This is a genomic window from Streptomyces sp. NPDC055103, from assembly GCF_053607625.1.
This window is the reverse complement of the sequence record NZ_JBSGTX010000047.1, coordinates 1-56,093: the sequence shown is the minus strand read 5'-3', so window position 1 is coordinate 56,093 and position 56,093 is coordinate 1. Positions and strand designations below refer to the sequence as shown.

The 56,093-nt window shown below is 71.9% G+C and carries 51 protein-coding genes (1 of these 51 running past the window's edge); 29 read left to right on the top strand and 22 right to left on the bottom strand.

Annotation, left to right across the window (positions count from 1 at the left end):
- The 3 genes in view from ACWFR1_RS26845 to ACWFR1_RS26835 are tightly spaced (at most 12 nt apart) and all read right to left on the bottom strand, a layout consistent with a single transcriptional unit that may run on beyond the window.
- Positions 1–1,360, bottom strand: the 5' portion of a protein-coding gene (locus ACWFR1_RS26845) for an ABC transporter ATP-binding protein (RefSeq protein ID WP_453555371.1). Its footprint begins 641 nt before the window's first position; 1,360 of the gene's 2,001 nt are visible here — the first part of the coding sequence; the start codon lies at positions 1,358–1,360; its stop codon lies beyond the left edge, outside the window.
- Complete coding sequence (locus tag ACWFR1_RS26840) at positions 1,357–3,162, bottom strand: ABC transporter ATP-binding protein (protein WP_453555369.1); 1,806 nt, start codon at positions 3,160–3,162, stop codon at positions 1,357–1,359. The genes ACWFR1_RS26845 and ACWFR1_RS26840 overlap by 4 nt, the downstream gene beginning before the upstream one ends.
- A gap of 12 nt (positions 3,163–3,174) precedes the next feature.
- Complete coding sequence (locus tag ACWFR1_RS26835; protein ID WP_453555367.1) at positions 3,175–3,927, bottom strand: NADPH-dependent FMN reductase; 753 nt, start codon at positions 3,925–3,927, stop codon at positions 3,175–3,177.
- A 92-nt stretch (positions 3,928–4,019) separates the two neighbouring features.
- Between ACWFR1_RS26835 and ACWFR1_RS26830 the strand changes: the two genes are divergently transcribed.
- From ACWFR1_RS26830 to ACWFR1_RS26810, 5 genes are all read left to right on the top strand, one after another.
- Positions 4,020–4,805, top strand: coding sequence for an aminotransferase class IV (locus tag ACWFR1_RS26830; protein ID WP_453555366.1), 786 nt, complete (start codon positions 4,020–4,022; stop codon positions 4,803–4,805).
- Positions 4,806–4,830: 25 nt separating this feature from the next.
- On the top strand, positions 4,831–6,573 hold the full coding sequence (locus ACWFR1_RS26825) for a right-handed parallel beta-helix repeat-containing protein (protein WP_453555364.1): 1,743 nt from the start codon (positions 4,831–4,833) through the stop codon (positions 6,571–6,573).
- Positions 6,570–7,022: a hypothetical protein gene (locus ACWFR1_RS26820; RefSeq protein WP_453555362.1), complete on the top strand. Its 453-nt coding sequence runs from the start codon at positions 6,570–6,572 to the stop codon at positions 7,020–7,022. Before ACWFR1_RS26825 ends, ACWFR1_RS26820 begins: the two co-directional genes overlap by 4 nt.
- A gap of 266 nt (positions 7,023–7,288) precedes the next feature.
- Positions 7,289–7,804: a hypothetical protein gene (locus tag ACWFR1_RS26815; RefSeq protein ID WP_453555360.1), complete on the top strand. Its 516-nt coding sequence runs from the start codon at positions 7,289–7,291 to the stop codon at positions 7,802–7,804.
- Positions 7,805–7,903: 99 nt separating this feature from the next.
- Positions 7,904–8,521 (top strand): class F sortase, encoded by a 618-nt coding sequence (locus ACWFR1_RS26810; RefSeq protein ID WP_453555358.1) that lies wholly within the window; start codon positions 7,904–7,906, stop codon positions 8,519–8,521.
- A gap of 61 nt (positions 8,522–8,582) precedes the next feature.
- Here the strand turns inward: ACWFR1_RS26810 and ACWFR1_RS26805 are convergent, their stop codons facing one another.
- Positions 8,583–9,368: a TSUP family transporter gene (locus tag ACWFR1_RS26805; protein ID WP_453555356.1), complete on the bottom strand. Its 786-nt coding sequence runs from the start codon at positions 9,366–9,368 to the stop codon at positions 8,583–8,585.
- 228 nt (positions 9,369–9,596) lie between these two features.
- Between ACWFR1_RS26805 and ACWFR1_RS26800 the strand changes: the two genes are divergently transcribed.
- The 6 genes from ACWFR1_RS26800 to ACWFR1_RS26775 all read left to right on the top strand — a co-directional run bounded on the left by ACWFR1_RS26800 (position 9,597) and on the right by ACWFR1_RS26775 (position 16,637).
- Complete coding sequence (locus ACWFR1_RS26800) at positions 9,597–10,817, top strand: NAD(P)/FAD-dependent oxidoreductase (RefSeq protein WP_453555354.1); 1,221 nt, start codon at positions 9,597–9,599, stop codon at positions 10,815–10,817.
- Positions 10,807–13,353 (top strand): nitrite reductase large subunit NirB, encoded by a 2,547-nt coding sequence (nirB, locus tag ACWFR1_RS26795; RefSeq protein ID WP_453555352.1) that lies wholly within the window; start codon positions 10,807–10,809, stop codon positions 13,351–13,353. The genes ACWFR1_RS26800 and nirB overlap by 11 nt, the downstream gene beginning before the upstream one ends.
- Before the next feature lie 41 nt (positions 13,354–13,394).
- A complete protein-coding gene (gene nirD, locus ACWFR1_RS26790) occupies positions 13,395–13,718 on the top strand; it encodes a nitrite reductase small subunit NirD (protein ID WP_453555390.1) in 324 nt (107 codons plus the stop codon).
- 37 nt (positions 13,719–13,755) lie between these two features.
- Positions 13,756–14,340, top strand: coding sequence for a TetR/AcrR family transcriptional regulator (locus tag ACWFR1_RS26785; RefSeq protein ID WP_453555350.1), 585 nt, complete (start codon positions 13,756–13,758; stop codon positions 14,338–14,340).
- Positions 14,341–14,423: 83 nt separating this feature from the next.
- Entirely contained in the window at positions 14,424–15,851 is a 1,428-nt protein-coding gene (locus tag ACWFR1_RS26780) for an MFS transporter (protein WP_453555348.1), read from the top strand.
- 24 nt (positions 15,852–15,875) lie between these two features.
- Positions 15,876–16,637 (top strand): SDR family NAD(P)-dependent oxidoreductase, encoded by a 762-nt coding sequence (locus tag ACWFR1_RS26775; protein WP_453555346.1) that lies wholly within the window; start codon positions 15,876–15,878, stop codon positions 16,635–16,637.
- A gap of 40 nt (positions 16,638–16,677) precedes the next feature.
- Here ACWFR1_RS26775 and ACWFR1_RS26770 read toward each other — a convergent pair whose 3' ends face one another.
- Entirely contained in the window at positions 16,678–17,091 is a 414-nt protein-coding gene (locus tag ACWFR1_RS26770) for a VOC family protein (RefSeq protein WP_453555344.1), read from the bottom strand.
- Between the two features lie 124 nt (positions 17,092–17,215).
- Positions 17,216–17,665 (bottom strand): group III truncated hemoglobin, encoded by a 450-nt coding sequence (locus tag ACWFR1_RS26765; RefSeq protein ID WP_453555342.1) that lies wholly within the window; start codon positions 17,663–17,665, stop codon positions 17,216–17,218.
- 869 nt (positions 17,666–18,534) lie between these two features.
- Here ACWFR1_RS26765 and ACWFR1_RS26760 point away from each other — a divergent pair.
- On the top strand, positions 18,535–19,695 hold the full coding sequence (locus tag ACWFR1_RS26760; RefSeq protein ID WP_453555340.1) for an alkaline phosphatase PhoX: 1,161 nt from the start codon (positions 18,535–18,537) through the stop codon (positions 19,693–19,695).
- Here ACWFR1_RS26760 and ACWFR1_RS26755 read toward each other — a convergent pair.
- The 4 genes from ACWFR1_RS26755 to ACWFR1_RS26740 form a co-directional block, all read right to left on the bottom strand.
- Complete coding sequence (locus ACWFR1_RS26755; protein ID WP_453555338.1) at positions 19,665–20,762, bottom strand: helix-turn-helix domain-containing protein; 1,098 nt, start codon at positions 20,760–20,762, stop codon at positions 19,665–19,667. The genes ACWFR1_RS26760 and ACWFR1_RS26755 overlap by 31 nt on opposite strands.
- Before the next feature lie 666 nt (positions 20,763–21,428).
- A complete protein-coding gene (ppdK, locus tag ACWFR1_RS26750) occupies positions 21,429–24,140 on the bottom strand; it encodes a pyruvate, phosphate dikinase (protein ID WP_453555336.1) in 2,712 nt (903 codons plus the stop codon).
- 367 nt (positions 24,141–24,507) lie between these two features.
- Positions 24,508–25,644, bottom strand: a complete 1,137-nt coding sequence (gene dusB / locus ACWFR1_RS26745) for a tRNA dihydrouridine synthase DusB (protein ID WP_453555334.1) — start codon at positions 25,642–25,644, stop codon at positions 24,508–24,510.
- A 62-nt stretch (positions 25,645–25,706) separates the two neighbouring features.
- Complete coding sequence (locus ACWFR1_RS26740; RefSeq protein ID WP_453555332.1) at positions 25,707–26,645, bottom strand: helix-turn-helix transcriptional regulator; 939 nt, start codon at positions 26,643–26,645, stop codon at positions 25,707–25,709.
- Between the two features lie 110 nt (positions 26,646–26,755).
- Here ACWFR1_RS26740 and ACWFR1_RS26735 point away from each other — a divergent pair, with 110 nt between their 5' ends.
- The 3 genes from ACWFR1_RS26735 to ACWFR1_RS26725 all read left to right on the top strand — a co-directional run bounded on the left by ACWFR1_RS26735 (position 26,756) and on the right by ACWFR1_RS26725 (position 29,979).
- The gene (locus tag ACWFR1_RS26735) at positions 26,756–28,195 is read left to right on the top strand and encodes an MFS transporter (RefSeq protein ID WP_453555330.1); all 1,440 of its coding nucleotides are present in this window, start codon (positions 26,756–26,758) and stop codon (positions 28,193–28,195) included.
- 111 nt (positions 28,196–28,306) lie between these two features.
- Positions 28,307–29,344 carry an aldo/keto reductase gene (locus tag ACWFR1_RS26730; RefSeq protein WP_453555328.1) on the top strand — a complete coding sequence of 346 codons (1,038 nt, stop codon included), beginning with the start codon at positions 28,307–28,309 and terminating at the stop codon, positions 29,342–29,344.
- A gap of 44 nt (positions 29,345–29,388) precedes the next feature.
- Entirely contained in the window at positions 29,389–29,979 is a 591-nt protein-coding gene (locus ACWFR1_RS26725) for a TetR family transcriptional regulator (RefSeq protein WP_453555326.1), read from the top strand.
- Between the two features lie 69 nt (positions 29,980–30,048).
- Here the strand turns inward: ACWFR1_RS26725 and ACWFR1_RS26720 are convergent, their stop codons facing one another.
- The gene (locus ACWFR1_RS26720) at positions 30,049–31,428 is read right to left on the bottom strand and encodes a glycine--tRNA ligase (protein WP_453555324.1); all 1,380 of its coding nucleotides are present in this window, start codon (positions 31,426–31,428) and stop codon (positions 30,049–30,051) included.
- Between the two features lie 165 nt (positions 31,429–31,593).
- Here ACWFR1_RS26720 and ACWFR1_RS26715 point away from each other — a divergent pair, with 165 nt between their 5' ends.
- The 4 genes from ACWFR1_RS26715 (at position 31,594) to ACWFR1_RS26700 (ending at position 34,811) form a co-directional block, all read left to right on the top strand.
- Positions 31,594–32,634, top strand: a complete 1,041-nt coding sequence (locus ACWFR1_RS26715; RefSeq protein WP_453555322.1) for a metal ABC transporter substrate-binding protein — start codon at positions 31,594–31,596, stop codon at positions 32,632–32,634.
- Between the two features lie 29 nt (positions 32,635–32,663).
- A complete protein-coding gene (locus tag ACWFR1_RS26710; protein WP_453555320.1) occupies positions 32,664–33,437 on the top strand; it encodes a metal ABC transporter ATP-binding protein in 774 nt (257 codons plus the stop codon).
- A 2-nt stretch (positions 33,438–33,439) separates the two neighbouring features.
- Positions 33,440–34,339 (top strand): metal ABC transporter permease, encoded by a 900-nt coding sequence (locus ACWFR1_RS26705; protein WP_453555318.1) that lies wholly within the window; start codon positions 33,440–33,442, stop codon positions 34,337–34,339.
- A 61-nt stretch (positions 34,340–34,400) separates the two neighbouring features.
- Positions 34,401–34,811, top strand: a complete 411-nt coding sequence (locus tag ACWFR1_RS26700; protein WP_351815067.1) for a Fur family transcriptional regulator — start codon at positions 34,401–34,403, stop codon at positions 34,809–34,811.
- An 89-nt stretch (positions 34,812–34,900) separates the two neighbouring features.
- Here the strand turns inward: ACWFR1_RS26700 and ACWFR1_RS26695 are convergent, their stop codons facing one another.
- The 3 genes from ACWFR1_RS26695 to recO all read right to left on the bottom strand — a co-directional run bounded on the left by ACWFR1_RS26695 (position 34,901) and on the right by recO (position 37,144).
- Positions 34,901–35,452: a YcxB family protein gene (locus ACWFR1_RS26695; RefSeq protein ID WP_453555316.1), complete on the bottom strand. Its 552-nt coding sequence runs from the start codon at positions 35,450–35,452 to the stop codon at positions 34,901–34,903.
- A gap of 100 nt (positions 35,453–35,552) precedes the next feature.
- Entirely contained in the window at positions 35,553–36,377 is an 825-nt protein-coding gene (locus ACWFR1_RS26690) for an isoprenyl transferase (RefSeq protein ID WP_453555314.1), read from the bottom strand.
- 17 nt (positions 36,378–36,394) lie between these two features.
- Entirely contained in the window at positions 36,395–37,144 is a 750-nt protein-coding gene (gene recO / locus ACWFR1_RS26685) for a DNA repair protein RecO (protein ID WP_384558814.1), read from the bottom strand.
- Between the two features lie 154 nt (positions 37,145–37,298).
- Between recO and ACWFR1_RS26680 the strand changes: the two genes are divergently transcribed.
- Both ACWFR1_RS26680 and ACWFR1_RS26675 read left to right on the top strand, forming a co-directional pair.
- Positions 37,299–37,772, top strand: a complete 474-nt coding sequence (locus ACWFR1_RS26680; RefSeq protein ID WP_453555311.1) for a carboxymuconolactone decarboxylase family protein — start codon at positions 37,299–37,301, stop codon at positions 37,770–37,772.
- Between the two features lie 158 nt (positions 37,773–37,930).
- Positions 37,931–38,854 carry an RNA polymerase sigma-70 factor gene (locus tag ACWFR1_RS26675; RefSeq protein WP_453555309.1) on the top strand — a complete coding sequence of 308 codons (924 nt, stop codon included), beginning with the start codon at positions 37,931–37,933 and terminating at the stop codon, positions 38,852–38,854.
- A gap of 429 nt (positions 38,855–39,283) precedes the next feature.
- On the opposite strand, the gene ACWFR1_RS26670 is transcribed toward ACWFR1_RS26675, so the two are convergent.
- Entirely contained in the window at positions 39,284–39,499 is a 216-nt protein-coding gene (locus tag ACWFR1_RS26670) for a hypothetical protein (RefSeq protein ID WP_055643552.1), read from the bottom strand.
- Positions 39,496–39,717: a hypothetical protein gene (locus ACWFR1_RS26665; protein WP_453555307.1), complete on the bottom strand. Its 222-nt coding sequence runs from the start codon at positions 39,715–39,717 to the stop codon at positions 39,496–39,498. Before ACWFR1_RS26665 ends, ACWFR1_RS26670 begins: the two co-directional genes overlap by 4 nt.
- A gap of 132 nt (positions 39,718–39,849) precedes the next feature.
- Between ACWFR1_RS26665 and ACWFR1_RS26660 the strand changes: the two genes are divergently transcribed.
- The 6 genes from ACWFR1_RS26660 to ACWFR1_RS26635 all read left to right on the top strand — a co-directional run bounded on the left by ACWFR1_RS26660 (position 39,850) and on the right by ACWFR1_RS26635 (position 46,684).
- Positions 39,850–40,683 (top strand): helix-turn-helix domain-containing protein, encoded by an 834-nt coding sequence (locus ACWFR1_RS26660; protein ID WP_453555305.1) that lies wholly within the window; start codon positions 39,850–39,852, stop codon positions 40,681–40,683.
- On the top strand, positions 40,665–40,859 hold the full coding sequence (locus ACWFR1_RS26655) for a DUF397 domain-containing protein (protein WP_453555303.1): 195 nt from the start codon (positions 40,665–40,667) through the stop codon (positions 40,857–40,859). Before ACWFR1_RS26660 ends, ACWFR1_RS26655 begins: the two co-directional genes overlap by 19 nt.
- 82 nt (positions 40,860–40,941) lie before the next feature.
- The gene (locus ACWFR1_RS26650; RefSeq protein ID WP_453555301.1) at positions 40,942–41,763 is read left to right on the top strand and encodes a hypothetical protein; all 822 of its coding nucleotides are present in this window, start codon (positions 40,942–40,944) and stop codon (positions 41,761–41,763) included.
- Positions 41,764–41,913: 150 nt separating this feature from the next.
- The gene (locus ACWFR1_RS26645; protein ID WP_453555299.1) at positions 41,914–43,284 is read left to right on the top strand and encodes an FAD-dependent oxidoreductase; all 1,371 of its coding nucleotides are present in this window, start codon (positions 41,914–41,916) and stop codon (positions 43,282–43,284) included.
- A 101-nt stretch (positions 43,285–43,385) separates the two neighbouring features.
- Positions 43,386–45,137, top strand: coding sequence for a LuxR C-terminal-related transcriptional regulator (locus ACWFR1_RS26640; protein ID WP_453555297.1), 1,752 nt, complete (start codon positions 43,386–43,388; stop codon positions 45,135–45,137).
- Between the two features lie 173 nt (positions 45,138–45,310).
- The gene (locus ACWFR1_RS26635) at positions 45,311–46,684 is read left to right on the top strand and encodes an FAD-binding oxidoreductase (RefSeq protein ID WP_453555295.1); all 1,374 of its coding nucleotides are present in this window, start codon (positions 45,311–45,313) and stop codon (positions 46,682–46,684) included.
- Between the two features lie 8 nt (positions 46,685–46,692).
- Here ACWFR1_RS26635 and ACWFR1_RS26630 read toward each other — a convergent pair whose 3' ends face one another.
- The 3 genes from ACWFR1_RS26630 to leuA form a co-directional block, all read right to left on the bottom strand.
- Positions 46,693–47,385: a TerB family tellurite resistance protein gene (locus tag ACWFR1_RS26630; RefSeq protein ID WP_453555293.1), complete on the bottom strand. Its 693-nt coding sequence runs from the start codon at positions 47,383–47,385 to the stop codon at positions 46,693–46,695.
- Between the two features lie 131 nt (positions 47,386–47,516).
- The gene (locus ACWFR1_RS26625) at positions 47,517–48,926 is read right to left on the bottom strand and encodes a choice-of-anchor A family protein (RefSeq protein ID WP_453555291.1); all 1,410 of its coding nucleotides are present in this window, start codon (positions 48,924–48,926) and stop codon (positions 47,517–47,519) included.
- Positions 48,927–49,240: 314 nt separating this feature from the next.
- Positions 49,241–51,004, bottom strand: a complete 1,764-nt coding sequence (gene leuA, locus ACWFR1_RS26620; protein ID WP_453555289.1) for a 2-isopropylmalate synthase — start codon at positions 51,002–51,004, stop codon at positions 49,241–49,243.
- Between the two features lie 291 nt (positions 51,005–51,295).
- Between leuA and ACWFR1_RS26615 the strand changes: the two genes are divergently transcribed.
- Together ACWFR1_RS26615 and ACWFR1_RS26610 are read left to right on the top strand one after the other, a co-directional pair.
- Positions 51,296–52,372: a M4 family metallopeptidase gene (locus ACWFR1_RS26615; protein ID WP_453555287.1), complete on the top strand. Its 1,077-nt coding sequence runs from the start codon at positions 51,296–51,298 to the stop codon at positions 52,370–52,372.
- Between the two features lie 21 nt (positions 52,373–52,393).
- The gene (locus ACWFR1_RS26610; protein ID WP_453555285.1) at positions 52,394–52,645 is read left to right on the top strand and encodes a protealysin inhibitor emfourin; all 252 of its coding nucleotides are present in this window, start codon (positions 52,394–52,396) and stop codon (positions 52,643–52,645) included.
- 3 nt (positions 52,646–52,648) lie between these two features.
- Here the strand turns inward: ACWFR1_RS26610 and ACWFR1_RS26605 are convergent, their stop codons facing one another.
- From ACWFR1_RS26605 to ACWFR1_RS26595, 3 genes are read right to left on the bottom strand one after another with little or no spacing between them, the layout of a single operon-like run.
- The gene (locus ACWFR1_RS26605; RefSeq protein WP_453555283.1) at positions 52,649–53,974 is read right to left on the bottom strand and encodes a TerD family protein; all 1,326 of its coding nucleotides are present in this window, start codon (positions 53,972–53,974) and stop codon (positions 52,649–52,651) included.
- 40 nt (positions 53,975–54,014) lie between these two features.
- On the bottom strand, positions 54,015–54,965 hold the full coding sequence (gene era, locus ACWFR1_RS26600; protein WP_453555281.1) for a GTPase Era: 951 nt from the start codon (positions 54,963–54,965) through the stop codon (positions 54,015–54,017).
- A 29-nt stretch (positions 54,966–54,994) separates the two neighbouring features.
- Entirely contained in the window at positions 54,995–56,008 is a 1,014-nt protein-coding gene (locus ACWFR1_RS26595) for a WxL protein peptidoglycan domain-containing protein (protein ID WP_453555279.1), read from the bottom strand.
- Positions 56,009–56,093 lie beyond the last annotated feature (85 nt).

The following is a 56,093-nucleotide window of genomic DNA, read 5'->3' as shown; positions in this document are numbered from 1 at the left end:
TCGCGACCGTCCGGCCCGGCTCCACGGTCAGCGACAGGTCCTCGATGAGCGGCTTGCCGGGCTCGTAGCGGAAGGCGACCTTCTCGAAGGAGACCCGGCCCCTGACCCGCGCGGGGCGCTGCGGCTCCGCCCGGTCCGGGTCCCGGTCCGGGTCCCGGTCCGGGTCCGGGTCCCGGTCCGGGTCCCGGTCCGGGTCCGGGTCCCGGTCCGGGTCCCGGTCCGGGTCCGGGTCCGGGTCCGGGTCCGGGTCCGGGTCCGGGGACTCCTCGTCGGCGTCGAGGAGGTCGAAGACCCGCTCGGCGGAGGCCACCCCGGACTGGAGGAGGTTGGCCATGGCGGCGACCTGGTTGATCGGGCCGTTGAACTCGTACGAGTACTGGACGAAGGCCTGGACGTCGCCGACGGTCAGGGTGCCGCTCGCCACCCGCAGACCGCCGAGCACCGCGAGGACGACGTAGTTGAGGTTGCCGACGAAGGTCAGCGCGGGCTGGATGAAGCCGGAGACGAACTGGGCGCGGAAGCTCGCCCGGTACAGCTCCTCGCCGAGCTCGTCGAAGCGCCGCACGGCCTCGGCGCGGCGGCCGAAGGCGACGACCTCGGTATGGCCGGTGATCATCTCCTCGGCGTGGCTGCCGAGCCGGCCGGTGACCGCCCACTGCTTCACGAACTGCGGCTGGGCGCGCCGCCCGACGAAGGCGGCGACGGCGACCGAGACGGGCACGGTGCCGAGGGCGACGAGCGCGAGGAGCGGGGAGATCCAGAACATCATCGCGAGGACGCCGATGAGGGTCAGCAGGGCGCGGGTCATCTGGCTGAAGGTCTGCTGGAGGGTCTGCGTGATGTTGTCGATGTCGTTCGTGGTGCGGGAGAGGACCTCGCCGCGCGGCTGGCGGTCGAAGTACGTGAGCGGGAGCCGCGCCAGCTTGTGCTGGGCCTGCTCGCGCAGGCGCCGGCCGGCCTGCTGGACGACGGTGGTGGCGATCCGCAGCTGGATCCAGGTGAAGAGGGACGAGCCGGTGACGACGGCGACGGAGACGGCGAGGAGCAGGCCGACGGCGGCGAAGTCGACCCCGGCCGGGCCGGTGGCGCCGGTGATGACGAGGTCGGTGGCGCGGCCGAGGAGGAGGGGGCTGAGGACGGCGAGGGCGACGGCCGTGGCGCCCACGGCGAGGACGGCGAGCAGTAAGGCCTTGTCGGGGGCGAGGGTGCGCAGGAGGCGGAGGCCGGAGGCGCGGAACTCCAGGGAGCGTTCGAGGCCGGCGGTGGGGAGGCCGGGGCCGCGGTCCTTGGGCGGGGGGCCGCTGCGGGCGGGGGCGGTGCGGGGTGCGTCCGCCGTGCGGGTGGGCGTCGTCGTACTCATGCGGCTTCCTCCTCGGTGAGCTGGGAGAGGACGATCTCCCGGTAGGTGGCGCTGTCCCGCATGAGGGACTCGTGGGTGCCGGTGCCGACGGTCCTGCCCCGGTCGAGGACGACGATCCGGTCGGCGTTCCGGATGGTGGAGACCCGCTGGGCGACGATCACCACGGTCGCGTCCGCGGTCTCCCGCCGGAGCGCTTCGCGGAGCCTGGCGTCGGTGCGGGCGTCGAGGGCGGAGAAGGAGTCGTCGAAGAGGTAGAGGCGGGGGCGGGCGACGAGGACCCGGGCGATGGCGAGCCGCTGGCGCTGGCCGCCGGAGAGGTTGGTGCCGCCCTGGGCGACCGGGGCGGCCAGGCCGCCGTCCAGGCCTTCGTCGGGACCGCCGTCGTCGAGACCGCCGTCGCCGGGACCGCCGCCGTCGGGACCGCCGCCTCCGAGGGCGCGGACGAAGTCGGCGGCCTGGGCGGTCTCCAGGGCGTGCCAGAGCTCCTCGTCGGTCGCGTCGGGATACCCGTACCGCAGGTTCGTCGCGACCGTCCCGGAGAAGAGGTAGGGCTTCTGGGAGACGAGGCCGACGGTCCTCGCCATCAGGGCGGGGTCGAGAGCGCGGACGTCGACGCCGTCGACGAGGACCTCGCCGCCGGTCGCGTCGAAGAGCCGGGGCACGAGCCCGAGGAGCGTCGACTTGCCGCTGCCGGTGGAGCCGATGATCGCGGTGGTCTCACCGGGGCGGGCGACGAGGTCGACGTCCTTGAGGACGGGCTCCTCGGCGCCCGGGTAGCGGAATCCGACGCCCGTGAGGTCGAGGTGTCCGGCGCCCTTGAGCGTGCGGACGGGGTCGGCGGGCGGGGTGACGGAGAGCGGGGTGTCGAGCACCTCGCGGATGCGCTCGGCGCCGACCTCGGCGCGCGGCATGTGCATCAGGAGGAAGAGGACCATCATCACGGACATGGAGGTCTGGAGCAGGTAGCCGAGGAAGGCGACGAGCCCGCCGGGCTGGAGCTCGCCGCCGTCGATGCGGTGGGCGCCGACGTAGATGAGGGCGACGGTCGTCAGCTCCCAGACGACGAGGACCGTCGGGAACATCAGGGCCTGGAGCCGGCCCGCCCGGAGGCCGACGGTGAGGAGTTCGTCGTTGGCGGCGGCGAACCGTTCCCGCTCGTGCCGGTCGCGGACGAAGGCCCGGACCACGCGGACGCCGTTGATCTGCTCGCGCAGCACGCGGTTGACCCGGTCGACGCGCTCCTGCATGCCGCGGAAGAGCGGTCGCATCCGCAGGACGATCGCGCCGACGGCGCCGGTCATCACGGGCAGGAAGAGGAACAGGACCAGGGCCATCGGCACGTCCTGGCGCAGGGCCATGGCGAGTCCGCCGAAGCAGAGCAGGGGCGCCGCGACCAGCATCGTCAGGACGAGGACGGTGAACGTCTGGACCTGCTGGACGTCGTTGGTGGTCCGGGTGACGAGGGAGGCGGCGCCGAACCGGCCCCTCTCCTGGGCGGAGAAGTCCTGGACGCGGCGGAAGACCTCGGAGCGCAGGTCGCGGGCGACGCCCATGGCGATCCTGGCGCCGGTGTAGGTGGCGGCGGCCGCCGCCGCGGCCTGGAGGAGGGTGATGCCGAGCATCTCGGCGCCCCCGCGGAGGACCCGGTCGGTGTCCCCGCGGAGGACGCCCTCGTCGATGACTCCGGCGTTGAGGGCGGGCAGGGCGAGCGAGGCGAGCGACTGGACGAGCTGGAGGAGGACGAGGACGGCGAGGAGGGCCCGGTAGGGCCTGAGGCGGGGAGCGAGGAGTCGCAGCAGCACGGTGACGGTCCCTCACACGGTGTACGGGCGGGCGGACTTGGCTTCCTTGAGCGCGAGCGCCCACCAGGCGAGCTGGTCGAACAGGATCTTGGCCGCGCCCTCGGCGGCGGCGGGGTCCTTGTGGGCTCCGTCCTCGTCGAAGAGCGACCAGGCGGAGTGGAAGGAGACGGAGTCGCGGACGGTGACGGCGTGGACCTCGGCGAAGACCGGGCGGAGCTGCTCGACGGCCCGCAGGCCGCCGGAGACGCCGCCGTAGGAGACGAAGCCGACGGGCTTCGCCTGCCACTCGGTGTAGTGCCGGTCGATGAGGTTCTTGAGGGAGGCGGGGAAGGAGTGGTTGTACTCGGGGGTGAGGACGACGAAGGCGTCGGCGGCGGCGAGGGCCGGGGAGACCTTGGCGAGTTCGGCGCGGACGGCCGGGGACGGGTGGTGGGAGAGGGAGGTGGGGAGGTCGACCTCGGCGAGGTCGACGACCGTCACGGCGAAGTCCTCGCGCTCGGCGAGCCGGGAGCGGAGCCAGTCGGTGATGACGGGGGCGAAGCGGCCTTCGCGGTCGCTCGCCACGATCAGGGCGAGGTTCAGCGGGGCGGCGGAGGCGGCGGTGGTGGAGGCGGCGGTGGTGGAGGCGGTGGAGGCGGAGGTGGCGGCGGCGGCGGAGGTGCCGGTGGTGGTCTCGAAAGAGGCGTCGGAGGCGGCCTCGAAAGACGCGTCGGCGGTGGCGGCGGAGTTCGTGAGGGCCGCGGAGTTCGTGGTGTCGGTGTCCATGTCGATGATCGTGGTACCTCAAGTTTGGTTGAGGTCAAGCGGTGATCCCGACGACTTTCCCCAGGGCCTTTTCCGGCCCGTACGGTGAGGGCATGACGACTCCGCCCGCACCCCCCACCCCGCCCCCGTACGTCGAGGTCGACGGCGTCCCGGCGGTCGACCCGGAGCTCCTCGCGGCCCTCACGAGCGGCTTCGGCCACTTCACGGCGATGCAGGTGCGGGACGGGCGCGTGAAGGGCCTCGGCCGCCACCTCGAACGGCTCGACCGCTCCACCCGCGAGCTCTTCGCGGAGGAACTGCCCGGCGACCGGGTCCGCGAGCTGCTCGCCGGGGCCGTGGCGGCCTCCGGACGGCGGGACTGCTCGGCCCGGGTGCACGTGCACGAGGGCGTCCGCCTCCTGGTCGCCGTCCGCGAGCCCGCCCCGGACGGGCCCGGGGCGCCGCAGCGCCTCAGGAGCGTCGACTACCTGCGCCCCGCGGCGCACATCAAACACCTCGGCGGCTTCGGCCAGAGTTACCACCGCGAGGCGGCCCGGCGCGCCGGCTACGACGAGGCCCTGCTGACCTCGTCGAACGGCGACATCGCCGAGGGTGCGGTCACCAACATCGCTTTCTGGGACGGCGCTTCGGTGGTCTGGCCGTCGGCGCCCCACCTCGTGGGGATCACGATGAGCCTCCTCGAACCGCTGCTCGACTCGGTGCGGCGGCCGGTTTCCCTCGCGGACCTGGGCGGGTACCGTGCGGCCTTCGTGACCAACTCCCGGGGGATCGCACCGGTTTCGGGTATCGACTCGGTGGACTTCGCGGTGGACGAGGACCTGATGGAGAGGGTCTACTCGGCATACGAGTCGGTGGAGTGGGACGCGCTGCGGGCGTGACGGAACGCGGGAGGCGAGAAGAACGATGGCCGCGAGATACCTCGTCTCGCCACGGGGCGGCCGCCGCGCCCACCCCGACATCACGTCCGCGCTCCGCGCCGCGGAGGCACGGGGCCGGGCGGCGCTGATCGAGATCGCGCCCGGCCACTACGAGGAGGCGCTCACCGTCCGGGGCGAGGTCCGGCTGACGGCCGTCGAGGGTCCGGGCTCGGTCCTGGTGAGCCGGCCGCGCGGCGCCGTCCTCGACGCCTTCGGCACGGTCTCCGTCGACGGCCTGACGCTGGCCGGCCGGGACACCGACGTGGACATCGTCGGCTGCCACACGGGGACGCTCACGCTCGACCGCACCGAGATCCGGGCGCACGCCGGCGTCGCCGTGCACGCCCGGCCGCACACCTCCGTCACCCTGCGGGACAGCGTGGTCCTGTACGGCCGCGCCGCCTTCACCGGGTCGGCCGGACTCGTCGAGCGGTGCCGGTTCACCGACGCCGCCGACAACGCGATCGCCGCGATCGAGGGTGCCCGCGTCACGGTCCGGGGCAGCCGCATCGAGGGCAGCCGCATCCACGGCGTGCGCGTCTCCGACGCACGGGCCGAGGTCGTCGGCTGCGAGCTGACCGGTACGGGGCAGGCGGCGCTCGCGGCGGACAGCCGCGGGGAGCTCGCCGTGGTGGAGTGCGCGATCAGCGCCGTACACGCGGAGGGGATCCTGTTCATCGAGCAGTCCCGGGGCTCCGTGGACCGCACCCGCGTCACCGACGCGCTGCACGGGGTCGTCACGAAGAGCGGCGCGGGACCGGTCGTCCGCGGCTCCGTCTTCGTCGACTGCCGCGACACCGGGATCAACGTCCAGGACGCGGGCCTCGGGACGTTCGAGCACTGCCGGATACTCGGCACCCGCAACGTCGCGGTGTTCTCGACCAAGGGTGGCGCGCCCGAGGTGTGGGACTGCCACGTCTCGGGCGGGAACGTCGGGATCGCCGTCACGGAGGGCGGCAGGGGCCGCTTCACCCGGGTCGGGATCGAGGACCTGACGGGCACCGCGCTGCGGGTCTACGACGAGGGTGGGGCCGTGTTCTCGCACGTACGCGTGGAGCGCTGCCCGGCCGGCCTGGAGGCCCGGGGGAACGGCGGCACGACGGCCGAGGTGACCGATTCGGTGTTCCGTGACATCGGCATGGGGGCCGTGGCCATCGACGGCCAGTCGCGCGTCACGCTCAGGAACGTGACGGCGGAGCGCGGCGGCATGGTGGGCTTCGCCGTCGCGGGCGAGGCCATGCTCCAGGTCACCGACTGCGACGTCACGGGGGTGAGCAGCGGCGGGATCGGCGCCCTCGGCAGCGGGCGGCTCGTCGCACGGAACGTCACCGTGACGGGCTCGGAGGGCCTGGGGCTGTACGGGACGGGGACCGCCTACGTGGACGTCACGGACAGTACGTTCACCGACTGCGCGGGGGCGGGGGTGAGCTTCGACGAGAGGGCCGCGGGCCGTCTCGTCGGCTGCGCGGTGGACGGTACGGGCGGGCCGGCCGTCCTGCACAACGGCCTCGTGGACCTGGTATCGCTGCGGACGTCGCTCCCCGTCTCCCGGCACAAGGAGAAGCCGCCCGTGCCGACGCAGATCTTCAACGGACCGGTCTTCAACGGACCGGTGCACGATGTCCAACTGGCCTGGAACAACGACCACGTGGTCCAACGACAGCAACGGCAACAGCCGCCGCGGCAGCAGCCGCGGCCGCAGACCGAAGGGGACGGTACGCGCCCATGAGTGACCCCCGGAACACCCCGCAGGACGCTCCCGAGAGCACCCCGGCGAACACCCGCCACTACGAAGGACCCGTCTTCAACTCAACCGTCTCCCACGCCCAGTTCGCCTGGAACAACAAGGAGGCGGTCACGCAGAACCAGCAGAGCAACGGCGACACGGTCGCCCCCGGCTACGAGGCGCTCGCCGAGCTGGTGACCGGCCTGCTCGGGCAGCTGCCGCGGGCGGGCCTCGCCGACCAGGAGCGCGAGGACGCGGAGGCGGCGGCGCAGGAGGTCCTCGCGGAGATCACCCGTACGGACGCCGCCCCGGAGGAGGGCCGGCTCCGCCGCGCGCTCGCGGGCCTCAGGGGGGTGCTGGCACCGGTGGCGACGGGCCTGGTGGCCGGGACGACCGTCGGGGCGCAGGAGTGGGCCCTCGCGGCGATCACCAGCCTGACCGGCGCGCTCTGACCCGGAGCCCGGGGCGTGCGCGACACTCCGTGTCACCCGTTCGGCACGGGCCGTCAGCTGACGCGATGCAACCAGCCCTGACCTGCGTAAACGTTGGAAATCCAGCCGACACACCGCACCGGACGGCGCAATCCTGATGCCCCATCAGCAGGCGGTGGGCGCGGGGCGGCTCTTATCTCGGTCACAGAAGGTCCGTTCCGGGAAGTCCCTCCCGGGAGGACCCCCGGCATGACCGGCATGACCGCTCGCGCGCCCCGGAGGACCCCATGCGCACCACTGCCCGCCTGTTCACCGGTACCGCGCTGACGGTCGCCGCGATCGGGGCGCTCGCCGCCCCAGCGGCGTACGCCAACAACGAAAGCGACTGGGGGTCGCTGGAGGTCTACCCGTCCTCCGCCACCCCGGGTACGACCGTCACCGTCAACACCCTGGCCTGCGGCAAGCACGGCCACGGCGTCGGCGACGCGAACTCGCTGGGTGCCGGGGAGTTCCAGCTGGAGCCGAGCACGCACAAGGAGGTCGTGGTCGGCCAGTTCCGGGTGCCGGAGCACGTCAAGCCCGGCACGTACGGCATCAGTGTCGCCTGCGACAACGGAAAGACGGCCCGGGGAGACCTGACCGTCAAGCACCGGAGTCCGAGCGGCCACGTCCAGACCGGCGTCGGGGGCAGTGTCGGCCCCGACTCCGCCCAGGTCACGGCAGGCGCGGCGGTGCTGGCCGCGGCTGCCGTAGGCGGGGTCTGGCTCCTGCGCCGCCGGGCGAGCGGCGCGCAGGGGCACTGAGGGCCCCCGCCCGTCCTGCCCCCGCCGCGCGCCCGCATACGGCCCGGCGGGGGCAGGACCACATCACCACCGGCACCGGAAGCACGCGAGGGAATCCAGGTGAGCAACAGGAGCAAGGGCTGGGGCATAGCCGTGGCCGCCTGCGTCGGCCTCTGGCTCGTCCAGAACGGCTCGCAGGACGTCACCCCGCCCGTACCGTCCGCCGCCCAGGCCTTCGCCGCCGGGCCGAGCGTGCACACCGACGCCGCGGCGGACCCGCTGCCGTCCTCGGCGCCCGTACGGCTCCGGATCCCCGAGACCGACGTGGACACCCCGATGACGCGCCTCGGCCTGGCGGCGAACGGTTCGCTGGACGTGCCGCCCGCCGGCGACCGGAACCTCGCCGGCTGGTACGGGGACGGCGTCGCGCCCGGCGCCAAGGGCACGGCGATCGTCGCGGGCCATGTCGACAACGCCCAGGGGCCGGCCGTCTTCTACACGCTGGGCGCCCTGAAGAAGGGCCACCGGATCGAGGTGGACCGGCGGGACGGCCGTACCGCCGTCTTCACGGTCGACGCGGTCGAGGTGTACGCCAACAAGGACTTCCCGGACAAGAAGGTGTACGGCGAGACGGACCGCGCCGAGATCCGGGTGATCACCTGCGGCGGCGGCTTCTCGAAGAAGAACGGCTACCAGGGGAACGTGGTCGCCTTCGGCCACCTCATCGGGGTGCGGTAGGCAGCGGAAGACGTCCCACGGCGGCCACCGGAAGACGCCACGCGGCAGCCACCGGAAGACGTCACGCCCACTGGTCGAACGCGAGCTTCGCGACCAGCGAGAAGACGACGACCAGCAGGACCCCGCGGACGAACTCGGCACCCTTGCTCAGCGCCATCCGGGCCCCGACCATGCCGCCCGCCAGGTTGAAGACGGCCATGACGCACGCGAGCTGCCAGTACACGCTGCCCTGGTAGGCGAACATCGCGAGCGCGCCCGCGTTGGTGCAGACGTTGACGATCTTCGCGTTGGCGGAGGCGGTCACCAGGTCCAGGTGGAGGACGGCGGTCAGCGCGAGGACCAGGAAGGTGCCGGTGCCCGGCCCGAACAGTCCGTCGTAGAAGCCGATGCCGCCGCCGACGACCACGATCGCGGTCACGATCCGGGCCCGGGTCAGCGGCGCCCGGTCCTCCCCCGCCGGCTTCGCGCCGAACGACGGCCGCAGCATCACGAAGGCCGCCACGGCGAGCAGCACCACCATGACCACCGGGCGCAGGACGTCGTTGCTGATGCCCGAGGCGAAGAAGGCACCGGCCATGGAGCCCATGAGCGCGGCGAGCCCGATCCGTACCGCTGTCCCGACCTGGACGGGCGCCTTGCGGACGTAGGTGACGGCGGCCCCGGTGGTGCCCACGATCGCGACGGCCTTGTTGGTGCCGAGGATGTGCGCGGCCGGGACGTGGGGCAGCCCGAGCAGGAAGGCGGGGAGCAGGAGCAGCCCGCCGCCGCCCACCACGGCGTCGATCCAGCCCGCCACGAGCGCGGCGAGGCAGAGCAGGACGAGGGTGGTCAGAGTGATCTCGGGCATGACCGTGAGCCTAGGGAGACGATCGTTGCCCCGTCCATCGATCGCCTGATCGTTGAGCTGGTTCAGAGGTTGTGGCGCCCGGTGTCCGGCGACCGTGCGCGGGCGGTCGGGCGGACCGTGAGGGGCCCCGGGCCTCACAGCGCCGCGCGCCAGGGACGGAGATCAGCGTTCCGTACGGGAAACAGTCGGGATTCCGCCGGGTAACACCGGCCGCGCACGCTTCCCGGTATGAGTACACGGATCGTGGTGGTCGGGGGCGGGACGGCGGGCGCCCGGCTCGCCCAGCGCCTGCCCGTCACCCTCCTCGGCGAGGAGCCGCACGCCCCGTACAACAGGGTGCTGCTCGCGGACGTCCTCGCCAGGCGGTACGCCCCCGAGGTGATCGCCCTGCCCGGGACCCGGGAGCCGGCCAGGCTCGGGGTGCGGGCGGTGCGGATCGACCGGGCGGCACGGACGGTGGAGTGCGCGGACGGCTCCCTCGTCGGATACGACCGGCTGGTCCTGGCGACGGGCTCCAACCCGGTGCTGCCGCCGCTGCGCGGTCTGCGCGGGGCGGCGCTGCCGGAGGGTGTCCACCCCTTCCGTACGCTCGACGACTGCCTGACGCTGCGCGCGCTCGTCCGGCCCGGGGTCCGGGCGGTGGTGATCGGCGGCGGGCTCCTCGGGGTCTCGGCGGCGCGGGCGCTGGCGGCGCTGGGCGCGGAGGTCGTGCTGACCCAGCAGGGCGAGCGACTGATGGAGCGTCAGCTCGATGTCGAGGCCTCGTCGTTGCTGCGCGACCATGTGGAGTCCCTCGGCGTCGAGGTGCACACGGAGTGCCGGGTGAGCGGCCTGCGGCAGCGGGACGGGGCGGTGACGGCGGTCGAACTCGCCGACGGCTTCGTGCTCGACGCCCAGGTCGTGGTGCTGGCCTGCGGGGTCAGGCCCCGGACGGCCCTGGCCCGCGAGGCGGGTCTCGACGTCGGCAACGGCGTCCTGATCGACGACGAACTCCGCACCTCCGACCCGTACATCCACGCGATCGGCGACTGCGCGGAGCACGCGGGCCGCGTCTACGGCCTGGCGGGCCCCGCCCTGGAACAGGCGGACACCCTGGCGGACCTCCTCCTGACGGAGACGCCCACCCCACCCCCGGCGGGATCACCCCGCTACACCGGCACCCGCGCCCTCACCCGCCTCACCCTCGGCGGCTCCCGGCCGCTCGACCTCGCCGCCTTCGGCGAGGCGACCGCTCTGCCGGGCGACGACGTCGTCCGGCTCACCGACGCCACCCAGGGCGCCTACCGCAAGGTCGTCGTCCGCGGTGACCGGCTCGTCGGGGGCGTCCTCCTCGGCGACCTGGCCGCGGTCGGCGCGCTCGCCCGGGCCTGGGAGGGCGACGAAGCCCTCCCGGAGGCCCCTCTGCTGCACCTGCTCACCCACGACGGAGGCTCCCGACATGAGCGCTGACACGACGACCGCGTCCACCCCCACGATCGTCCTGGTCGGCCACGGAATGGTCGGCCAGCGCTTCCTGGAGGCGCTCGCCGACCGGGGCGTCACCGAGCGCGCCCGGATCGTGGTCCTCTGCGAGGAGCCGCGCCCGGCCTACGACCGCGTGCAGCTGACCTCGTACTTCTCCGGCAAGACGCCCGAGGACCTGTCGATGGTCGAGGCGGGCTTCATGGAGAAGCACGGCATCGAGCTGTACGTCGGCGACCCGGCGGAGTCGGTGGACCGGGCGGCCCGTACGGTCACCGCCCGCTCCGGCCGCGTCTTCGCGTACGACTCGCTCGTGCTGGCCACCGGCTCGTTCCCCTTCGTGCCGCCCGTCCCCGGCAAGGACGCCCGCGGCTGTTTCGTGTACCGCACGATCGAGGACCTGCTCGCCATCGAGGAGTACGCGAAGAACGCGACGACGGGCGCGGTCGTCGGCGGCGGGCTGCTCGGCCTGGAGGCGGCGGGCGCGCTCAAGGGGCTCGGACTCGACACGCACGTCGTGGAGTTCGCGCCGCGTCTGATGCCGGTGCAGGTCGACGAGGGCGGCGGCGCGGCGCTGCTGCGCACGATCGAACGGATGGGGCTGAGCGTCCACACGGGGACGGGCACGCAGGAGGTCGTGACGGCCGACGGCGCGGTGACCGGGATGAAGCTCTCGGACGGCTCCGAACTGGCCGTGGACATGGTCGTGTTCTCGGCGGGGGTACGCCCCCGGGACCAGCTGGCCCGCGACTGCGGCCTCGACGTCGGCGAGCGCGGCGGCATCGCGGTCGACGAGCTGTGCCGTACGTCCGACCCGGCGGTCTTCGCGATCGGCGAGTGCGCCCTCGCCTCGGACGGCCGGGTGTACGGCCTGGTGGCGCCGGGCTACGAGATGGCGCAGACGGCGGCGGCGACGATCGCCGACGAGACGGTCGACGGCTTCACCGGCGCCGACATGTCGACCAAGCTGAAGCTCCTCGGTGTGGACGTGGCCTCGTTCGGCGACGCGCACGGCACGGCCGACGGCTGCCTCGACGTCGTCTACTCCGACTCCCGCTCGGGCGTCTACAAGAAGCTGGTGATCGACGGCGAGGGCCGGCTGCTCGGCGGTGTCCTGGTCGGCGACGCCGAGCAGTACGGACTGCTCCGGCCGCTCACCGGTTCCGTACCGCCGGTCTCCGCCGAGCAGTTGGTACTCCCGGCGGGTGCGGGCACGCCGGTGGCGCTCGGCCCCTCGGCGCTGCCGGACGACGCGGTGATCTGCTCCTGCCACAACGTCACGAAGCACGCGATCGGCCAGTGCTCCTCGCTGGCCGAGGTGAAGAAGTGCACCAAGGCCGGTACGGGCTGCGGCAGTTGCGTGAAGGTCATCGAGAAGCTGCTGCCGGCCGCCGCCGACAAGGGGCTCTGCGGCTGCTTCTCGTACAGCCGCAGCGAGCTCTACGAGATCGCCCGCGCGCTGCGGATCACCTCCTTCGCCGCGCTGCTCGACTCGCACGGCAGGGACGGGGCGAAGGGCGGGGAGGGCTGCGAGGTCTGCAAGCCGACGGTCGGATCGATTCTCGCGTCTCTCAACAACGGTTACATCCTCGATGGCGAGCAGGCCTCCCTCCAGGACACCAACGACCACTTCCTCGCCAACATGCAGCGCAACGGCTCGTACTCGGTCGTGCCGCGCATCCCCGGCGGCGAGATCACCCCGGACAAACTGATCGTGATCGGCGAGGTGGCCCGGGACTTCGGGCTCTACACGAAGATCACGGGCGGCCAGCGGATCGACCTCTTCGGCGCCCGGGTGGACCAGCTCCCGTCGATCTGGACGCGTCTCGTCGACGCGGGCTTCGAGTCGGGGCACGCGTACGGCAAGGCGCTGCGCACGGTGAAGTCCTGTGTCGGGCAGACCTGGTGCCGGTACGGCGTGCAGGACTCGGTGCGGATGGCGATCCAGCTGGAGCTGCGCTACCGGGGCCTGCGCGCCCCGCACAAGCTGAAGTCGGCGGTCTCGGGCTGTGCCCGCGAGTGCGCGGAGGCCCAGTCGAAGGACTTCGGAATCATCGCGACGGCGAACGGCTGGAACCTCTACGTCGGCGGGAACGGCGGCGCGACCCCGCGCCACGCGGACCTGCTCGCCCAGGACCTCTCGGACGCCGAACTCGTGCGCCTGATCGACCGGTTCCTGATGTTCTACATCCGGACGGCGGACCGCCTTGAGCGGACGTCGACCTGGCTGGAGCGCCTGGAGGGCGGGCTCGACCACCTCAAGGACGTGGTGGTGCGCGACTCCCTCGGGCTCTGCGACGAGCTGGAGGCGCTGATGGCGGCGCACGTCGCCGACTACCAGGACGAGTGGGCGCAGACGCTGGACGACCCGGACCGGCTGCGGCGCTTCGTCTCCTTCGTGAACGCGCCGGAGGCGCCGGACCCGTCGGTCCGGTTCATGCCGGAGCGCGACCAGATCAAGCCGGATCTCACGATCCTGACGCTCGGCCCGACGAACGGCACCCTGGAAGGGGCTTCCCGATGACGACACTCACCTCGGCACCCGCCTCGGCACTCACCTCGACCATGCTCGAACTCTCCCCCTCCCCCGACTCCTGGATGACGGTCTGCGAGGCGTCCCGGCTGACCCCGGGCCGGGGCGTCGCGGCGCTGCTGCCGGACGGCCGGCAGGCGGCGGTCTTCCGGGACCGGTCGGGACGGACGTACGCGATCGACAACCGCGACCCGTTCACCGGGGCGCAGGTGCTGTCCCGGGGGCTGATCGGCTCGGCGGACGGGCGGCCCTTCGTGGCCTCGCCGCTCCTGAAGCAGCGCTTCGACCTGGAGACGGGCCGCTGCCTGGACGACGACGAGGTCACGGTGACGGTGTACCCGGTCCGAAGCATTTAACTTGACCGGTCGTTCCAGATAGACGTACGGTCCCTCTGTGGCCAGGACCAAGGAATTCGATCCCGACGCCGCGCTCCAGGCCGCTCTCGAGCTGTTCTGGGCACGCGGCTACGAGGCGACGACGATGTCGGACCTCGTGGAGCACCTCGGGGTCGGCCGGGCCAGCATCTACGCGACCTTCGGGAACAAGCACGACCTCTACATGAAGGCGATGGACCGCTACCTGGAGACCAGGGACCCGGAGATCGTCCGGGAGCTGTCCGCGCCGGGCCCGGCCCTGCCGGCCGTGCGGGCGCTCGTCCGCCGCTTCGCCGCCGAGGCGGCGACGGAGGGCCGGCGCCTCAACGGCTGTTTCGTCACCAACTCGGCGGCGGAGCTCGCACCGCACGACCCGGTCGTCGCACGCCGGGTCGAGCTCAGCTGGGAGCAGGTCGAGACGCTCCTGTACGGGGCACTCACCCGGGCCCGCGCAGGGGGCGAGCTCCCGGCGGACCGGGACCCGCGCGCCCTGGCCCGGATGCTACTGGTCCTGCTCCAGGGCGTCCGGGTGGTGGGCAAGGCCTCGACGGACCCGGGCAGGGTCCTGGACGCGGCGGAGCAGGCACTGACACTGCTGGACTGAGGGACGGGCGCCCACGGGGCGCCCTTTCTTCGGCGTTCATATTGGAATGTACGGTCAAATACAGAGGGTTCGGGGGGCGGGTCATGGCAAGGACACGGGCGAGGGAACGGAGCAGGGCGGACGGCGATGGCCGGCGACGGCCCCGCCACCGCGGCGGGTTCGCCCTCCTCGGAGCGGTGCAGATGACGCTCATCTTCACGCTCGCCGCCCTCGCCGTCCCCCTCCCCCGTATCGGCGCCGAGTTCCGGCTCGACCGCGCCGACCTCATCCTGCTGAGCGCCGCCTACGGGCTGACCTTCGCCGGACTGCTCCTGCTCGGCGGCCGGCTCGCCGACCGGTACGGCGGCCGCCGGATCCTCACCGCCGGGCTCCTGGTCCTCGGCGCCACCTCCGCCCTCGCGCCGCTCGCCCCCGGATACGAGGCGCTGCTCGCCGCCCGCTTCGGGCAGGGCGTCGGCGCGGCCCTCGTCGCCCCGGCCGCGATGGCCGTGCTCCGGGCGCTGTTCCCGGCACCGGCCGCGTACGGCAGGGCGATGGCCACCTGGGGCGGGCTCTCCGTGCTCGGCGCGACCGCGGGGAACCTGCTGTCGGGGGTGATCGCGGCCGCCACGTCCTGGCGCGGCACCTTCGCCGTACCGGTCGCCGTGGCCCTCGCCGCGCTGCTCCTCGCACCCCGGCTGCTGCCCGCGACCCCGCCCGGCGCGGGCCGGGCGCTCGACCTGCCGGGCGCGCTGCTCGCGACCGCCGGGATCACGCTCGCCAGCTTCGGACTCGTCCTCACCGACGCCCGCTCCTGGGGCTCCGCCCCGGTCCTCGTCCCGCTGCTCACCGGCCTCGCGCTCCTCGCGGCCTTCGTGGCCGTGGAGCGGCGGACGGCCGACCCGCTCCTGCCGCCGGACTTCCTGCGCGACGGCCGCCGCGGCCTGGGCCTCGCGGCGATCGGGCTCACGGCGGCCGGGACGTCCACGGTCTTCGTCCTGCTGTCCCTCGCCCTCCAGGAGGGGCGCGGCTGGTCCGCGCCGCTCACCTCCGCCTCCTTCGCGCCCTTCGCGGTCGCGCTGCTCGGCTCGGGCCGGCTCGCGGGCCCGCTGATCGGGCGGTACGGGCCCGGGCGGGTGACCGGAGCCGGGCTCGGCACGGCCGCCGCCGGGCTCGGGCTGCTCGCCGCGACCGGCTTCGACGGATCCGTCCCGTACGCGTACGGGCTGCTGCCCGGCCTCCTGCTGCTGCCGGCCGGCTGCGCCCTGTCCTTCGCCGGCGCCGCGGTCCTCGCCACCGAGGGCGTCCCGGCGGACCGCGCGGGGCTCGCGGGCGGCGTCCTGAACACGGCGATGGAGCTCGGGCCGACCGTGCTCTTCGCCGCGCTGCTCACCCTCGGCAGCGACGCGGTGTCGCTGGCGGCCACGGCCGTCCTGTTCGCCGCCCTCGCCGCGACGGCCGCCCTCGCGACCACCCCCACCACCGCCTCCACGACCACGTCCACGTCCACGTCCACAGCCCGTATCACGTAAGCGCATCCACAGGGGAGTTCACTCATGTCCGCACGCTTCACCGACCGCACCGTCCTCGTCACCGGCGCCGGCTCCGGTCTCGGCCGGGCCATCGCGCTCGCCTTCGCCGCCGAGGGCGGGAAGGTCGTCGTCGCCGGTCGTACCGCCGGGTCCCTCGACGAGACGGTCGCCCTGATCGAGGCCGCGGGAGGCACCGCGGCCGCGGTCACGGCCGACGTGGCCGACGCCGGGTCCACGCGGGAGCTGGTCCGGCGCACGGTCGAGCTCTTCGGGGGGCTCGACGTCGCCGTCAACAACGCCGGCGTCTTCCGGGGCGGCCACAGCGCGGCCGACTTCCCCCTGGAGGACTGGCGGACGCTGCTCGACATCAACGTGACGGGGGTGCTGCACGCCCTCCAGGCCGAGGTGGCGCACATGCGGGCGCACGGCGGCGGGGCGATCGTGAACATCTCGTCCAACCTGGGCCCGCACCTCCGGATCCCCGGGGTCTTCGGCTACCAGGTCTCGAAGGCGGCCGTCTCGGCGATGACCCGGGCGGCGGCCCTGGACCACATCGCCGACGGCGTCCGGATCAACGCGGTGAGCCCGGGGGCCGCGGAGTCCTCGATGTCGCTGCTGCCCGGCGAGACCGAGGCGGAGCGGGCGGTCCGGATGAAGGAGCAGTCGCCGCTCGGCCGGATCTCGTCGGCCGAGGAGATCGCGGCGGCCGTGCTGTATCTCGCCTCCGACGCGGCGGGCTCCGCCGTCGGCACCGACCTGGTGATCGACGGCGGGTTCTCCGCCTGACGTACGCCGGGGACCCGTGGGCCCGGGGACCCGTACGGGCTCAGCCCTGGGCGGCGGCCGGGTCCATCCAGAAGACCTCCCAGTGGTGGCCGTCCAGGTCGGCGAAGGAGCGGCCGTACATGAAACCCATGTCCATCGGTTCCTTCGCCGGGCTGCCGCCGGCGGCGAGGGCCGCGTCGGCCAGCTCGTCGGCCTTCGCGCGGCTCTCGGCGCTCAGGGTGATGAGCACCTCGGTGGCCTTCGTGGCGTCGGCGATGTCCTTGCCCGGGGCGGTGAAGCTCGCGAACTTCTCCTCGGTGAGCAGCATCGCGAAGATCGTGTCGCTGATGACCACACAGGCGGCGGTCTCGTCGGTGAACTGCGGGTTGATGGAGTAGCCGAGCTTCTCGTAGAAGGCCTTGCTGGCGTCGAGGTCCTTCACGGGCAGGTTCACGAAGATCATCTGCGGGGCCATGGCGTGCTCTCTTCCTTCGGGGCGGCCGGGGCGCTCGGTGCGTTCCGGCGCTTTCGAGAGGTAAGACGGGCGTCCCGCCCGGAACTCATCGCTCTCCCGAGGATTCTCCGGAGGTTTCTTTCGCTCAGGCGACCGAACGCAGCTCCAGTGCCGCCAACGGGATGAATCCCCCGCCTCCGCCGCCCGTCCCGGCGTCCGGCCCGGCGAGCCGGCGCAGCATCGCGACGGCGATCCGCTCGCCCTGCGCCTTGGCCCGCTCGGCCCGCGGCCCCCGGTGGAGCCCGTCGACGGTCGCGTGCCACAGCTGCACCCAGCGCCCGAAGTGGGCGGCGGTCAGCGGGCGCGCGGAGTGGAGGGCGGCGTGCGGCGCGAAGGCGTCCCGCCGGTACTCGGAGGTACGGAAGAGGGCGCGCTCCCAGAAGTCGGTGATGCGCGGCAGATGGAGCTCCAGGTCCGTACCGGCGATCTCGGTGAAGAAGGGCCCGATGAGCGGATCGGCGAAGGCGGCGCCGTAGAAGCGGCGCAGGACGACGTCGAGGTCGTCGCGGTCGCTGATGTCCCGGGTGGCAGGCATGCCACCAGTGTCCCCGGAGGCCCCCGCCCACCCAAGTGACGAAGGTCCCGGGGCCTCGGGAGCGCGGCGTCAGACCCGCCAGCGGTGGACGGTGCCCGTCGTGCCCTCGTACGTGAGCCGGGTGCCGTCGCCGAGCGGGCGGACCGAGCCCTCGGCCGTGCCCGTGGGTAGCGGACGCGCCCGCGTGTCTCCAGGGTGCGGGCGTCGAGGAGCCAGGTGGCGGGTTCGTCGGCGGCGTCGACGGCCAGGACGGTGTCCCCGTCGAGGAAGCCGCAGCCGTGGTCCCACCTCCACTCGTCGTTCTCCGCGAGGACCGTGCCGTCGAGGGCGTGCAGCTGGAGGTCGTTGCCGTTGTGCTCCAGGGTCAGGAATCCGGCGTGGGCCGGGTGGACGTCGTGCAGGATGCGGTCGAGGCCGTCGTTCAGCTCGTCGTGGACGGTCAGTTCCCGTCCGTCCCAGCGGCCCCAGTACACGAGGACGCCGTCCTGTCCCATGCCGACGCACAGGCCGATGTGGACTCGCTCCCCCCGCAGATCTGCCCCTCGTCGCCGGTGTGCGGGTGGCCGACCCACTGGTCCCAGCAGGCGTGCCCGTACGCGCACCGGGTCGCGCCGCCGGCGTCCACGGCCCGTACCGACCGCTGTCCGGAGAAGACGGCGAAGGTGCCGTCCGGGGCCACCGGGTGGACTCCGCCGTCCCAGCCGGGCCACGGCAGCGGGGCCCCGGTTCCGAAGCTCCCGGTGACCGCCGCTTCCCCTTCACCGCTTGTTGATGCACAGTCAACTCCGTACTCCTAAGTTCCGGAAGCGCGCGACCCCGCCGCCGACCGGTTTGGCGGGACGGTTCATCACCCTTCTCAGGAGTGAGACGTGGAGCGACGCAGTTTCCTGCGTGGAGCGGTCATCGGCACGTCGGCGGCGGCCTTCGGCGGCACCCTGATGCGCGGGGCCGCCTACGCGGCACCCGCCCAGCCCGGCGCCGGCCCGTACGGAGCACTCGGCGCGGCGAACGCTAACGGCATCCAGCTGCCGGCCGGGTTCACCAGCCGGATCATCGCCCGGTCCGGCCAGACCGTGGCCGGCACCTCGTACACCTGGCACAGCGCCCCCGACGGCGGCGCCTGCTTCGCCGACGGCACCGGCTGGATCTACGTCTCCAACTCGGAGATCTCCGGCACCGGCGGCGCGAGCGCGGTGAAGTTCAACTCCTCGGGCACCGTCACCTCGGCGTACCGCATCCTGTCGAACACCAACCGCAACTGCGCGGGCGGCAAGACCCCGTGGAACACCTGGCTGTCCTGCGAGGAGGTCGACACGGGGTACGTCTACGAGACCGACCCCTGGGGTGTGAACGCCTCCGTCCGCCGGGCCGCGATGGGCCGGTTCAACCACGAGGCCGCCGCCGCCGACCCCGTCCGCCGGGCGGTCTACCTGACCGAGGACAAGTCCGACGGCTGTTTCTACCGCTTCGTGCCGTCCACCTGGGGCAACCTCGCCTCCGGCACCCTCCAGGTGCTCGTGGCCGGCACCGCCACCTCCGGCTCGTTCAGCTGGCAGAACGTGCCCGACGTGGACGGCTCCCCCACTGCCACCCGCTACCAGGTCTCGGCCGCCAAGAAGTTCAACGGCGGCGAGGGCTGCCACTACGCCAACGACACCGTCTGGTTCACCACCAAGGGCGACAACCGGCTGTGGCAGCTCAACCTGGCGAACAGCACCTACGAGCTGGCCTACGACGACTCGCTGGTCTCCGGCGGCGGCGCCCCGCTCACCGGCGTCGACAACGTCACCGGCTCCTCCTCCGGTGACCTCTTCGTCGCCGAGGACGGCGGCAACATGGAGATCTGCATCATCACCCCGGACGACGTCGTCGCGCCCTTCCTGCGGATCACCGGCCAGTCCTCCTCCGAGATCTGCGGCCCGGCCTTCTCCCCCGACGGCAAGCGGCTGTACTTCTCCAGCCAGCGCGGCACGTCGGGCAGCTCCTCGGGCGGCATCACCTACGAGGTGACCGGCCCGTTCCGCGCGTAAGGGCGCGGCTCCACCGGCCGGGGCTCCACCGACCGCGACTCCGCCGACCGTAGCTCCACCGGGCGGAGCTCGACCGAGCGCGGGTCCACCGTCCGTTGGGCGCCGCCGAGCAGGGCGGCGCCCAACGGCGTCAGGGTGTGCAGGACCGCGTTGCCGTGGCGCAGGGTCGCGATGAGACCGGCCTCCCTGAGCACGCCCGCGTGCTGGCTGGCGGAGGCGAGCGAGACCCCCGCGCGGCGCGCGAGCTCGCTCGTCGTACCGCCGTCCCCGATGGCGTGCAGGACCGCCGAGCGGGTCTGGCCGACCAGCTTGGCGAGCGAGGAGCCGCCCGGCGCGCGGACGGTCGGCGCCTCGCCGTGGGTGACGGGGTAGACGAGGACCGGTGGCAGCGCGGGGTCGCGCAGCACCACCGGGGTCCCCCGGCAGAAGTACGAGGGCTGGAGCAGCAGGCCCCGCCCGCCGAGGTGGACGTCCCGGTCGACCGGGTAGTCGGCCTCCAGGACGGGCGCGCGCCAGCGCAGCATCGGCGGCAGCGAGGCGAGGAGCTCGTCGGCGCCGCCGTCGAGCAGGGCCCGGCCGCGGCGTGCCCGGTCGGCCTCGACACGGGCCCGGATGTGCGGCCAGTACGGCTCGATCGCGGCCCGGTGGTAGCTGCGCAGGGCCCCGACGAGCCGGTCGAAGGGCTCCGCGCCGCCGTCGGCGAGGGCACGCAGCGAGTGGGGCACGGTCCGGCCGCCGGAGCGGTCGGCGGCGAGCAGGGAGAGCTCGCCGCGGAGCCGGCCGCGGTCGGTCGCGCGGATCGCCCCGAGGCCTTCGTCAAGGCCGTTGACGCCTTCGGCGGGCGTCAGGAAGTCGGGGAAATAGCCCCGGCTGGGAACGAGAGCGGCGAGGAGGCGGGTCTCACCGCCTAGCCGCGTCCGGGCGTCCGAGCGCCATTCCCGGTAGACGACGGATCCGCGCCGGTCCCTTAAGCGGTGAAAGCTGAGAATGGTTTCCCATAGAACATCCGGCCGGGCGGCCGTCCGCACCCCCGCCAAGTCGTTTCCGGTGAAATGAATCCGCAGCATGACGTCCCCACCTGTGCACTCGCAACCACCCCCGACGACGAGTATGCACAGCATCACAGCACGTTACCAGGGTGTTTCAGCCACAGTTGAAAAGCATCGCGGCAATCGGGGAGAAACGAAAAGCTGTGCGGGTCGGACAGGAAACCTTCAGGACCGAGGTGACGTGGCGAAGACCGTGGGGGGCTTTGCGCGTCCGGCGGCGGTCGGCGAGGTTGCGGCTCACCTGCCCGACATCGGTAAAGGGCGCGGCCTCCGGGTGGGGATCCGGGGGCCGCGCCCGCTCCGTTCTTTGCGTCGAGGAAACAGAAAAGTTCAATGGCCAATAATTCAATCGGCCGAAATTGAACAGGAACTCACATCCGGTCGACGACCAAGCAAAATGAGCGGCCGCGTTCGGGGTGAAATGCGACGGGGCGGACACCTCCGCACAAAGGTGTCCGCCCCGTCTCTCTTTGGTGCCCGGAGCCGCCGCCCGTCGGTGAGGGTCGAAAGTGACCGACGGCGGCCCCGGTGGTTCAGGTGATTCCGGCGATTCCCGCTGCTGAACCGGGGTTCAGCGGAGCCGCGCACCGCTGCTGAACCGGGGTTCAGCAGGGGCCGGCACCGCTGCTGAACCAGGGTTCAGGAGGGCCCGACCGCCGCTCCTGATCCCCGGTTCAGCAGGACTCAGCGGCTGTCGCTGCCCTTGGACTCGGCCGCCGCGCGGCCGGCCTCCAGGCGCGCCACCGGGATCCGGAAGGGCGAGCAGGAGACGTAGTCGAGGCCGACCTCGTGGAAGAAGTGCACCGACTCCGGGTCGCCGCCGTGCTCGCCGCAGACACCGAGCTTGATGTCGGGGCGGGTGGCGCGGCCGGCCTGGACGGCGCTGCGCACGAGCGCGCCGACACCGTCCTTGTCGATGGTCTCGAAGGGGCTGACGCCGAAGATGCCCTTCTCCAGGTACGCGGTGAAGAACGAGGCCTCCACGTCGTCGCGGGAGAAGCCCCAGACCGTCTGCGTCAGGTCGTTCGTGCCGAAGGAGAAGAACTCCGCGGCCTCGGCGATCTGACCGGCGGTCACGGCGGCGCGCGGCAGCTCGATCATGGTGCCGAGCGCGAGCTTCAGCTCGACGCCGGTCCGGGCCTGGACCTCCGCGATGACCGTCTCGGCCTCCTCGCGGACGATCTCCAGCTCCTGGACGGTACCGACGAGCGGGATCATGATCTCGACGCGCGGGTCGCCCTTGGCGTCGACGCGCTGGGCCGCGGCCTCGGCGATCGCCCGGACCTGCATGGTGAACAGGCCGGGGATGACCAGACCGAGGCGGACGCCGCGCAGACCCAGCATCGGGTTCTGCTCGTGCAGGCGGTGCACGGCCTGGAGGAGGCGCAGGTCGTTCTCGTGCGGCTCCTTGCGGGACTCGGCGAGGGCGACGCGTACCGACAGCTCGGTGATGTCGGGCAGGAACTCGTGCAGCGGCGGGTCGAGCAGCCGGACCGTGACGGGCAGCCCGTCCATGGCCTCGAACAGCTCGATGAAGTCCTGCTTCTGCAGCGGCAGCAGGGCTTCGAGGGCCTGCTCGCGCTCGACGTCCGTGTCGGCCAGGATCAGCCGCTCGACGAACTGGCGGCGCTCGCCGAGGAACATGTGCTCGGTGCGGCAGAGGCCGATGCCCTGGGCGCCGAAGCGGCGGGCGCGCAGCGCGTCCTCGGCGTTGTCGGCGTTGGCGCGGACGCGCAGCCGGCGGACGCGGTCCGCGTAGGCCATGACGCGGTGCACGGCGGCGACGAGCTCGTCGGCGTCGTCGGCGCCGGCGTGCATGCGGCCCTCGAAGTACTCGACGACCGGGGACGGTACGACCGGTACCTCACCGAGGTACACCTTGCCGGTGGAGCCGTCGATGGAGACGACGTCGCCCTCCTCGACGACCTGGCCGTCGGAGGTGGTCATCCGGCGGCGCTTGGTGTCGACCTCGAGCTCCTCGGCGCCGCAGACACAGGTCTTGCCCATGCCGCGGGCGACGACGGCGGCGTGCGAGGTCTTGCCGCCGCGGGAGGTGAGGATGCCCTCGGCGGCGATCATGCCGTCCAGGTCGTCCGGGTTGGTCTCGCGGCGGATCAGGATGACCTTCTCGCCGGAGCGGGACCACTTGACGGCCGTGTACGAGTCGAAGACGGCCTTGCCGACGGCCGCGCCCGGGGAGGCGGCGATGCCGCGCCCGATCTGCTCGACCTTCGCGTCCTCGTCGAACTTCGGGAACATGAGCTGCGCGAGCTGGGCGCCGGTGACGCGCTGGAGCGCCTCGGCCTCGTCGATCAGGCCCTGGTCCACGAGCTGCGTGGCGATGCGGAAGGCGGCACCGGCGGTGCGCTTGCCGACGCGGGTCTGGAGCATCCAGAGCTGGCCGCGCTCGATGGTGAACTCGATGTCGCAGAGATCCTTGTAGTGGGTCTCCAGCGTGTTCATGATGTGCATGAGCTGGTCGTACGACTTCTTGTCGATCGACTCGAGGTCGGCCAGCGGCACGGTGTTGCGGATACCGGCGACGACGTCCTCGCCCTGCGCGTTCTGCAGGTAGTCGCCGTAGACGCCGGCGTGGCCGGAGGCGGGGTCGCGGGTGAAGGCGACGCCGGTGCCGGAGTCCGGGCCGAGGTTGCCGAAGACCATCGAGCAGACGTTGACGGCGGTGCCGAGGTCGCCCGGGATGCGCTCCTGGCGGCGGTACAGCTTCGCGCGGTCGGTGTTCCAGGAGTTGAAGACGGCCTCGATCGCGAGGTCCATCTGCTCACGCGGGTCCTGGGGGAAGTCGCGGCCGGTCTCGGCCTTCACGATCTTCTTGAAGTGCTTGACGACCTTCTTCAGGTCGCCGGCGTCCAGGTCGGTGTCGCTGGCGACCTTCTTGGAGGCCTTCGCCTCGTCCAGCGCGTCCTCGAAGAGCTCGCCCTCGACGCCGAGGACGGTCTTGCCGAACATCTGGATGAGCCGGCGGTACGAGTCCCACGCGAAGCGCTCGTTGTCCGCCTGGCGGGCGAGTCCGACGACGGACTCGTCGGAGAGGCCGATGTTGAGGACCGTGTCCATCATGCCCGGCATGGAGAACTTGGCTCCGGAGCGGACGGAGACGAGCAGCGGGTCGTCGGCCTGGCCGAGCTTCTTGCCCATCTGCTGCTCAAGGGCGTCGAGGTGAGCACTCACCTCGTCGCGGAGCTCGACGGGCTCGGAGCCGCTCTCGAGGTAGACCTTGCACGCTTCGGTGGTGATCGTGAAGCCGGGGGGAACCGGCAGACCGAGGTTGGTCATCTCGGCGAGGTTCGCGCCCTTGCCACCGAGCAGGTCCTTCAGGTCCCTGTTGCCCTCGGTGAAGTCGTAGACGAACTTCTGATCATTGTTTTCCGACACGGGTCCCGACTCCTCGATGACTCGGTTGGCTGCCCTGACGGCGAGGAACATACCCAGATCGAAGGCGTCTGTGGAGGTACGCCTGCCGGACACATGGTCTTAACCACCCGTCCGCCAGCACATCGAAAGTAACTGAGAGGTAGCTTCCGCTTTCACGCCCCGAAGCTCAGATGACCCAATCTAGAGGTTTATCGCTCACATGAGCGTGCATCCGAGCACTTGCGTTCACTTCTTGAACACAAAAGGGGTGGCACCCAGTGCCACCCCTTCAGGCTGTACAGCCGTCCGTAACATGCTCATGTGAGCGCTACCCCCCTCAGGGGTGGCGAGGATCACTCCCCAGGAAAGGTCGATTCGGGCGCGAATCTCACCCGCCGGACGTGTCCAGCTCGGCGTCCTCACTCACGCCTGAGCAGTCGTACGGGTCCTTCAACCAGCCGTCCGGCAGGACAACCCGGTTGTTTCCGGACGTACGGCCCCGAGGGCCGTCCGCACCCACGGGCCACGGCTGATCAAGGTCGAGCTCGCTCAACTGAGCGCGGAGCTCCTCCAGGGACGAGGTGATGGCGAGCTTCTTGCGCATCTCGGAGCCCACCGCGAAGCCCTTCAGGTACCAGGCCACATGCTTGCGGAAGTCGATGACACCGCGTGCCTCGTCCCCGAGCCACTCGCCGAGCAGCCGCGCGTGCCGCACCATCGCGTCCGCGACCACCCGCAGCCCCGGCGCCGCGTAGGCGCCCGTGCCCTCGAAGCCCGCCACGAGGTCGCCGAAGAGCCACGGCCGGCCCAGGCAGCCGCGCCCGACGACCACACCGTCGCAGCCCGTCTCCCGCATCATCCGCAGGGCGTCGTCGGCCGACCAGATGTCGCCGTTGCCGAGCACCGGGATCTCGGGCACGTGCTCCTTGAGGCGCGCGATCGCGTCCCAGTCCGCCGTACCGCCGTAGTGCTGCGCCGCCGTCCGCCCGTGCAGGGCGATCGCCGTGACGCCCTCCTCGACCGCGATCCGGCCCGCGTCGAGGTACGTGATGTGGTCGTCGTCGATGCCCTTGCGCATCTTCATCGTGACCGGCAGGTCGCCGGCGTTGCCCACGGCCTCGTTCAGGATCGCGCGCAGCAGCGGCCGCTTGTAGGGCAGGGCCGAGCCGCCGCCCTTCCGGGTCACCTTGGGGACCGGGCAGCCGAAGTTCAGGTCGATGTGGTCGGCGAGGTCCTCGTCGACGATCATCCGCACGGCCTTGCCGACCGTCACGGGGTCCACCCCGTACAGCTGGATCGAGCGCGGCTGCTCGGTCTCGTCGAACCGGATGAGCTGCATCGTCTTCTCGTTGCGCTCGACCAGGGCGCGCGTCGTGATCATCTCGCTCACGAACAGCCCCTTGCCGCCGCTGAACTCACGGCAGAGGGTACGGAAGGGGGCGTTGGTGATGCCGGCCATCGGGGCGAGCACCACCGGCGGCTGCACGATGTGCGGCCCGATGGCGAGAGGAGAGAACGCGGTCATTGGGCCATTGTCGCGCACCGCGCCCGTCACCCGTCGGCCGTACCATCCGCACATGCCGGAGCTCACACGCGCGCGGCGGGGTCTCCGTGAGGAGCTCGCCCGGCCGCCCGGGTCTCCTCCTCGACCACCAGGGCGAGGAGTCGCTCGACGCCGGCCCGGGACTTCTCGTCCACGGGGACGTACGTCACGAGGCAGGGGCCGGAGGTCGGGCCGAGCCAGAGGTTGGTGTGCTCGAAGCGGAGCAGCCCGACGCGGGCGTTGTGGATGACCTTGGTGCGGCCGCCGGGGGCGACCACGTCGTGCCGGGCCCAGATCTCGCGGAACTCCGGCGAGGCCGCTTCGAGCCGCTGGACGAGCGCCTTCCAGGCCGGCTCCGCGAGGTGCTCGGCCATGGCGGCGCGGAGCTTCCCCGCCAGGATGGGGAGGAGGTCCGGCAGGTCGGTGGCGGCGGCCCGGAAGTCCTTGTCGGTGAACGCGAGCCAGAGGGAGTTGCGGTCCTCGCGGGGCAGGGCGTCCAGGTCGCGGAAGAGCCGCCCGAAGGTCCGGTTGTACGCGAGGAAGTCGAACCGGCTGTTCTGGACGGCGGCGGGCAGCGGTTCCAGCTGGTCGAGCATCTGCCGCAGCGCGGGGGTGACGGCCGGGGAGGACGCCCCGGGGTGCGGGTCGGACTGCCCGGCGAGGGCGAAGAGGTGGCTCCGCTCGGTCGGGTCGAGGAGCAGCGCGTCGGCGACGGCGTCGAGGACCTGCGGGGAGACCTGGATGTCGCGGGCCTGTTCCAGCCAGGTGTACCAGGTGACGCCGACGGCGGAGAGGTGCGCGACCTCCTCGCGGCGCAGACCGGGCGTGCGGCGGCGCCGGCCGCGCGGGAGGCCGACCTGTTCGGGGGTGATGCGCTCGCGGCGGCTGCGCAGGAAGGCGGCGAGCTCGTGGCGCCGGGCCCCTGGCGCGGGCGCCACCGTGGTGGCCCCCGCGGTCGCCACCGTGTCCGTCGTGATCGTCATGGTCGTCACTCCCCCAGGGTGCCGAACCGGCCGGCCGGTTGCCAGGTAGTACTTCTACCGGGATGAGGAGACTCTGGTACCCGGCTGAGGGCGGGCGGATCGTCGACCGCGTGACCTCTACTTCCACCACATCACCCCGGGCCGGCGCTCCGGCCGCCGGCCGCGGCCCCGCGGCGCTCGGCTCGCTGGGCCTGTTCACCGTCCTCCTCGGCGCGGCGCTGCCGCTGATCGACTTCTTCATCGTCAACGTCGCCCTGCCGTCCATCGGCCGGGACCTGGCGGCCGGCCCCTCCCTCCTGGAACTGATCGTGGCCGGGTACGGCCTGTCGTACGCCGTCCTCCTCGTCCTCGGCGGGCGCCTCGGCGACCTCTTCGGGCGCCGCCGCCTCTTCCTCGCCGGCATGACCGCCTTCGGCCTGACCTCGCTGGCCTGCGGGCTCGCGCCGGACGCCTGGACCCTCGTCGGAGCGCGCGTGGCCCAGGGCGCCGCGGCGGCGCTGATGCTGCCGCAGGTGCTCGCGACCATCCAGGCATCGACGGCGGGAGCGCGCCGGGCGAAGGCGCTGAGTCTGTACGGGGCGACCGCCGGTCTCTCGATGGTGACCGGTCAGATCCTGGGCGGCGTACTCGTCGCCGCCGATCTCGCGGGCTCGGGCTGGCGGGCGGTCTTCCTGGTGAACGTGCCGGTCGCGGTCGCGGGCCTCCTGCTGGCCCTGCGGACCGTGCCCGAGACCCGCTCGGACCGGCCGGCCCTGGTGGACGTGCCGGGCACCCTGCTCCTCGCGGTCGCGCTGCTCACCCTGCTCGCCCCGCTGACGGAGGGCCGGACGGCCGGCTGGCCGCTGTGGACCTGGGTGTCGCTCGCGGTGTTCCCGTTCGCGGTGGCCGCCTTCTGGCGGGTGGAGCGGCGTGCGGAGCGCCGGGGCGACACCCCGCTGGTCCCGCCGAGCCTGCTCGACCTGGTCTCGCTGCGGCGCGGACTGCTGCTCGTCCTGCCGCTGTCGGGAGGCTTCGGCGGCTTCATGTTCGTGATCGCCGTGGCGCTCCAGCGGGACCTGGGTCTGGGCGCGGTGGCCTCGGGCCTGGCGCTCGTCCCGATGGCGGTGGCCTTCTTCGGGGCCTCGCTGGCGGGTCCCCGGCTCGTACGGCGCTGGGGCACCCGGGTGGTCCCGGTGGGCGCGCTGTTCCAGGCCCTCGGTCTCGGGCTGCTCGCCGTGACGGCCTGGCGTTCCCGGCCGGACCTGTCGGTGGCGAGCCTGATTCCCGGCATGGCGCTCGCGGGGCTCGGCCAGGGCCTCCAGCTTCCGGTGCTCTTCCGGGTGGTGCTCTCCGAGGTGCCGCCGGAGCGGGCGGGGGTGGGCGGCGGGGTTCTGGTGACGACCCAGCAGACGGCGCTGACCCTGGGCGTCGCCACGCTCGGAACGCTCTTCCTGAGCCTCTCCGCCTCGGGCTCGACGGGCACGGCCCTGACGGTGACGCTCCTGCTCCAGCTCGTGCTGGCGCTCGGAACGGCGGTGGCGGCGCTGCGGATGCCGAAGCGGGTGGGGTAGCTTTCCCCACCACTCGAACGAATGACAGATATGGAAATCTGTCATCGGTCATGTCATGGTTGTCCTGTCAGGAGAACTCACCCTTCCTCCCGCTCTCCCGAGGAGACCGCCATGACCACCACCCAGAGCCCCGTCCCCACCCGCCCGCTCGGCGCCACCGGCCCCGCGGTCTCCGCCCTCGGTCTCGGCTGCATGGGCATGTCCGCGCTGTACGGCGAGACCGACCGCGCCGAGTCGATCGCGACCATCCACGCCGCCCTGGACGCCGGGGTGACCCTGCTCGACACGGGCGACTTCTACGGCATGGGCCACAACGAACTGCTGATCGCCGAAGCCCTGCGGAGCGCCCCCGCCGCCGCCCGTGAGCAGGCGCTGACCAGCGTGAAGTTCGGCGCGCTGCGCACGGTCGAGGGCGGCTTCACCGGATACGACGGCCGTCCGGCGGCGGTCAAGAACTTCGCGGCGTACTCGCTCCAGCGCCTCGGCACCGACCACATCGACATCTACCGGATCGCCCGTGTCGACCCCGACGTACCGATCGAGGAGACCGTCGGCGCCATCGCCGAGCTGGTCGAGGCGGGGCACGTCCGGCACATCGGCCTCTCCGAGGTCGGCGCGGACACCCTGCGCAGGGCGGCGGCCGTGGCCCCGATCGCGGACCTCCAGATCGAGTACTCGCTGATCTCCCGCTCCATCGAGGAGAGGATCCTCCCGACGGCGCGCGAGCTGGGCGTCGGGATCACGGCGTACGGCGTGCTGTCGCGCGGTCTGATCAGCGGCCACTTCACCCGGGACCGCGAGCTCGGCGCCGGCGACTTCCGCGGCATGTCCCCCCGCTTCCAGGGCGACAACCTCCACCGGAACCTGGACCTGGTGGACCGGCTGCGCGCGATCGCCGAGGCGAAGGGCGTGACCGTCGCCCAGATCGCCATCGCCTGGGTCCTCGCCCAGGGCGAGCGCCAGGCCGCGGACATCGTCCCGCTGGTCGGCGCCCGCCGCCGGGACCGGCTCGCGGAGGCGCTCGGCGCCCTGGACGTCACGCTCGACGCCGCCGACCTGACGGCGATAGAGGAGGCCGTCCCGGCGGGCGCGGCGGCCGGCGAGCGCTACCCGGCGGCGCAGATGGCGCACCTGGACAGCGAGCACTGACCGGCGGGCGCCGGACCCCCGCGGCTGACAAGTACTGTCATTCCATGGCCGCCACCGAGACCCTGACCGCCGAGCGCATCCTCGAAGCCACGGAGGAGGTGCTCCGGCGCTACGGCCCCGCGAAGGCGACCGTCGTGGACGTGGCCCGGGTGCTCGGCGTCAGCCACGGCAGCGTCTACCGCCACTTCCGCACGAAGGCGGCCCTCCGCGAGGCGGTGACCGAGCGGTGGCTGGAGCGGACGGTCGTGGAACTCCTCCCGCACGCGGAGGGCGCCGGCCCCGCCGACGAGCGGCTGACCGCGTGGCTGACGACCCTCTTCGCCCTCAAGCGCCACAAGGCGGGCGGTGACCCGGAGCTGATGGCGACCTTCCAGGTCCTCATCGGCGAGAACAGCGCGGTCGTCGACCGCCACGTGGGGCACCTCGTCGAGCACATCGCCCACATCATCGAGGAAGGCCGCCGCGACGGTGTCTTCGCGTCCTTCGGCCCGGACCTGACGACGACGGCCCGGGCGGTCTTCGACGCGACGGACCGCTTCCACGACCCGGCCCACGCCGCCGACTGGTCCGCCCCGGACATCGAGACGGCCTTCACCACGGTCGTCACCCTGGTCCTCCGCGCGCTGCGCCCCTGAGTCGCGCACGGGAAAGCCCCCGGTTCCGAGCTTCGGGACCGGGGGCTTCGCCGTGTGCGATCAGGGGGTTCAGCAGCCGAGCAGGCGGCTGCCCAGGTAGCCCTGGATCTGGTCGAGGGAGACGCGCTCCTGCTTCATGGTGTCGCGCTCGCGCACGGTCACCGCGTTGTCGTCGAGGGTGTCGAAGTCGACGGTCACGCAGAACGGGGTGCCGATCTCGTCCTGGCGACGGTAGCGGCGGCCGATGGCGCCGGCGTCGTCGAACTCGATGTTCCAGTTCTGACGCAGGTCGGCCGCGAGGCCCTTGGCCTTCGGCGAGAGCTGCGGGTTGCGCGAGAGCGGCAGGACCGCGACCTTGATCGGGGCGAGGCGCGGGTCCAGGCGCAGGACGGTGCGCTTCTCCATGACGCCCTTGGCGTTGGGGGCCTCGTCCTCGTTGTACGCGTCGAGGAGGAAGGCCAGCATCGCGCGGCCGACACCGGCGGCGGGCTCGATGACGTACGGCGTCCAGCGCTCCCCGGCCTCCTGGTCGAAGAACTGCAGGTCGGTGCCGGACGCCTTGGAGTGCGCGTTCAGGTCGTAGTCGGTGCGGTTGGCGACGCCCTCGAGCTCGCCCCACTCGCTGCCGCCGAAGGAGAAGCGGTACTCGATGTCCGCGGTGCGCTTCGAGTAGTGGGAGAGCTTCTCCGCCGGGTGCTCGAACCAGCGCATGTTCTCCTCACGGAGACCCAGGCCGGTGTACCAGTTCCAGCGCTGCTCCATCCAGTATTCCTGCCACTGCTCGTCCTCGCCCGGCTTGACGAAGAACTCCATCTCCATCTGCTCGAACTCGCGCGTGCGGAAGATGAAGTTGCCCGGGGTGATCTCGTTCCGGAAGGACTTGCCCATCTGCGCGATGCCGAACGGCGGCTTCTTGCGCGAGGTCTGCAGCACCTGGCCGAAGTTGGTGAAGATGCCCTGCGCGGTCTCGGGGCGCAGGTAGGCGACGGAGCCGGTGTCCTGGGTCGGGCCGAGGTGCGTGGAAAGCAGGCCGGAGAACTGCTTGGGCTCCGTGAAGGTGCCCTTGTTGCCGCAGTTGGGGCAGTTGAGGTCGGTGAGGTTCTCGGGGAGACGGCCGTGCTTCTCCTCGTACGCCTCCTCCAGGTGGTCGGCGCGGAAGCGCTTGTGGCAGGAGGTGCACTCGGTCAGCGGGTCCGTGAAGGTGGCGACGTGACCGGACGCCTCCCAGACCTCGGTGGCCAGGATCACCGAAGAGTCGATACCGACGACGTCCTCGCGCGCGGTGACCATGTACCGCCACCACTGGCGCTTCAGGTTCTCCTTGAGTTCGACACCCAGCGGTCCGTAGTCCCAGGCGGCGCGCTGGCCGCCGTAGATCTCACTGCACGGGTAGACGAAGCCACGGCGCTTGCTCAGGCTGACGATGGTGTCGATCTTGTCGGCGGCCACGGTGCTCTCTTCATTACGACGACGAAGTGCGAATGCCACAGGTTACCGGCGCGCCTACCCTCCGCATCAAATCGGTTCGGCGACGGGCGGCGTGAGGTCCGGCGTGGGCGGGGCCACACGGAGGACAATTGACAATCGTTTCCAGTTTTGTTGAAAATGAGTGTCATGAACGTACGTCGCCTGATACCCACCACCGCCCTCGCCGGAGCTGTCACGCTCGGTCTCGTCTCCCTCTCCGCCTGCGGCACCTCGGACGCCGCTGACAAGGGGAACAGCGGCAAGCTGGACGTGGTCGCGTCGTTCTACCCCATGCAGTACCTGGCCGAGCAGATAGGCGGCGGCCACGTCGCCGTCAACACGCTCACCAAGCCCGGCGTCGAACCCCACGACCTGGAGCTCAAGCCGAAGCAGGTCGGCGAGCTCGGCGAGGCCGACGTCATCCTCTACCTCAAGGGCATCCAGCCCGCCGTCGACGAGGCCATCGCCCAGGCCGGCGTGAAGAACACCGTCGACGCGGCCACCCTCACGAAGCTCGAAGCCCACGGCACCGGGACCGGCGGCCACGAGGGCGAGGCGGGCCACGAGGGCGAGTCCGCCGAGGAGCACGCCGGGCACGCCGGCGAGGAGCACGCGGGCGAGGAAGCCGGTCACGAAGGCGAAGGCCACGACCACGGTTCCGAGGCCGGCGCCGACCCGCACGTCTGGCTCGACCCCGTGAAGTACGCCGAGGTCGCCAAGGGTGTCGGCACGGCCCTGGAGAAGGCCGACCCGGCCCACGCCGCGGACTACAAGAAGAACACCGACGCGCTCGTGAAGAAGCTCGGCGATCTGGACACCGACTTCGCGAACGGTCTGAAGAACACCACCACGAAGACCTTCATCACCACCCACTCCGCCTTCGGCTACCTCGCCGAGCGCTACGGCCTGGACCAGGAGGGCATCTCCGGCATGGACCCCGAGTCCGAGCCGAGCCCCGCCCGGATCAAGGAACTCCAGGACAAGGCGGAGAAGGAGAAGGTCACGACCGTCTTCTTCGAGACCCTCGCGAGCGACAAGACCGCCAAGACCCTCGCCGCCGACACCGGTCTCAGGACCGACGTGCTCGACCCGCTGGAGGGAATCACGGACAAGTCCAAGGGCGATGACTACGTCGAGGTCATGCAGTCCAACCTCGCCGCGCTGAAGAAGGCCCTCGGCGCGAAGTGACCGCGGCAGCACAGCAGGAGGTACGAGCCATGACAGCGCCGGAACCAGTCCCGGTCATTTCCGTCCGCGGAGCCACGGCGGCCCTCGGCGCCCGGCCCGTCCTCCGGGGCGTCGACCTCACCGTCCACCGCGGTGAGGTCGTCGCCCTGCTCGGCGCGAACGGCTCCGGCAAGTCCACCGCCGTCCGCTCCGTCATAGGCCAGGTGCCGCTGACCGGCGGCCGGATCGAGCTGTTCGGCACGGAGCAGAAGCGGTTCCGCGACTGGGCCCGCGTCGGCTACGTACCGCAGCGCACGACCGCGGCGAGCGGTGTCCCCGCCACGGTCCGCGAGGTCGTCTCCTCCGGCCGGCTCTCGCGCCGCAGGTTCGGCTGGACGACGAAGGAGGACGGGGCGGCCGTCGAGCGGGCCATGGAGCTGGTCGGTCTCGCCGACCGCGCCAAGGACTCCGTCACCGCGCTCTCCGGCGGCCAGCACCAACGCGTCCTGATCGCCCGCGCGCTCGCCTCCGAGCCCGAACTCCTGATCATGGACGAGCCGATGGCCGGTGTGGACATCGGCAGCCAGGAGATCCTCGCCGCGACCCTGCGCGAGCAGGTCGCCGGGGGCACCTCCGTCCTCCTCGTCCTGCACGAGCTGGGCCCCCTCGAACCGCTGATCGACCGCGCGGTCGTCCTCCGCGACGGCTGTGTCGTCCACGACGGCCCGCCGCCCGAGGCCCTCGGCCAGCACGCGCTGCCCGGCCACGACCACGTCCACCCCCACGCGGCCGACGAGCCGCTCCGCACGGGACTGCTGACCTGACCATGGACTTCCTCGAACCTGCCTTCATGCAGCGGGCGCTCCTCGCGGCCGTCCTCGTCGGCGTCACCGCCCCCGCCGTCGGCATCTACCTCGTCCAGCGCCGCCAGGCGCTGATGGGCGACGGCATCGGCCACGTCGCCATGACCGGTGTCGGCCTCGGCTTCCTGCTGAACTCCAGCCCGGTCTGGACGGCGACCCTCGTCGCCGTCGCGGGCTCCGTCGCGATGGAGCTGATCCGGGCGTACGGCAAGACCCGCGGCGACCTCGCGCTCGCCCTGCTCTTCTACGGCGGCATGGCCGGCGGCGTCCTGCTGATCAACCTGTCGCCGACCGGCTCCAACGCCAACCTGAGCTCGTACCTCTTCGGCTCGCTCTCCACGGTCTCCACCGAGGACGTGACGGCGATCAGCGTCCTGGCCGCCTTCGTGGTCCTGGTCACGGTCGGCCTGCGCAAGCAGCTCTTCGCGGTCAGCCAGGACGAGGAGTTCGCCCGGGTCACCGGCCTTCCGGTGCGCGCCCTGAACCTGCTGATCGCGGTCACGGCCGCGGTGACCGTCACGGTCGCCATGCGGGTCGTGGGCCTGCTGCTGGTCAGCGCGCTCATGGTGGTGCCGGTGGCGGCGGCCCAGCAGCTGTCGAAGTCGTTCCGCGCGACCTTCGTCCTCGCGGTGGCGACCGGCGTCACGGTCACCCTGGCGGGCACGGTCACCTCGTACTACCAGGACGTCCCGCCGGGCGCGACGATCGTCCTGTACGCGATCGGGATCTTCATCGTCCTCACCCTGCTCGCCACCCCGCTCGCCAAGCGGCGGGCCCGGGCCGCCGAGCAGGCGGCGGCGGACTGTGACGCCCGCTGCGTCCCCGCCACCAGGCACCCGAAGGACGATGTGAAGGTCTTCTGACCTCGGGCACACGGGGGACTGGCAGAATGGCGGGGGCAGACAAGCATTCTAGGAGGCCCTCGTGGTGACGGCAGGACCCCCCGTACGAGGCCGCTCGACCAAGCAGCGGGCCGCCGTGTCTGCGGCGCTGAACGAGGTGGACGAGTTCCGCAGCGCCCAGGAGCTGCACGACATGCTCAAGCACCGCGGCGACTCGGTCGGCCTCACCACCGTCTACCGCACGCTCCAGTCCCTCGCGGACGCGGGCGAGGTCGACGCGCTGCGGACGAGCGACGGCGAGACCGTCTACCGCCGCTGCTCGACCGGCGACCACCACCACCACCTGGTCTGCCGCGTCTGCGGCAAGGCCGTGGAGGTGGAGGGCCCGATGGTGGAGCAGTGGGCCGAGACGATCGCCTCGGAGCACGGCTTCGTGAACGTGGCGCACACGGTCGAGATCTTCGGCACGTGCGCGGAGTGCGCGGAGAAGTGACCGCGGAGAAGTAGCCGCGGAGAAGTAAGCCCGTACGCGTACGGGAGGGCCCGCACCGAATCGTTTCGGTGCGGGCCCTTCGCGTGTCGTCAGACGCGGCTGCTGTGCCGGTCCAGGAGCGCCCGGAGCCGCTCGGCGTCGGCCGGGTCGGCGAGGCCGTGCTTGGGCAGGTAGGCGAAGCCGGAGCCGGTCTTGCGGGGGGTGAGCAGGACGAAGAGCCGGTCGGTCTCCACGTACCGGGGCAGCAGCGCCCAGCGGACGGTGGTGTCGGTGTTCCGGGCGGTCCACCGGCCGCCGTCGGCGTCGACGACGGCCCGGGCCTCGCCGCCCTGGGCACGGGCGGACAGGAAGATGACCTGGGCGACGGCCCAGCCCATCAGCTGGATCACGAGGAGGGCGGCGACGCCGAGCCCCGTCATCTCGGCCACGATGCCCGCGTCCCGCTCGCCCGGGAGCAGCAGCTCCAGGGCGGCGACCAGGAGGGCGAGGACGGCGGCGCCGTACGCCAGCCACCGCAGCGCCCGCCACCAGCGGGCGGCCCCCAGGGTGACGCGTACCGCCTCGCGCACGTCCGCGAGGGCGACGGAGTAGGTGAGCTCGACCCGGTCATGGATCGTGGAGTCGTCCGATATCCCGTTCATCCGCCGGATCGTAGCGTCACCCCGTGACGGCCCACTCCTCAGGCCCTGCACCAGGCCTCCTCAGGCCTCCTCAGGCCTCGCCAGACCTTCTCGGGCCTCCTCAGCCCTTGTCGAGCACGGCCATGTCGGCCGGGTCGACGCCGCCGAAGCGGCGGTCGCGCTGGGCGTACTCGACGCAGGCCCGCCACAGGTCGCGGCGGTCGAAGTCGGGCCACAGCACGTCCTGGAACACCATCTCGGCGTACGCGCTCTGCCAGATCAGGTAGTTGGAGGTGCGCTGCTCGCCACTGGGCCGCAGGAAGAGGTCCACGTCCGGCATGTCCGGGTAGTAGAGGTACTTCTGGATGGTCTTCTCGGTGATCTTCGACGGTTCGAGCCGGCCCGCCTTCACGTCCTCGGCCATCGCCTGCGCCGCGTCCGTGAGCTCCGCGCGGCCGCCGTAGTTCATGCAGAAGTACAGCGTGAGCTTGGTGTTGTCCTTGGTCTGCTCCTGCGCGACCTGGAGCTCCTTGGCCACCGACTTCCACAGCTTGGGCATCCGGCCGACCCAGCGCACGCGGATGCCGAGCGCGTCGAGCTGGTCGCGGGTCTTGCGGATGAAGTCGCGGTTGAAGTTCATCAGGAAGCGCACCTCGTCGGGCGAGCGCTTCCAGTTCTCGGTGGAGAAGGCGTACAGCGAGATCGCCCCCACGCCCATCTCGATCGCGCCCTGGAGCACGTCGAGCACCTGCTCGGCGCCGACCTTGTGCCCCTCGGTGCGGGGCAGACCGCGCTCCTTGGCCCAGCGGCCGTTGCCGTCCATGACGATCGCGACGTGCTCCGGGACGAGCTCCGACTGGAGCTTCGGCGGGCGGGCGCCGGAGGGGTGCGGCTCAGGGGTGCTGTACTCCCGGCGCTGGCGACCGAGCAGTCGTGCGATGGCCATGACGTGGTCTCTCCTACCTAGCTTTTCTCTACGTACCGCAGGGAGCGCAGGCCGCGCTCCAGGTGCCAGTGCAGATAGGCGGACACGAGTCCGCTGCCCTCCCTGACGTGACGCGGCTCGCACGCGTCCGCCGTCGCCCAGTCGCCGGTGAGCAGCGCGCTGAGCAGGCCGATGGCCTCCGCAGAGGGTACGACGCTTCCGGGCACCCGGCAGTCGCCGCATATGACCCCGCCCGCCCCGACCGAGAAGAACCGGTTCGGGCCGTGGAGTCCGCATTTCGCACAGTCGTCGAAGCTGGGCGCGTAGCCGTTCACGGCGAGCGAGCGGAGGAGGAAGGCGTCGAGGATGAGGTGGGGCGCGTGCTCGCCCCGGGCGAGGGTCCGCAGCCCGCCCACCAGCAGCAGGTACTGCTGCACGGCGGGTTCGCCCTCGTGGTCGGTGAACCGTTCCGCCGTCTCCAGCATGGCCGTGCCGGCGGTGTACCGGGCGTAGTCGGTGACGATCCCGCTGCCGTACGCGGCGATGGTCTCGCTCTGCGTGCAGAGCGGCAGCCCGCGTCCGACCAGCTCACTCCCCCGGGCGAAGAACTGCACGTCCACGTGCGAGAACGGTTCGAGCCGCGCCCCGAACTTCGACTTGGTCCGCCGCACCCCGCGCGCGACGGCGCGTACGCGTCCGTGACCGCGTGTGAGGAGCGTGATGATGCGGTCCGCTTCACCCAGCTTCTGGGTGCGCAGCACGATGCCGTCGTCGCGGAACAGACTCATGGGCCCATTCTCCCGTACGGCGAAGGCGGACAGACCCGGGACGGGACGTTCCCTCACGGGGAGACGCAGGTCACATCCACCCGTGTCACAGGGGGGCGGGCTACCTCGTCTCAGGGGTTGTAGCAGGCCAGTGACCCACACCGAGGAGCACCCGATGGACGCGCGACTGAACCTCTTCACCAACCCCACCTTCGGCAAGGCCTTCAAGCACCTCATGGCGGCCGGCAAGGCGGTCAAGGAGTCGGCGGTCCCGGCGGCCACCCAGGAACTGGTCGCGCTGCGCGTGAGCCAGATCAACGGCTGCGCCGTCTGCATCGACATGCACACCAAGGACGCGGCCCACGCCGGCGAGACCGCGGTCCGGATCAACCTGGTGGCGGCCTGGCGGGAGGCCACGGTCTACACCGAGGCCGAGCGCGCCGCGCTGGAACTGGCCGAGGAGGGCACCCGGGTCGCCGACGCGGCCGGCGGCGTCAGCGACGAGGTCTGGGCGCGCGCCGCCCTCCACTACGACGAGGAGCAGCTCGCCGCCCTCGTCCTCCACATCGGCTTCATGAACCTGGCGAACCGCCTGAACGCCATCACCCGGCAGCCGGCGGGCGACTACGTGCCCGGCCAGTTCCACTGACGGAGACCCGGGCGTACGGTCCGGCAGGCGGGCGGCCGGACAGTCAGGCAGGGGGGCACGGGCCGGGTCGACCCGTTGATCCGGCCCGCCACCCGCCTGGATGATCATGAGGCCCGCCGCGCCTCGCGGACGTACGGGAACGGGGAGAGGAAGTCACCATGAGCAAGGTCGAGGAGTTCGAGGAGCTGCGACCGCTGCTGTTCTCGATCGCCTACCGGATCCTGGGCAGCGTCAGCGAGGCCGAGGACGCGGTGCAGGAGACGTGGCTGCGGTACGACGGCTCGTCGACCCTCCCCACGTCGGCCAAGGCCTTCCTGTCGACGACCGTCACCCGCCTCTCCATCGACGTCCTGCGCTCCGCGCGGGTCCGGCGCGAGGAGTACGTCGGCCCTTGGTTCCCCGAGCCCCTCCTCAGCGATCCGTACCAGGACCCGGCGCGTTCGGTGGAGCTGGCCGACTCGGTCTCCATGGCGGCACTGCTGCTCCTCGAACGGCTCAGCCCCCTGGAGCGGGCCGTCTTCCTCCTCCGGGAGGTCTTCGCCTTCGACTTCCAGGACATCGCCGAGGCGGTCGACCGCTCGGAGGCCGCCTGCCGTCAGCTGCTCGTACGCGCCCGGCGGCACATGCACGAAGGGCGCCCCCGTTTCGCCGCCGACCGCCAGGAACGGCAGCAGCTGGCGACCCGCTTCTTCGACGCGCTCAAGGACGGCGACGTGGGCGGACTCCAGGAGCTCCTGGCCGCCGACGTCCAGCTCGTCGGCGACGGCGGCGGCAAGGCCCCGAACTTCGCGAAGGCCATCGTGGGCACGGACAACGTCGCCCGGCTCCTGGCCTTCACCTTCCCCGCCCTGTTCGAGATCGACGTCACGTGCGAGCCGCGGGAGGTCAACGGCCAGCCCGGCGCGATCTACCGCGACCGCGACGGCAAGGTCCTCCACGCCTTCGTCCTCGACATCCTCGACGGACGGATCCAGACCATCCGCGCCGTCCTCAACCCCGACAAGCTCGGCCACCTCGGGCCGGTCGCCGACGCCTGGGCCGTCAACCGTGAGGTGAAGGAGGCCCGCCGGCGGATCGGCTGACCTTCACGCGGACGACGACGGAGCCCCGGGCGGGCACTTGGGGCTCCGCCGCCGGCGTGGACGAGGTGTCCGTAGAAGCGCTCGGTGACCGGCGCGTTCGGGTCACCGGCGAAGCCGTACGAGGTGGGCTGGGCCGCGGCGTCGTCACGGAGCTTTCCGGCCAAGAGGATCGCCACCGCCGGGTCGACGGCACCCGTGCCGTTCCCGGCGACCGCGGTGCTCCCGTCGGCCTGGACCCGGTCCACCCCGGGTCGGCAGCACCTGCCGGGTGGCCTGGACGGGCCAGTCCCGGGCCGAGTCCTCCAGGACGCCCACGTACCGCCCCTCCGCCTGGGCGGCCCGCCCCTCCGTCGCCCCGGCTCCCGTGAGCCCGCCCGCCGGCGACGCCACGGACGGCGGTTCACCCGAGCGGGCTCAGGGCTCACGGGCTCAGGGCACCTCGCCCCGGCTCCTGGCGTTGACGTGAGCCGTGGCGGCGCTCAGCCGCTCGGACGAGGTCGCCTCGCGTACGCCCTCCGGCTCCACGTCCCACTCGCGCCCGCCACCGAGCGGCCGGATCTGGACGTAGGGCCCTTCGTGGCCCATCACTCTCCCGACCCGTCCGGTACGGATCTCCACGACGTACGACCCGATCGGCAGTGTCATGTCCCGCTCTCCTCGCCCGGCAGTAGGGCGGCCGCGATGAGCCGTGCCGTTTCCGCCGTGCAGCATCCCAATTCGACGAGCGGCCTCGGAGGCTCGGCGGCGAGGGTGACGACGTCGAGCCCGAGCGAGGGAAGGGTGATTCCCGCCCTCGCGAGCGCCTCGCGCAATTCCGTCACTGCCTCTTGTGCGGCTTCGATGGCCCCCGTGGTCGTCTTCATGATGTCTTCCTTCACCAACGTATGCCTTTCTGAATCCATTTCCTGCTTCGCCTCTCCAGAGTGGGTCCGGATCCGTAGAATCGGCAGACGCGCAGGCCGTACAACTGCGGCGTAGGGTTGGGGAGTTAATCCATGGCCAAGGGCAAGCAGGACGAGACGTGGGAGTTCTTCGGGGAGCTCCTCAAGGAGCGCCGCGAGGCAGCGGGACTCTCGCAGGGCGAGCTGGGCGGACGCGTGTTCGTGTCCGGTGGATACATCGGACTGTTCGAGCAGGGAATTCGAAAGCCGCAGCTGGATGTGGCGCAGAGAATCGACGAGGTACTGCAAACCGGCGGTATTTTCGAACGTACGGTACGCAAACTCATCAACAAGTCGCCGTACGCGTCGTATTTCCACGAGGTGGCGGAGCTGGAGAGGGTGGCGACCCAGATCTGCGAGTTCGCCCCGCTGGTGGTGCCGGGCCTGATGCAGACGAGCGCGTACGCACGAGCGGTGACGCTGGCGGTGCATCCGTTCGCCACGGAGGAGTACATCGAGGAGAAAGTCGGCTCACGACTGGACCGGGCCCAGATCCTCAAGGACGCAACACGGCCCGAGTATTGGGTGATCCTGCACGAGCACGTACTCCTCACCCCGGTGGGCGGACCGGCCGTGATGGCAGAGGTCCTGGAGCACATCGCGACGCTCGTACGGGAGCGGGTGACCTTGGTGACGGTGCTACCGCGCTCGGCGGGCGCACACGCCCACATGACCGGCACGCTCAAGCTCATGGAGTTCGCGGACGCACCACCAACCGCTTATACGGAGACCGAGTATTCGGGAACGCTCCTCGATGATCCGGCTGTGGTGAAGCAGGCCCGGCGCACCTACGATCTGCTCAGGGTCGCCACGCTGTCGCCGGAGGCGTCCCTCGCACTGACCGAGTCGGCGGCGGAGGACTACAGACGATGCGCGCGTACGACCTGAGCAACGCCCATTGGTTCAAGAGCTCGTACAGCAACGGGTCCGGCGGCGACTGCGTCGAAGCCTCGTACGACTTCCCCGGTGTCGTCCCCGTCCGGGACAGCAAGGTCACCGACGGCCCCGTCCTGATCGTGCCCGCCGCCGCCTGGTCCGCGTTCGTCGCCGGTATCGCCGGCTGACGAGCGCCAGGGCGGGTCTGGACCCTGGGGCACGGCGGACAAGGGGTTCACCGGCCGTCGACCCGCCCTTACGATCACGCTCATGTCGATCTCCCCTTCCATACCCGTCGCCCAGGGTCGCGGGAAGACCTCCCTCCAATACGAGGGTGACGCCCTGCTCCTGACCCGCCGTCACGACGAGGTGCGCATCCCCCTGGCCGCGATCGCGCAGGTCCGCGCCGAAGGGCGTCGCCTGACGGTCGAGCTGACGGCAGCGCCCGGAGCGGCCTCGTACAAGCACCAGGTCGACGGGGTGAGTAAGGCGGCGGTCGCCATGTTCGCCGCGACCGTGAACGCCGCCCTGCCCGGGACGGCCGGGCGGGACACGGCGGCCGACGGGACCGCGCTCGTCGAGACGCGCGACCGGCACGTGAGCAGGCACCAGCGGAAGGTGCGGCTCATCAAGTGGTGGTCGACCGCCGCCTTCGGGGCGGTCGTCGCCCTGTGCGCGCTCGTCGCCGCCGCCGGAGAGCCGATGGCCATCCTCTTCTTCGTCCTCATCGGCCCGGTCGGGGCGGCGTCCTGTGTCGCGAGCGGCATGGCCCTGGCGAGCTGGTACCGGGAGGTGCGCCTGACGCGGCACGGCATCACGACCTTCGCGGCGGAGGTGCCGGAGAGGCCGGGGATGTACCTCTACGTGGACCCCGCGGGCGCGATCCGCCACGTGTTCACCTGGGCGGGCGGCATGGCCGTCAGGGTCAGCTACGATCCGCGGGACCCGGGGAACGTGATCCTCCCGAGGCGGGCGTTCCTGCGGCGCGGGGAGCTCTGCCTCGGCCTGTTCCTCGGCACCTTCGGGCTCGCCTCCTACGCCCTCCTGATCGGGATGACCGTCGAAGCGTTCCTCGGCACCCTCGACCTCTGAGAACCCCGCCTAGCCACACTTATGGAAGTCATAAGCTCGCCTTATGAGTCCATAGACCGGGCCCGGGTACCACTCCGCTCGTGTTGTTATTTAGGGTGACCTAAGTGTCGGCGGCTTCGCCGCCACCTCGCTTGCGAAGGGAAACCCGTCATGCCCCGCCCCCTCCGGGTCGCGATCGTCGGCGCCGGCCCCGCCGGAATCTACGCCGCCGATGCGCTGCTGAAGTCCGAGGCCGCCGCCGAACCGGGCGTGTCCATCGATCTCTTCGAGCGGATGCCGGCCCCCTTCGGTCTCATCCGCTACGGCGTCGCCCCCGACCACCCGCGGATCAAGGGCATCGTCAACGCCCTCCACCAGGTCCTCGACAAGCCGCAGGTCCGTCTCTTCGGCAACGTCGACTACGGCACCGACGTCCACCTGGACGACCTGCGCGCCTTCTACGACGCCGTGATCTTCTCGACCGGCGCCATGGCCGACCGCGAGCTCCGCATCCCCGGCGTCGAGCTCGACGGTTCGTACGGCGCCGCCGACTTCGCCTCCTGGTACGACGGCCACCCGGACGTCCCGCGCACCTGGCCCCTTGAGGCGGAGAAGGTCGCCGTCCTCGGCGTCGGAAACGTCGCCCTCGACATCGCCCGTATCCTCGCGAAGACCGGCGACGAGCTGCTCCCGACCGAGATCCCGGCGAACGTCTACGACGGTCTCAAGGTCAACAAGGCCGTCGAGATCCACGTCTTCGGCCGCCGTGGCCCGGCCCAGGCCAAGTTCAGCCCCATGGAGCTGCGCGAGCTGGACCACTCCCCCACCATCGAGGTCATCGTCAACCCCGAGGACATCGACTACGACGACGGCTCGATCGCCGAGCGGCGCAAGAACAAGCAGACCGACATGGTCGCCAAGACCCTGGAGAACTGGGCGATCCGCGACGTCGGCGACCGTCCGCACAAGCTCTTCCTGCACTTCTTCGAGTCGCCCGTCGAGATCCTCGGCGAGGACGGCAAGGTCGTCGGTCTCCGCACCGAGCGCACCGAGCTCGACGGCACCGGCAACGTCAAGGGCACCGGCGCCACCACGGACTGGGACGTCTCGGCCGTCTACCGCGCCGTCGGCTACCTCTCCGACGAGCTGCCCAAGCTCCCCTGGGACACCGCCACCGGCACCGTGCCGGACGAGGGCGGCCGGGTCATCGAGGAGACCGGCGAGCACATGGCCTCCACGTACTGCACCGGCTGGATCCGGCGCGGCCCCGTCGGCCTCATCGGCCACACCAAGGGCGACGCGAACGAGACCGTCGCGAACCTCCTGGACGACTTCGCGAACGGCCGTCTGCTGACGCCCGAGACCCCGGAGACGGACGCCGTCGTGTCCTTCCTGGAGGGCAAGGGCGTCACGTACACGACGTGGGAGGGCTGGTACGCCCTGGACGCCGCCGAGAAGGCGCTCGGCGAGCCGCAGGGCCGCGAGCGCGTGAAGATCGTCGAGCGCGAGGACATGCTGCGCGCGAGCGGCGCGATCCAGTAGTCCCACAGCCCGGTGATCCCGTAGCCCCGGTGATCCCGTAGTCGCACGCGCCTCCGCCTCTTCCCGGTCCTACTCTGAAAGGACCGGGAAGAGGCGAAGTCATGTCCGCACCCACACTGCACACCGCTCAGACGACCGCCGCCACGGCCGACGCCGTGCCCGACGCCGTCGAGCGCGCCCGGGACGCGGCCGGGCGGGAGTCCTGGGCCGAGGCGTACGCGCTGTTCCACGCCCAGGACCGGCACCCGTCCCGCGCGCTGACCGCCGACGACCTGTCCGTGCTCGCCGACGCCGCCTGGTGGTCGGGGCACATCGACGAGTCCGTCACCGCCCGCCTCCGCGCCCACGCCTCCTTCCTCGCGGCCGGTGACCACCGGGGCGCCGGGCTCGCCGCCTGGTGGCTGCACTTCGAGTACCGCAGCCTCGGGCGGCCCGCCGCGGCCGCCGGCTGGCTCCACCGGGCCCGGCACCACCTGGAGGACCTGCCGCCCTGCCCCGAGCAGTGCTTCCTCGCCTGGACGGACGCCGAGGAGGCCGAACAGCACGGCGACCGGGCCGGCGCCCTCGCCGCGACCCGCCGCATGACCCGGCTCGCCCTCCGCTCCGGCAGCCCCGACCTCGTCGCCCTCGGCCGCCAGGCCGAGTCCGCCGTCCTCCTCGCGAACGGCCGCAGGACGGAGGCCCTCGCCCTCCTCGACGACGCGATGTGCGCGGTCACCGCCGGCGAACTGAGCAGCGTGTTCACGGGCTGGTTGTACTGCCTGGCCCTCACCCAGTGCATGGAGGCGGCCGACTTCGGGCGGGCGGTCGAGTGGACGAACGCGGCGATGGAGTGGTGCGCGCCCCCGTGGACGGGCCGCCCGGCGGAAGCCGACGGTACGGAGACCATGGCCGCGCCCTCCGGTTCCGGCGAGAACCCCTTCCGGGGCGTCTGCCGGGCCCACCGCGTCGAGGTCCTCGACCTCCTCGGCACCTGGGCGCTCGCCGAGGAGGAGGCGCGGCAGGCGTGCCGCGAGGTGCCGGTGGACTGCCTGGAGGCGGCCGCCGCCGCGTTCTACGCCGCCGGGGACGTCCAGCGGCGCCAGGGCCGCCTCGACGAGGCCGCCACGTCGTACGCGCACGCCCATGAGCTGGGCCGGATCCCCCAGCCCGGGCTCGCGCTGCTGCGCCTCGCGCAGGGCCGGGCCGACGCGGCCGTCGCGGGCGTGGACCTCGCCCTGGCCTGCCAGGGCGACCCGCGCCACGACCTCCTGGGCCGCGCCCGCCTGCTCGCCGCCCGTACGGAGGTGGCGCTCGCCGTCCGGGACGTGCCGGGCGCCTCCCGGGCGGCGGCGGAGCTGGACGCGCTGGCCGGGGACGTACCGCTGCTGCGGGCGACGGCCGACACGGCGCGGGGCGCGGTCGCCCTGGCCGAGGCGCGGTCCGGCCCCGCGCTGCGGCTGCTGCGGCGGGCGCTCGCCGGGTGGCTGGAACTCCGCGTCCCGTACGAGGCCGCGCAGGTCCGGATGCTGCTCGCGGCGGCCGACCGGGCGGTGGGCGACGAGGAGGCGGCCCGTCTTGAGCTGGCCGCCGCGCGGGCGGTCTTCGAGCGGCTCGGCGCCGAACCGGACGCCCGGCGCGCGGCGGCGCTGCTCTCCGGCGGGAAGCGGCGGCGACTGCCGGGCGGGCTCACCGCCCGCGAGGCGGAGGTCCTGCGGCTGGTCGCCGGGGGCGGGACGAACAAGGACATCGCCCAGGCCCTCGTGATCAGCGAGCACACGGTCTCCCGGCACCTGAACAACATCTTCGCCAAGCTGGGCGTGAGCTCCCGCTCCGCCGCGACGGCCTACGCGTACGCCCACGACCTGGTCTGACACCACCCAAGGCCGCCGCCACCCTGACCCAGACCCGACGCGGCCCTGGTCTGACACCACTCCGGCCCGACGCCCCCACCGCAGCCCCTGGTGCGAACGGCCCACCCCCGCCGGCGGCCGGATGGGCGGTTCGGGCGATGCCCCGGCCGCCTCCCCCGGGCTACACCGGAAGCATGACCACCACGACCACCTCCCTGGACACGCTCCGCGGTGCCGTGCGCGGCACCGTCGTCACCCGCGGCGACCCGTCGTACGACGTCTCCCGCCGGGTCTACAACGGCCTGCACGACCGCCGCCCTGCCGTCGTCGTCCACGCCGCGGACGCCGGCGACGTCATCGCCGCGGTGCTGTACGCCCGTGAGCACTCCCTCCCGCTCGCCGTGCGCGGCGGTTCCCACTCGGTCGCCGGGTTCGGCACCGTGGACGACGGCCTCGTCGTCGACCTGTCCCGGATGCGGAGCGTCCGGGTCGACCCGGAGGCCCGTACGGCCCGGGCCGAGGGCGGCGCCACCTGGGGCGACTTCAACCACGCCACCCACGCCTTCGGGCTCGCCACCACCGGCGGGGTGATCTCCACGACCGGCATCGGCGGCCTGACCCTCGGCGGCGGCATGGGGCATCTGTCCCGCCGGTGCGGGCTGAGCTGCGACAACCTGATCGCGGCGGATGTCGTGACCGCCGAGGGCACGCTCGTCTCCTGCGACGCCGAGCGGCATCCGGACCTGTTCTGGGCGCTGCGCGGCGGCGGCGGGAACTTCGGGATCGCCGTGTCGCTCGCGTACCGGCTGCACCCGGTGTCGGACGTCTTCGGCGGTCTGACCTGCTACCCGCTCGGCCCGGACGTGGCCCGCGCCTGGCAGCGGATGAACGAGGACGCGCCGGTCGAGCTCAACACGATCCTCGTGATCGCGCTCGGCCCCGAGGAACCGTTCCTGCCGGAGCGCTGGCACGGCCGCCCGATCTGCGCGGCGTTCACCTGCTTCAGCGGCCCGGCGGCGGACGACGACAAGGTCCTCGCCCGGCTCGACGGGCTCGGCCCGGTCGTCGGCCGGTTCATGGAGCGGATGCCGTACCCGGTGATCAACACCGTCTTCGACGAGCAGCTGCCGCCGGGGCTCTTCCACTACTGGAAGGGCGCCTTCAGCCGCGACCTCACGGACGGGGCGATCGACGCGCACATGGCGTACGGCACGACGCTGCCGTCGATGGAGTCGGACACGGCGATCTTCCCGATCGACGGGGCCTGCCACGAGGTGGGACCGGAGGACACCGCCTTCGCCTACCGCGACGCCGTCTTCTCGCACTCCATCGGCGCGACCTGGGCGACCGGCGCGGCGGACACGGAGGCGAACATCGCCTGGACCCGCGCCTACGACAAGGCGCTGCGGCCGCACACCGAGCAGGGCGGATACGTGAACTTCATGGACACCGACGACCAGGACCGGGTGCGGGTCAACTACCGGCAGAACTTCGACCGGCTGCGTACGGTCAAGCGCCGGTACGACCCCGACAACGTGTTCCGGCTGAACCAGAACATCGCCCCCTGACGGGGGTCCTACGGCACCGTCCGCGCCGAGGCGAGGAGGCGGACGGTGTCGTCGGGCGCCAGCGCGAGCGCGTTCCCGACGGTCCCGAGGACCTCCATCTCGGTGGGGCTGTAGACCCCGTCGGCGAGGGCGATCCGGGCGGCCTGGAGCAGGATCGACTCCCGCCCGGCGGGCGCCAGGTGCGGGGTGAGCGGCCCCAGGGCCTCGTGGAGCTCGATCGCGAGGAGGCTGCCCTCGGGGTTCACCTCGGGCATGAAGCGCCCGGTGTCGGCCTCCAGGGCCTCGACGAGGTCGACGAGCTGGACGGCGGTGCACTCGGCGAAGCCGGCGGACCGGACCGCGGTCACGGCCCGGTCGAGGACCTCGCGGGAGTCGGTGCCGCCGGCCGCGAGCACGGCCAGGGCGACGGTGTGCACGCCGTCCCGCAGCATCGCTGAGAAGCGGCTCGTCGTCGGACGGTCGAGGACCTCCGTACCGAAGTGCGTGTGACAGGCCGCGCACTCGACGACGGGGCCCGTACAGCCCCGGGGCAGGACCGGGACGCCGAGGACGGCGAACCTGCGGCGGCCGGTGCGCCGCCGGTAGTTCCGGTCGCCGCCGCACTCCTCGCAGAAGAACTCGCCGTCTCCGACCGTGTTCCAGGAGGTACGGATTCCGCAGACGCCCACTTTCCCACCACGTGAATTTCGGGCAGAGCGCACACGCACCTCCTCAACGGCCCGGCTGCACTGCCGGCGTTGGCGTGATGTTAGCCACATCCTTGATGTGGCGTCAGCACCCCGTCAGCAGATCTCCATGGAGATGGCCGAGACACGACACCGTCCGCGCGGCCTCAGGAGGCGCGGCGGCGGCGCTTTGCGAAGGCCAGGAAGCCTCCGCCGACGAGGACGGCGGCCGCCGCGGCACCGATCGTGCCGGGTCCGATGGCCGAACCGGTCGTCGCGAGATCACCCTCCGGGGTGGCGGACGGAGCCGTCGAGGGCGCGGCCGGGGCGGTGGTGGCCTCGCCGGGGGTGCCCGGTCCCGCCGGGGTCTCGGGGGTGCCGGCGGGCGTCGACGGGGAGGCGCCGGGCGTCTCGGAGCCGCCCGGGGTCGCGGGGGCCGTGGGCGTACCGCCGCCCTCGCTCGGGGTGGGCCCGGGGGTCGCGGGCGGGGTGGGGACGGGCGTCTCGGTCGGCGTCGGCGGCTTCGGGGTGACGACCTCGCCCGGGGTCGTGACCTTCGGGAGGCAGCCGGTGAAGTTCATCTGGTGGGTCTCGGCGCCGGGGACGGTCGTCAGGGACTCGGCGATGACGGAGCCGTTGACGTGGCCGGGGCCGACGCTGTGGCCCTTCGCGTCGACACCGCCCATCTCGACCTCGGCGTTCGGCGCGAGGATCGTGCCAGGCCAGGAGGTGTAGTTCTTCTTCACGCTCTCGGCCTGCGGGAAGTTCCACAGGAGCCGGGAGCGGATCTGCCGGAACTCGTCGCTCGCCGGGGTGTAGTCGTCGATGACCGGAGCCGTGCCGTCCGCGCCCTGGTAGTAGACGCCGTAGGTGGCGGACGTGTTCATGTCGTACGAGGCGCCGAGGACGTTCACGAGGGTGGAGGAGCCGGCCGGGACCTTGAGCGTGATCGCGCGGGCCTTCTCCAGGTCGGCGGCGTCCACGGCGAACACGTTGAGCTCGGGGTCCGTACCGGTGAGGAAAAGGCCCTTGGAGTCCTTGTCGCCGGCGACCGTGCCGTTGGGCGCGGTGGCCGCCCAGCCGGTGGAGAGCGCGCGCAGGCTCGCGAACTCCTCGGCGAAGTCGACCGGGGAGGTCGGGGAGGCGCCCTCGGCGACCTTGTCGCCGTCCACGCCGAAGCCCTGGCCGGGGGTGGAGCGGTCGACGACCTTGCCGGCCGTGCCGGTGCCGCTGTCGAGGACGACCTGGTTCGCGTACAGCGTGCCGCCGACGACGAGGCTGTGGCCGCCGGGCAGCTTCGCGAGGTCGGCGCCGGTGAGCTTGTGGCCGATCGAGAAGCCCGAGGGCTGCTTCGGGTCGCCGAAGGTGGCGTCGCCGCCGACCGCGACCGCGCCCTCGGAGTCGGAGTGGCGGACGGAGTCCTTCTCGACGAACTCGGCGTAGAGGCCGGCCGTGCCGAGCGGATGCGCCGCGCACGACGTGGCGGGTGCGGCGGGCGTGGCGGAGACGGCGGGGGCCCAGGCGAGGGCGGTGCCGGTCACCGCGAGGACGGCGGCCACAGCAGCGGACGTGCGCATGCGAAACTCCAGGTCAGGGAGGTGCGAAGGGGGCGCGTGGGGGGAGTGTCCGAGGGGACGAGCCGACCTTCCGCCATTCCCCGATGTGCCGTCAACTCACCTGATATGACGCCGATTCCGGCATTGCGACATGATCTTCCTTAAGCGAACCTGAAACCGTGACGCACGTCACATGAGAGCGGGAAGTCGGAAGCGGAGAACAAAGCTGCCCCGCACCCTCCGGGAGGAAGGGTGCGGGGCAGCGGTCGTGCAGCGCGTCGGCGGTCCGGTGGATCAGCGGGCCGGCGGTCCGGTGGATCGGCGCGCCGAGCGGATCAGCGCGCGGAGCGGTTGACCGCCGAGATGACCGCCTTCAGGGAGGCGCGGGTCGTGTTGGCGTCGATGCCGATGCCCCACAGGACCTGACCGTCGATGGCGCACTCGATGTACGAGGCGGCCTGCGCGGAGGCGCCCTCGCTCATCGTGTGCTCCTGGTAGTCCAGCAGGCGGGCGTCCACGCCGATCGACTGCAGCGCGGCGAAGAACGCGGAGATCGGGCCGTTGCCGGAGCCGGTCAGCACGGTCTCGGCGCCGTCCACGACCGCCTCGACGGTCAGCGTGTCCGTGCCGTCGGTGTCGGAGGTGGTCTGGCCGGAGCGCAGCTGGATGCGCCCCCAGGCGTTCTCCGGGTTGGGCAGGTACTCGTCCTGGAAGACGGACCAGATCGCGGCCGGCGTGACCTCGCCGCCCTCGCTGTCGGTCTTCTGCTGGATGATCTTCGAGAACTCGATCTGCATCCGGCGGGGCAGGTCCAGCTTGTGGTCGTTCTTCAGGACGTACGCGATACCGCCCTTGCCGGACTGCGAGTTGACCCGGATGACGGCCTCGTAGGAGCGGCCGACGTCCTTCGGGTCGATCGGCAGGTACGGGACGGCCCACTCGATGTCGTCGACGGTGACGCCCTGGGCGGCCGCGTCGGCCTCCATCGCGTCGAAGCCCTTCTTGATGGCGTCCTGGTGGGAGCCGGAGAAGGCGGTGTAGACCAGGTCGCCCGCGTAGGGGTGGCGCGGGTGGACCTCCATCTGGTTGCAGTACTCGCTCGTGCGGCGGATCTCGTCGATCTGGGAGAAGTCGATCTGCGGGTCGACGCCCTGGCTGAACAGGTTCATGCCCAGGGTGACCAGGTCGACGTTTCCGGTGCGCTCGCCCTGACCGAACAGGCAGCCCTCGATGCGGTCCGCGCCCGCCATGATCGCCAGCTCGGCGGCCGCCACGGCCGTACCGCGGTCGTTGTGCGGGTGGACGGACAGGCAGACGTACTCACGGCGGGACAGGTTCCGGGACATCCACTCGAACCGGTCCGCGTGCGTGGACGGCGTCGAACGCTCCACGGTGGCGGGCAGGTTGAGGATGATCTCGCGGTCCGGGCCGGGCTGCCAGACGTCACAGACCGCCTCGCAGACCTCCAGGGCGAAGTCCAGCTCGGTGTCGGTGAAGATCTCGGGGCTGTACTGGTAGCCGAAGACCGTGCGCTCGTCGAGCAGCTTCTCGGCGTACTCCATCACCAGCCGGGTGCCGTCCACGGCGATCTGCTTGATCTGCTCCTTCGAGCCGCGGAAGACCACGCGACGGAAGGTGGGGGCGGTGGCGTTGTACAGGTGGACGGTGGCGCGCTTGGCGCCGACCAGGGACTCCACGGTCCGCTCGATCAGGTCCTCGCGGGCCTGGGTCAGTACGGAGATGGTGACGTCGTCCGGGATCGCGCCCTCTTCGATGATGGACCGCACGAACGCGAAGTCGGTCTCACCGGAGGACGGGAAGCCGACCTCGATCTCCTTGTAGCCCAGCCGGACCAGCAGGTCGAACATCTCTCGCTTGCGGGCCGGGGACATCGGGTCGATCAGGGCCTGGTTGCCGTCGCGCAGGTCGGTGGACAGCCAGCGGGGGGCCTTGGTGATGCGCTGCTCGGGCCAGGTGCGGTCGGGGATGACCACGGCCTCGTAGCGGCCGTACTTGTGGATCGGCATCCCGGACGGCTTCTGCAGCTGCGTCGCGTTGGTGACGGGCGTGGGGCGGCCGATGAAGGGGGACTGGCTCATTGCGTAGGGCTCCTCGGAATCCTGCGGGATGGCCGACTGATCGAACGCAACACCAGGTCCCGCGGGGAGGGGGTCGGCCTACGACTACAGGCCCTCGCCGCGGCGGCTAAGGAGAAGCAGCCCGAAACGCATGATGTGCCGCAGCCTAGCCCAGGGACGCCGCAGACGGACGTCCTCGTCCAGTATGCGGGACGGCTCGCGCGTCAAGACTGATCAGTGACACATCACTCCATATCGCCAATCCTCGTCGCATCCCGTGACAGTGGCATCACGTGGTGCCACATTGCAGGGATGACTCCCCACACGTCTCCCGGCACGTCTCCCCGCACGCCCGCCTTCTGCTCGATCGTCCCGCCGCACCTCCTGGAGCACCTGGCGCGCTCTTCGAACCCTGCCGTCGCCGCCGCCGCCCGCCGCACCCTCATCGCGGACGCCTCGGCCCGGGCGAGCCGGGTGCTGCCGCTGCCCGGCAGCGCGCCCACGCTCGCCCCCGCCGACGCGGGGCGGCCGCACCGCACCGTGTACGACTGCGAGCGCGGGACCGAGCTACCGGGCACGCGGGTCCGTGCCGAGGGCGAGGAGGCGATCGCCGACGCCACCGTCAACCGGGCGTACGCGGGCCTCGGCGCCACCTTCGACCTCTTCCTGAACGCCTTCGGGCGGGACTCGATCGACGGCTCCGGGCTGCCGCTGCTGGCCTCCGTCCACTACGACGAGAACTACGGCAACGCCTTCTGGAACGGCGAGCAGATGGTGTTCGGCGACGGCGACGACGAGATCTTCCTCGACTTCACGCTGCCCGTGGACGTCATCGGCCACGAGCTGGCCCACGGCTTCACCCAGCACACGGCGAACCTCGAGTACTTCAGCCAGTCCGGCGCGCTCAACGAGTCCGTCTCGGACGTCTTCGGCTCCCTCGTGAAGCAGTACGCCCTCGGGCAGCCCGCCGACCAGGCCGACTGGCTCATCGGCGAGGGCCTCTTCCACCCGAACGTGCAGGGCACGGCCCTGCGCTCGATGAAGGCCCCGGGCACCGCGTACGACGACGACGTCCTCGGCAAGGACCCGCAGCCCGGCCACATGGACGACTACGTCCGCACGAGCCGGGACAACGGCGGGGTGCACATCAACTCCGGCATCCCCAACCACGCCTTCTACCTGGCGGCGACCGAGCTCGGCGGCAACGCCTGGGAGCGGCCCGGGCAGATCTGGTACGACGTGATGACCGGCGGGACGCTCGCTCCCGAGACCCGGTTCTCCGAGTTCGCGGCGGCCACGGTGGCGGCGGCGAGGGCCCGGTACGGCGACGGGGAGGAGATCCAGGCGGTCCTGAAGGCCTGGTCGGCCGTCGGCGTGCCGACCGACTGACCCTGCTGGTAGACAGGTCCCATGCGGATTCGAGTGCGGCGCACGGGCGGTTTCGCGGGCATCGAGCGGTCGGCGGAGGTGGACACCGCCGACCCGGACCTGCGGTCCCTGGCGGGGGAGGTACTCGCCGGAGGCAGCGACACGTCCCGAGGCGTCCCGGACGGCTTCGCCTACGAGATCACCATCGACGGCACGACGATCCGCTGCTGCGACCCCCGCCTCACGGCCGCGCAGAGGACCCTCATCACGAGGGTCCTCAAGGAAGGCGCGTAACCGCTAGCGGGAGGCGCGGCGCCAGAACCTGTTCTGCCTGACCTTCAGGGACCAATGGGTGTCGGCACTGGTGAGCTGCACGAGCAGAGGCCCCTCGGGCAGGGGACGCGTGTCCCGGATGATCCTGCCCGCCTCGTTGGCGAGCAGGTGGCGGCGGCCGTCCGGCTCGTAGCCCTCCACGCAGATCCACTCATGGCCCAGCCTCGAGTGGAGCCGGGAGGTGAGCAGGCCGGCGGGGCCCGTGTGGAGCAGCACGTCGGAGCCCCGCCCCGTGGCGGAGCCGTCGAGGACCTCCAGGGTGCTCACCGGCCGGACGGCGATCGTCCACGAGGCGTCGGAGGTCGTCACGCGCAGGCGCAGCGGGGCCTTGCCGTCGTGGTGCATGCACCGGCGGCCCTCGTAGTCCTCAAGGGTCGTGTTCGCGAGCAGTGTGCCGCCGCCTTCGTCCTTCTCGTCGATGCAGCGCACGCTGAAGAAACTGTCGCCCTTCCGGGTCGCCTCGACGATGACGTATCCGGCCGGGATCGGCACGTCGACGGTGATGTCGGCCTTGCCCTCGCCACTGCGGACGAACTCCGGGAAGTCCTGTCCGAAGAGCTCGGCGTCCGACCGCGGACCGGTCCGCGGGGGTCGCTGTACGGGGACCCGCGGCGTTGTCCGTACGGAGGCGGCTCCGGCCCCGGCCTCGGCCTCCCTCACCTTGGCGAGGAGCTCCTCGGGAATGGCCTCCGGAGAGGCGTCGACGGAGGCGGTCTCGTCGTCGTGCGCGGCCTCCTCGTCGGAGGCGGCCTCCGGGTCCCTGCCCACGATGCCGAAGTCCTCGGCGAGGCCGACGAGGCCGGAGGCGTATCCCTGGCCCAGGGCGCGGAACTTCCACGCCCCGTCGCGCCGGTAGAACTCGCCGAGGAGGAACGCCGTCTCGGTGCTCGCGTCGTCGACCTCGTACAGCCCGAGCTGCTCGCCAGTGGCGGCGCTGACCGTCCGGATGTGGAGGCCCGGCACCTGGCCGAACGTCCCGTCCTCGCTGGACGCGGTGATCACGATGCGCTGGACGGCGGGCTCCACGCGCTCGGTGTCGATCTCCAGCCAGTCGGCGACCCGCCCTTCCCCGTCCCGCACCTGCTCCAGCAGGCGCACCGCGCCGGACGCGTGTGCGGGCTGGTTGTAGAAGACGAGGTCGCCGTCGCCCCTGACCCGGCCCTCGGCGTCGAGGAGCAGCGCCGAGGCGTCGACCTCAGGCACCCCGTCGCCGGCGGCCCGCCGGACGACCGCGACCCGCCACGCCTGCCCGGGGATTGGCAGGTTTCCCCCCTTGATGATCTGCGTCACCGCGTCATGCTGGCACGCGGCCGGGGGGAAGTCGACGGGTTCAGAAACCGAGCTTGCGCAGCTGCTTGGGGTCCCGCTGCCAGTCCTTCGCGACCTTCACGTGCAGGTCGAGGAAGACCGGCGTGCCGAGGAGGGCCTCGATGTGCTTGCGGGACTTCATGCCGACCTCCTTGAGGCGGCTGCCCTTCGGGCCGATGATGATGCCCTTCTGGCTGGGGCGCTCGATGTACACGTTGGCGTGGATGTCGAGCAGCGGCCGGTCCGCCGGGCGGTTCTCGCGGGGGATCATCTCCTCGACGACCACCGCGATCGAGTGCGGCAGCTCGTCCCGTACGCCTTCGAGCGCGGCCTCGCGGATCAGCTCCGCGACCATGACCTGCTCCGGCTCGTCCGTGAGGTCGCCCTCCGGGTAGAGCGGCGGGGACTCCGGCAGCAGCGGGATCAGCAGGTCGGCGACGAGCTGGACCTGCTTGTCGCCGACGGCCGAGACCGGGACGATCTCCTGCCACTCGAAGCCCAGCTCCTTGCCGAGCTGGTCGATGGCGATGAGCTGCTCGGCGAGCGTCTTGGAGTCGACCAGGTCGGTCTTGGTGATGACCGCGACCTTCGGGGTCTTCTTGATCGCGGCGAGTTCCTTGACGATGAACTTGTCGCCGGGGCCGAGCTTCTGGTCGGCGGGCAGGCAGAAGCCGATCACGTCGACCTCGGCCCAGGTGGTGCGCACGACGTCGTTGAGCCGCTCTCCGAGGAGGGTGCGCGGCTTGTGGAGGCCGGGGGTGTCGACCAGGATCAGCTGCGCGTCCGGGCGGTGCACGATGCCGCGGACGGTGTGCCGGGTGGTCTGCGGCCGGTTCGAGGTGATGGCCACCTTCTGGCCGACCAGAGCGTTCGTGAGGGTGGACTTGCCCGCGTTGGGGCGGCCGACGAAGCAGGCGAAGCCGGCCCGGTGGACGGCTTCGGATTCTTGGTTGCGAGCGCTCATGGGGGCCATTGTCCCCGATGAGCGCCCGCCTCACGTACTCAGGACGTGCTGAGGACGTCCTCGGACCGGTCCGAGGCCTCGCTCGGCGAGCCCTCAGGGCCGCTCAGGGCCCTGCGGCGGCGCATCCGGAGGCCGAGGAATCCGATCGCGGTCGCCACCAGGAGCGTCCCGCCGGCGAGCCAGGGCAGGGCGAGGAAGGACACCGCTCCGGTCTCCCTCACGTCCTTCGCGCTGGCCGTGAGGGTCACGTCGCCCCAGTCGAACTGAGGGGAGCCGCTCCACCGCTCGGTGAGCCGGATCTTCTGGCGGGGCAGCAGCTCGGCGGGGACCTTCGCCAGGTCGCGGTCGAGGAGGGTGCGGCCGAAGAGCCCCTCGGCCTTGAGGACGACCTTGGGGTTGAGCGTGACGTTACCCCGGTTGTGGAGGGTGTACGAGACGAGGGCGCTGCTCCCGCCGACACCGGGGACGAGCGGCCGGTCCTGGTCGAGGGTGACGTCCTCCACGGCGAGGGCCGGGACGGTCGGTCCGTTGACCCGGAGGTAGACACGGGCGCCGACCGCGCGCTGGACGCCCATGGCGACGGAGCCCTGCCCGCTCGGGCTGATCCGCTCGTCGAGGGCGACGAGGGCGCCCGGGTGGTCGCCGGGGTCGGCGTCGGCGGGGACGGTCAGGGTGTACGGGACGGTGACGGCGGAGCGCGGCGGGACGGTGACCCGGGACCGCTCGGGCTTGATCCAGGCCCCGGCCCCGGTCTGCTTCTCCTGCCGCGTGCGGATGGCGAAGCCGCCGTCCCTGTCGGTGTTGTAGGCGTCGGCGCCGTACAGCCGGAAGGTGAGCGGGGCGGCCGTCTTGTTGGTGACGGTGACGCGGTCGGTGAGCGAGGTGCCGGGGTCGACGGAGAGGTAGAAGTACGGGCGGCTGCCGGGCTCGGCGGCGGCCGGGTAGACGGCCCACTCGCCGTTCTCGGCGGCGGCCGCCTGCGGCGCGGCGCCGAGGAGCACGAGGAGCGCGCCCAGAAGGCTCAGGAGGAGGACGTACGGCTTGCTGCGCACAGTGCGGAGAACCCCCGGGTGCGGAGCGGGGCGGGGCGGGGGGGCCCCGCCCGCCCCCCCGGGGGGGGGGGCCCGGGGGGTTAAA

What these genes read in the sequence shown, in the direction of transcription:
- ACWFR1_RS26835 (WP_453555367.1), bottom strand. Translation starts at nt 3,927, where the DNA reads ATGGACACCGACACCACGAACTCCGCGGCCCTCACGAACTCCGCCGCC.
- ACWFR1_RS26770 (WP_453555344.1), bottom strand. Translation starts at nt 17,091, where the DNA reads ATGGCCCCGCAGATGATCTTCGTGAACCTGCCCGTGAAGGACCTCGAC.
- ACWFR1_RS26675 (WP_453555309.1), top strand. Translation starts at nt 37,931, where the DNA reads ATGAGCAAGGTCGAGGAGTTCGAGGAGCTGCGACCGCTGCTGTTCTCG.
- era (WP_453555281.1), bottom strand. Translation starts at nt 54,965, where the DNA reads ATGGCCCCCATGAGCGCTCGCAACCAAGAATCCGAAGCCGTCCACCGG.
- ACWFR1_RS26655 (WP_453555303.1), top strand. Translation starts at nt 40,665, where the DNA reads ATGCGCGCGTACGACCTGAGCAACGCCCATTGGTTCAAGAGCTCGTAC.
- ACWFR1_RS26680 (WP_453555311.1), top strand. Translation starts at nt 37,299, where the DNA reads ATGGACGCGCGACTGAACCTCTTCACCAACCCCACCTTCGGCAAGGCC.
- ACWFR1_RS26755 (WP_453555338.1), bottom strand. Translation starts at nt 20,762, where the DNA reads ATGCTGCGGATTCATTTCACCGGAAACGACTTGGCGGGGGTGCGGACG.
- nirD (WP_453555390.1), top strand. Translation starts at nt 13,395, where the DNA reads ATGCTCGAACTCTCCCCCTCCCCCGACTCCTGGATGACGGTCTGCGAG.
- ACWFR1_RS26805 (WP_453555356.1), bottom strand. Translation starts at nt 9,368, where the DNA reads ATGCCCGAGATCACTCTGACCACCCTCGTCCTGCTCTGCCTCGCCGCG.
- nirB (WP_453555352.1), top strand. Translation starts at nt 10,807, where the DNA reads ATGAGCGCTGACACGACGACCGCGTCCACCCCCACGATCGTCCTGGTC.
- ACWFR1_RS26650 (WP_453555301.1), top strand. Translation starts at nt 40,942, where the DNA reads ATGTCGATCTCCCCTTCCATACCCGTCGCCCAGGGTCGCGGGAAGACC.
- ACWFR1_RS26635 (WP_453555295.1), top strand. Translation starts at nt 45,311, where the DNA reads ATGACCACCACGACCACCTCCCTGGACACGCTCCGCGGTGCCGTGCGC.
- ACWFR1_RS26765 (WP_453555342.1), bottom strand. Translation starts at nt 17,665, where the DNA reads ATGCCTGCCACCCGGGACATCAGCGACCGCGACGACCTCGACGTCGTC.
- ACWFR1_RS26625 (WP_453555291.1), bottom strand. Translation starts at nt 48,926, where the DNA reads ATGCGCACGTCCGCTGCTGTGGCCGCCGTCCTCGCGGTGACCGGCACC.
- ACWFR1_RS26830 (WP_453555366.1), top strand. Translation starts at nt 4,020, where the DNA reads ATGACGACTCCGCCCGCACCCCCCACCCCGCCCCCGTACGTCGAGGTC.
- ACWFR1_RS26820 (WP_453555362.1), top strand. Translation starts at nt 6,570, where the DNA reads ATGAGTGACCCCCGGAACACCCCGCAGGACGCTCCCGAGAGCACCCCG.
- dusB (WP_453555334.1), bottom strand. Translation starts at nt 25,644, where the DNA reads ATGACCGCGTTCTCTCCTCTCGCCATCGGGCCGCACATCGTGCAGCCG.
- ACWFR1_RS26670 (WP_055643552.1), bottom strand. Translation starts at nt 39,499, where the DNA reads ATGACACTGCCGATCGGGTCGTACGTCGTGGAGATCCGTACCGGACGG.
- ACWFR1_RS26815 (WP_453555360.1), top strand. Translation starts at nt 7,289, where the DNA reads ATGCGCACCACTGCCCGCCTGTTCACCGGTACCGCGCTGACGGTCGCC.
- ACWFR1_RS26825 (WP_453555364.1), top strand. Translation starts at nt 4,831, where the DNA reads ATGGCCGCGAGATACCTCGTCTCGCCACGGGGCGGCCGCCGCGCCCAC.
- ACWFR1_RS26740 (WP_453555332.1), bottom strand. Translation starts at nt 26,645, where the DNA reads ATGACGATCACGACGGACACGGTGGCGACCGCGGGGGCCACCACGGTG.
- ACWFR1_RS26775 (WP_453555346.1), top strand. Translation starts at nt 15,876, where the DNA reads ATGTCCGCACGCTTCACCGACCGCACCGTCCTCGTCACCGGCGCCGGC.
- leuA (WP_453555289.1), bottom strand. Translation starts at nt 51,004, where the DNA reads ATGAGCCAGTCCCCCTTCATCGGCCGCCCCACGCCCGTCACCAACGCG.
- ACWFR1_RS26615 (WP_453555287.1), top strand. Translation starts at nt 51,296, where the DNA reads ATGACTCCCCACACGTCTCCCGGCACGTCTCCCCGCACGCCCGCCTTC.
- ACWFR1_RS26780 (WP_453555348.1), top strand. Translation starts at nt 14,424, where the DNA reads ATGGCAAGGACACGGGCGAGGGAACGGAGCAGGGCGGACGGCGATGGC.
- ACWFR1_RS26715 (WP_453555322.1), top strand. Translation starts at nt 31,594, where the DNA reads ATGAACGTACGTCGCCTGATACCCACCACCGCCCTCGCCGGAGCTGTC.
- ACWFR1_RS26725 (WP_453555326.1), top strand. Translation starts at nt 29,389, where the DNA reads ATGGCCGCCACCGAGACCCTGACCGCCGAGCGCATCCTCGAAGCCACG.
- ACWFR1_RS26610 (WP_453555285.1), top strand. Translation starts at nt 52,394, where the DNA reads ATGCGGATTCGAGTGCGGCGCACGGGCGGTTTCGCGGGCATCGAGCGG.
- ACWFR1_RS26640 (WP_453555297.1), top strand. Translation starts at nt 43,386, where the DNA reads ATGTCCGCACCCACACTGCACACCGCTCAGACGACCGCCGCCACGGCC.
- ACWFR1_RS26660 (WP_453555305.1), top strand. Translation starts at nt 39,850, where the DNA reads ATGGCCAAGGGCAAGCAGGACGAGACGTGGGAGTTCTTCGGGGAGCTC.
- ACWFR1_RS26690 (WP_453555314.1), bottom strand. Translation starts at nt 36,377, where the DNA reads ATGGCCATCGCACGACTGCTCGGTCGCCAGCGCCGGGAGTACAGCACC.
- ACWFR1_RS26695 (WP_453555316.1), bottom strand. Translation starts at nt 35,452, where the DNA reads ATGAACGGGATATCGGACGACTCCACGATCCATGACCGGGTCGAGCTC.
- ACWFR1_RS26705 (WP_453555318.1), top strand. Translation starts at nt 33,440, where the DNA reads ATGGACTTCCTCGAACCTGCCTTCATGCAGCGGGCGCTCCTCGCGGCC.
- ACWFR1_RS26665 (WP_453555307.1), bottom strand. Translation starts at nt 39,717, where the DNA reads ATGAAGACGACCACGGGGGCCATCGAAGCCGCACAAGAGGCAGTGACG.
- ACWFR1_RS26645 (WP_453555299.1), top strand. Translation starts at nt 41,914, where the DNA reads ATGCCCCGCCCCCTCCGGGTCGCGATCGTCGGCGCCGGCCCCGCCGGA.
- ACWFR1_RS26710 (WP_453555320.1), top strand. Translation starts at nt 32,664, where the DNA reads ATGACAGCGCCGGAACCAGTCCCGGTCATTTCCGTCCGCGGAGCCACG.
- ACWFR1_RS26800 (WP_453555354.1), top strand. Translation starts at nt 9,597, where the DNA reads ATGAGTACACGGATCGTGGTGGTCGGGGGCGGGACGGCGGGCGCCCGG.
- ACWFR1_RS26730 (WP_453555328.1), top strand. Translation starts at nt 28,307, where the DNA reads ATGACCACCACCCAGAGCCCCGTCCCCACCCGCCCGCTCGGCGCCACC.
- recO (WP_384558814.1), bottom strand. Translation starts at nt 37,144, where the DNA reads ATGAGTCTGTTCCGCGACGACGGCATCGTGCTGCGCACCCAGAAGCTG.